This window comes from Oceanisphaera ostreae, assembly GCF_042676125.1.
GTDB lineage: Bacteria > Pseudomonadota > Gammaproteobacteria > Enterobacterales > Aeromonadaceae > Oceanimonas > Oceanimonas ostreae.
Genome location: NZ_JBHTJS010000036.1, coordinates 115,343 through 172,480 on the forward strand (window position 1 = coordinate 115,343; position 57,138 = coordinate 172,480).

General features: G+C 49.6%; 55 protein-coding genes and 2 riboswitches (1 of these 57 running past the window's edge). Of the genes, 37 read left to right on the forward strand and 18 right to left on the reverse strand.

Features of this window, described 5'->3' with window-relative positions; translation table 11 throughout:
* From polA to mnhG, 9 genes are all read left to right on the forward strand, one after another.
* On the forward strand, positions 1 to 2,537 hold the 3' portion of the coding sequence (gene polA, locus ACFQ1C_RS10250) for a DNA polymerase I (RefSeq protein WP_379558588.1). Its footprint begins 202 nt before the window's first position; 2,537 of the gene's 2,739 nt are visible here — the last part of the coding sequence; its start codon lies beyond the left edge, outside the window; the stop codon is at positions 2,535 to 2,537.
* Between the two features lie 645 nt (positions 2,538 to 3,182).
* Positions 3,183 to 3,284: riboswitch (TPP riboswitch) on the forward strand.
* A gap of 39 nt (positions 3,285 to 3,323) precedes the next feature.
* Entirely contained in the window at positions 3,324 to 4,175 is an 852-nt protein-coding gene (gene thiD / locus ACFQ1C_RS10255) for a bifunctional hydroxymethylpyrimidine kinase/phosphomethylpyrimidine kinase (protein ID WP_379558512.1), read from the forward strand.
* 257 nt (positions 4,176 to 4,432) lie between these two features.
* Positions 4,433 to 6,733 (forward strand): putative monovalent cation/H+ antiporter subunit A, encoded by a 2,301-nt coding sequence (locus tag ACFQ1C_RS10260; RefSeq protein WP_379558513.1) that lies wholly within the window; start codon positions 4,433 to 4,435, stop codon positions 6,731 to 6,733.
* Positions 6,730 to 7,161, forward strand: a complete 432-nt coding sequence (locus ACFQ1C_RS10265) for a Na+/H+ antiporter subunit B (RefSeq protein ID WP_379558514.1) — start codon at positions 6,730 to 6,732, stop codon at positions 7,159 to 7,161. The genes ACFQ1C_RS10260 and ACFQ1C_RS10265 overlap by 4 nt, the downstream gene beginning before the upstream one ends.
* Positions 7,161 to 7,508, forward strand: a complete 348-nt coding sequence (locus tag ACFQ1C_RS10270; RefSeq protein ID WP_379558515.1) for a Na+/H+ antiporter subunit C — start codon at positions 7,161 to 7,163, stop codon at positions 7,506 to 7,508. Before ACFQ1C_RS10265 ends, ACFQ1C_RS10270 begins: the two co-directional genes overlap by 1 nt.
* Complete coding sequence (locus ACFQ1C_RS10275; protein ID WP_379558516.1) at positions 7,505 to 9,022, forward strand: Na+/H+ antiporter subunit D; 1,518 nt, start codon at positions 7,505 to 7,507, stop codon at positions 9,020 to 9,022. Before ACFQ1C_RS10270 ends, ACFQ1C_RS10275 begins: the two co-directional genes overlap by 4 nt.
* Positions 9,019 to 9,492 (forward strand): Na+/H+ antiporter subunit E, encoded by a 474-nt coding sequence (locus ACFQ1C_RS10280; protein WP_379558517.1) that lies wholly within the window; start codon positions 9,019 to 9,021, stop codon positions 9,490 to 9,492. Before ACFQ1C_RS10275 ends, ACFQ1C_RS10280 begins: the two co-directional genes overlap by 4 nt.
* Positions 9,493 to 9,495: 3 nt before the next feature.
* The gene (locus ACFQ1C_RS10285) at positions 9,496 to 9,771 is read left to right on the forward strand and encodes a monovalent cation/H+ antiporter complex subunit F (RefSeq protein ID WP_379558518.1); all 276 of its coding nucleotides are present in this window, start codon (positions 9,496 to 9,498) and stop codon (positions 9,769 to 9,771) included.
* Positions 9,761 to 10,150 carry a monovalent cation/H(+) antiporter subunit G gene (mnhG, locus tag ACFQ1C_RS10290; RefSeq protein WP_379558519.1) on the forward strand — a complete coding sequence of 130 codons (390 nt, stop codon included), beginning with the start codon at positions 9,761 to 9,763 and terminating at the stop codon, positions 10,148 to 10,150. Before ACFQ1C_RS10285 ends, mnhG begins: the two co-directional genes overlap by 11 nt.
* Before the next feature lie 179 nt (positions 10,151 to 10,329).
* Here mnhG and ACFQ1C_RS10295 read toward each other — a convergent pair whose 3' ends face one another.
* From ACFQ1C_RS10295 to yihA, 4 genes are all read right to left on the reverse strand, one after another.
* Positions 10,330 to 11,541 (reverse strand): response regulator, encoded by a 1,212-nt coding sequence (locus ACFQ1C_RS10295; protein WP_379558520.1) that lies wholly within the window; start codon positions 11,539 to 11,541, stop codon positions 10,330 to 10,332.
* 106 nt (positions 11,542 to 11,647) lie between these two features.
* Positions 11,648 to 11,899: an Hpt domain-containing protein gene (locus ACFQ1C_RS10300; protein ID WP_379558521.1), complete on the reverse strand. Its 252-nt coding sequence runs from the start codon at positions 11,897 to 11,899 to the stop codon at positions 11,648 to 11,650.
* Between the two features lie 569 nt (positions 11,900 to 12,468).
* The gene (locus ACFQ1C_RS10305) at positions 12,469 to 13,167 is read right to left on the reverse strand and encodes a pseudouridine synthase (RefSeq protein ID WP_379558522.1); all 699 of its coding nucleotides are present in this window, start codon (positions 13,165 to 13,167) and stop codon (positions 12,469 to 12,471) included.
* A complete protein-coding gene (gene yihA / locus ACFQ1C_RS10310; protein ID WP_379558523.1) occupies positions 13,167 to 13,811 on the reverse strand; it encodes a ribosome biogenesis GTP-binding protein YihA/YsxC in 645 nt (214 codons plus the stop codon). The genes ACFQ1C_RS10305 and yihA overlap by 1 nt, the downstream gene beginning before the upstream one ends.
* 143 nt (positions 13,812 to 13,954) lie before the next feature.
* Between yihA and ACFQ1C_RS10315 the strand changes: the two genes are divergently transcribed.
* From ACFQ1C_RS10315 to hemN, 5 genes are all read left to right on the forward strand, one after another.
* Entirely contained in the window at positions 13,955 to 14,572 is a 618-nt protein-coding gene (locus ACFQ1C_RS10315; protein WP_379558524.1) for a c-type cytochrome, read from the forward strand.
* 146 nt (positions 14,573 to 14,718) lie between these two features.
* The gene (locus ACFQ1C_RS10320) at positions 14,719 to 15,282 is read left to right on the forward strand and encodes a class I SAM-dependent methyltransferase (protein ID WP_379558525.1); all 564 of its coding nucleotides are present in this window, start codon (positions 14,719 to 14,721) and stop codon (positions 15,280 to 15,282) included.
* A complete protein-coding gene (gene yihI / locus ACFQ1C_RS10325) occupies positions 15,279 to 15,878 on the forward strand; it encodes a Der GTPase-activating protein YihI (RefSeq protein WP_379558526.1) in 600 nt (199 codons plus the stop codon). Before ACFQ1C_RS10320 ends, yihI begins: the two co-directional genes overlap by 4 nt.
* Positions 15,875 to 16,333, forward strand: coding sequence for a DUF2489 domain-containing protein (locus tag ACFQ1C_RS10330; RefSeq protein ID WP_379558527.1), 459 nt, complete (start codon positions 15,875 to 15,877; stop codon positions 16,331 to 16,333). The genes yihI and ACFQ1C_RS10330 overlap by 4 nt, the downstream gene beginning before the upstream one ends.
* A 14-nt stretch (positions 16,334 to 16,347) precedes the next feature.
* The gene (hemN, locus tag ACFQ1C_RS10335; protein WP_379558528.1) at positions 16,348 to 17,718 is read left to right on the forward strand and encodes an oxygen-independent coproporphyrinogen III oxidase; all 1,371 of its coding nucleotides are present in this window, start codon (positions 16,348 to 16,350) and stop codon (positions 17,716 to 17,718) included.
* Positions 17,719 to 17,755: 37 nt separating this feature from the next.
* Here the strand turns inward: hemN and ACFQ1C_RS10340 are convergent, their stop codons facing one another.
* Positions 17,756 to 20,431, reverse strand: coding sequence for a bifunctional acetate--CoA ligase family protein/GNAT family N-acetyltransferase (locus ACFQ1C_RS10340; RefSeq protein WP_379558529.1), 2,676 nt, complete (start codon positions 20,429 to 20,431; stop codon positions 17,756 to 17,758).
* A 175-nt stretch (positions 20,432 to 20,606) separates the two neighbouring features.
* Between ACFQ1C_RS10340 and ACFQ1C_RS10345 the strand changes: the two genes are divergently transcribed.
* A complete protein-coding gene (locus ACFQ1C_RS10345; protein ID WP_379558530.1) occupies positions 20,607 to 21,218 on the forward strand; it encodes a LysE family translocator in 612 nt (203 codons plus the stop codon).
* A gap of 128 nt (positions 21,219 to 21,346) precedes the next feature.
* Positions 21,347 to 22,234 carry a cysteine synthase CysM gene (cysM, locus tag ACFQ1C_RS10350; protein ID WP_379558531.1) on the forward strand — a complete coding sequence of 296 codons (888 nt, stop codon included), beginning with the start codon at positions 21,347 to 21,349 and terminating at the stop codon, positions 22,232 to 22,234.
* 286 nt (positions 22,235 to 22,520) lie between these two features.
* Here cysM and cysA read toward each other — a convergent pair whose 3' ends face one another.
* The 5 genes from cysA to ACFQ1C_RS10375 form a co-directional block, all read right to left on the reverse strand.
* A complete protein-coding gene (gene cysA, locus ACFQ1C_RS10355; protein ID WP_379558532.1) occupies positions 22,521 to 23,612 on the reverse strand; it encodes a sulfate/thiosulfate ABC transporter ATP-binding protein CysA in 1,092 nt (363 codons plus the stop codon).
* A 6-nt stretch (positions 23,613 to 23,618) separates the two neighbouring features.
* Positions 23,619 to 24,458 (reverse strand): sulfate/thiosulfate ABC transporter permease CysW, encoded by an 840-nt coding sequence (gene cysW, locus ACFQ1C_RS10360; protein ID WP_379558533.1) that lies wholly within the window; start codon positions 24,456 to 24,458, stop codon positions 23,619 to 23,621.
* The gene (gene cysT, locus ACFQ1C_RS10365; protein ID WP_379558534.1) at positions 24,458 to 25,300 is read right to left on the reverse strand and encodes a sulfate/thiosulfate ABC transporter permease CysT; all 843 of its coding nucleotides are present in this window, start codon (positions 25,298 to 25,300) and stop codon (positions 24,458 to 24,460) included. Before cysT ends, cysW begins: the two co-directional genes overlap by 1 nt.
* A gap of 3 nt (positions 25,301 to 25,303) precedes the next feature.
* Positions 25,304 to 26,308 carry a thiosulfate ABC transporter substrate-binding protein CysP gene (gene cysP, locus ACFQ1C_RS10370; protein WP_379558535.1) on the reverse strand — a complete coding sequence of 335 codons (1,005 nt, stop codon included), beginning with the start codon at positions 26,306 to 26,308 and terminating at the stop codon, positions 25,304 to 25,306.
* Between the two features lie 330 nt (positions 26,309 to 26,638).
* A complete protein-coding gene (locus ACFQ1C_RS10375) occupies positions 26,639 to 28,609 on the reverse strand; it encodes an exoribonuclease II (RefSeq protein WP_379558536.1) in 1,971 nt (656 codons plus the stop codon).
* 436 nt (positions 28,610 to 29,045) lie between these two features.
* Positions 29,046 to 29,151: riboswitch (TPP riboswitch) on the forward strand.
* A gap of 80 nt (positions 29,152 to 29,231) precedes the next feature.
* Between ACFQ1C_RS10375 and thiC the strand changes: the two genes are divergently transcribed.
* The 6 genes from thiC (at position 29,232) to thiH (ending at position 35,827) form a co-directional block, all read left to right on the forward strand.
* Positions 29,232 to 31,226 carry a phosphomethylpyrimidine synthase ThiC gene (gene thiC / locus ACFQ1C_RS10380; RefSeq protein WP_379558537.1) on the forward strand — a complete coding sequence of 665 codons (1,995 nt, stop codon included), beginning with the start codon at positions 29,232 to 29,234 and terminating at the stop codon, positions 31,224 to 31,226.
* Positions 31,223 to 32,740 (forward strand): thiamine phosphate synthase, encoded by a 1,518-nt coding sequence (gene thiE, locus ACFQ1C_RS10385; RefSeq protein WP_379558538.1) that lies wholly within the window; start codon positions 31,223 to 31,225, stop codon positions 32,738 to 32,740. The genes thiC and thiE (ACFQ1C_RS10385) overlap by 4 nt, the downstream gene beginning before the upstream one ends.
* Before the next feature lie 238 nt (positions 32,741 to 32,978).
* Positions 32,979 to 33,737 (forward strand): HesA/MoeB/ThiF family protein, encoded by a 759-nt coding sequence (locus tag ACFQ1C_RS10390; protein WP_379558539.1) that lies wholly within the window; start codon positions 32,979 to 32,981, stop codon positions 33,735 to 33,737.
* A complete protein-coding gene (thiS, locus tag ACFQ1C_RS10395) occupies positions 33,734 to 33,937 on the forward strand; it encodes a sulfur carrier protein ThiS (protein ID WP_379558540.1) in 204 nt (67 codons plus the stop codon). The genes ACFQ1C_RS10390 and thiS overlap by 4 nt, the downstream gene beginning before the upstream one ends.
* A 1-nt stretch (position 33,938) precedes the next feature.
* Positions 33,939 to 34,709, forward strand: a complete 771-nt coding sequence (locus ACFQ1C_RS10400) for a thiazole synthase (RefSeq protein WP_379558541.1) — start codon at positions 33,939 to 33,941, stop codon at positions 34,707 to 34,709.
* Positions 34,706 to 35,827 (forward strand): 2-iminoacetate synthase ThiH, encoded by a 1,122-nt coding sequence (thiH, locus tag ACFQ1C_RS10405; RefSeq protein ID WP_379558542.1) that lies wholly within the window; start codon positions 34,706 to 34,708, stop codon positions 35,825 to 35,827. The genes ACFQ1C_RS10400 and thiH overlap by 4 nt, the downstream gene beginning before the upstream one ends.
* A 131-nt stretch (positions 35,828 to 35,958) precedes the next feature.
* On the opposite strand, the gene ACFQ1C_RS10410 is transcribed toward thiH, so the two are convergent.
* Positions 35,959 to 36,852 carry a prenyltransferase gene (locus ACFQ1C_RS10410; RefSeq protein WP_379558543.1) on the reverse strand — a complete coding sequence of 298 codons (894 nt, stop codon included), beginning with the start codon at positions 36,850 to 36,852 and terminating at the stop codon, positions 35,959 to 35,961.
* Positions 36,853 to 36,998: 146 nt separating this feature from the next.
* Between ACFQ1C_RS10410 and ACFQ1C_RS10415 the strand changes: the two genes are divergently transcribed.
* Positions 36,999 to 37,400, forward strand: a complete 402-nt coding sequence (locus tag ACFQ1C_RS10415; protein WP_379558544.1) for an NINE protein — start codon at positions 36,999 to 37,001, stop codon at positions 37,398 to 37,400.
* Between the two features lie 142 nt (positions 37,401 to 37,542).
* On the opposite strand, the gene ACFQ1C_RS10420 is transcribed toward ACFQ1C_RS10415, so the two are convergent.
* The gene (locus tag ACFQ1C_RS10420; protein ID WP_379558545.1) at positions 37,543 to 39,108 is read right to left on the reverse strand and encodes a phospholipase D family protein; all 1,566 of its coding nucleotides are present in this window, start codon (positions 39,106 to 39,108) and stop codon (positions 37,543 to 37,545) included.
* A 161-nt stretch (positions 39,109 to 39,269) separates the two neighbouring features.
* Here ACFQ1C_RS10420 and thiM point away from each other — a divergent pair, with 161 nt between their 5' ends.
* From thiM to ACFQ1C_RS10440, 4 genes are all read left to right on the forward strand, one after another.
* Complete coding sequence (thiM, locus tag ACFQ1C_RS10425) at positions 39,270 to 40,097, forward strand: hydroxyethylthiazole kinase (protein ID WP_379558546.1); 828 nt, start codon at positions 39,270 to 39,272, stop codon at positions 40,095 to 40,097.
* Positions 40,098 to 40,162: 65 nt separating this feature from the next.
* Positions 40,163 to 40,792: a thiamine phosphate synthase gene (gene thiE / locus ACFQ1C_RS10430; protein ID WP_379558547.1), complete on the forward strand. Its 630-nt coding sequence runs from the start codon at positions 40,163 to 40,165 to the stop codon at positions 40,790 to 40,792.
* Positions 40,793 to 40,933: 141 nt separating this feature from the next.
* Entirely contained in the window at positions 40,934 to 42,322 is a 1,389-nt protein-coding gene (locus ACFQ1C_RS10435; protein ID WP_379558548.1) for an NAD(P)-binding domain-containing protein, read from the forward strand.
* Positions 42,323 to 42,508: 186 nt separating this feature from the next.
* On the forward strand, positions 42,509 to 42,847 hold the full coding sequence (locus ACFQ1C_RS10440) for a hypothetical protein (protein WP_379558549.1): 339 nt from the start codon (positions 42,509 to 42,511) through the stop codon (positions 42,845 to 42,847).
* Between the two features lie 236 nt (positions 42,848 to 43,083).
* Here ACFQ1C_RS10440 and ACFQ1C_RS10445 read toward each other — a convergent pair whose 3' ends face one another.
* Genes ACFQ1C_RS10445 through ACFQ1C_RS10455 form a run of 3 tightly spaced genes read right to left on the reverse strand, consistent with a single transcriptional unit; the run spans position 43,084 to position 45,534 of the window.
* A complete protein-coding gene (locus tag ACFQ1C_RS10445) occupies positions 43,084 to 44,016 on the reverse strand; it encodes a 5-oxoprolinase subunit C family protein (protein WP_379558550.1) in 933 nt (310 codons plus the stop codon).
* On the reverse strand, positions 44,017 to 44,778 hold the full coding sequence (gene pxpB / locus ACFQ1C_RS10450; protein ID WP_379558551.1) for a 5-oxoprolinase subunit PxpB: 762 nt from the start codon (positions 44,776 to 44,778) through the stop codon (positions 44,017 to 44,019). It abuts the gene before it with no gap.
* Positions 44,779 to 44,787: 9 nt separating this feature from the next.
* Positions 44,788 to 45,534 (reverse strand): 5-oxoprolinase subunit PxpA, encoded by a 747-nt coding sequence (locus tag ACFQ1C_RS10455; RefSeq protein WP_379558552.1) that lies wholly within the window; start codon positions 45,532 to 45,534, stop codon positions 44,788 to 44,790.
* A gap of 564 nt (positions 45,535 to 46,098) precedes the next feature.
* Between ACFQ1C_RS10455 and ACFQ1C_RS10460 the strand changes: the two genes are divergently transcribed.
* Positions 46,099 to 47,637 (forward strand): TerC family protein, encoded by a 1,539-nt coding sequence (locus ACFQ1C_RS10460; RefSeq protein ID WP_379558553.1) that lies wholly within the window; start codon positions 46,099 to 46,101, stop codon positions 47,635 to 47,637.
* A gap of 363 nt (positions 47,638 to 48,000) precedes the next feature.
* Here ACFQ1C_RS10460 and zntB read toward each other — a convergent pair whose 3' ends face one another.
* Positions 48,001 to 48,966 (reverse strand): zinc transporter ZntB, encoded by a 966-nt coding sequence (zntB, locus tag ACFQ1C_RS10465; RefSeq protein ID WP_379558554.1) that lies wholly within the window; start codon positions 48,964 to 48,966, stop codon positions 48,001 to 48,003.
* Positions 48,967 to 49,091: 125 nt separating this feature from the next.
* On the opposite strand from zntB, the gene ACFQ1C_RS10470 reads away from it, so the two are divergent.
* The 9 genes from ACFQ1C_RS10470 to ACFQ1C_RS10510 all read left to right on the forward strand — a co-directional run bounded on the left by ACFQ1C_RS10470 (position 49,092) and on the right by ACFQ1C_RS10510 (position 55,433).
* The gene (locus ACFQ1C_RS10470; RefSeq protein WP_379558555.1) at positions 49,092 to 50,894 is read left to right on the forward strand and encodes an ABCB family ABC transporter ATP-binding protein/permease; all 1,803 of its coding nucleotides are present in this window, start codon (positions 49,092 to 49,094) and stop codon (positions 50,892 to 50,894) included.
* A complete protein-coding gene (locus ACFQ1C_RS10475) occupies positions 50,894 to 51,181 on the forward strand; it encodes a DUF1294 domain-containing protein (protein ID WP_379558556.1) in 288 nt (95 codons plus the stop codon). Before ACFQ1C_RS10470 ends, ACFQ1C_RS10475 begins: the two co-directional genes overlap by 1 nt.
* 63 nt (positions 51,182 to 51,244) lie before the next feature.
* Positions 51,245 to 51,889 (forward strand): DUF3047 domain-containing protein, encoded by a 645-nt coding sequence (locus ACFQ1C_RS10480; protein WP_379558557.1) that lies wholly within the window; start codon positions 51,245 to 51,247, stop codon positions 51,887 to 51,889.
* A 29-nt stretch (positions 51,890 to 51,918) separates the two neighbouring features.
* Positions 51,919 to 52,350 carry a DUF3465 domain-containing protein gene (locus tag ACFQ1C_RS10485; RefSeq protein WP_379558558.1) on the forward strand — a complete coding sequence of 144 codons (432 nt, stop codon included), beginning with the start codon at positions 51,919 to 51,921 and terminating at the stop codon, positions 52,348 to 52,350.
* A gap of 32 nt (positions 52,351 to 52,382) precedes the next feature.
* Complete coding sequence (locus ACFQ1C_RS10490) at positions 52,383 to 52,937, forward strand: DUF1415 domain-containing protein (RefSeq protein WP_379558559.1); 555 nt, start codon at positions 52,383 to 52,385, stop codon at positions 52,935 to 52,937.
* 67 nt (positions 52,938 to 53,004) lie between these two features.
* A complete protein-coding gene (locus ACFQ1C_RS10495) occupies positions 53,005 to 53,511 on the forward strand; it encodes a lipocalin family protein (protein WP_379558560.1) in 507 nt (168 codons plus the stop codon).
* A 132-nt stretch (positions 53,512 to 53,643) separates the two neighbouring features.
* Complete coding sequence (locus ACFQ1C_RS10500) at positions 53,644 to 54,105, forward strand: c-type cytochrome (RefSeq protein ID WP_379558561.1); 462 nt, start codon at positions 53,644 to 53,646, stop codon at positions 54,103 to 54,105.
* A gap of 197 nt (positions 54,106 to 54,302) precedes the next feature.
* Positions 54,303 to 54,824: a cytochrome b gene (locus ACFQ1C_RS10505; protein WP_379558562.1), complete on the forward strand. Its 522-nt coding sequence runs from the start codon at positions 54,303 to 54,305 to the stop codon at positions 54,822 to 54,824.
* 33 nt (positions 54,825 to 54,857) lie between these two features.
* A complete protein-coding gene (locus ACFQ1C_RS10510) occupies positions 54,858 to 55,433 on the forward strand; it encodes a YceI family protein (RefSeq protein ID WP_379558563.1) in 576 nt (191 codons plus the stop codon).
* A gap of 144 nt (positions 55,434 to 55,577) precedes the next feature.
* Here ACFQ1C_RS10510 and ACFQ1C_RS10515 read toward each other — a convergent pair whose 3' ends face one another.
* Positions 55,578 to 56,255 carry a cytochrome b/b6 domain-containing protein gene (locus ACFQ1C_RS10515; RefSeq protein WP_379558564.1) on the reverse strand — a complete coding sequence of 226 codons (678 nt, stop codon included), beginning with the start codon at positions 56,253 to 56,255 and terminating at the stop codon, positions 55,578 to 55,580.
* A 184-nt stretch (positions 56,256 to 56,439) separates the two neighbouring features.
* Complete coding sequence (locus ACFQ1C_RS10520; protein ID WP_379558565.1) at positions 56,440 to 57,117, reverse strand: hypothetical protein; 678 nt, start codon at positions 57,115 to 57,117, stop codon at positions 56,440 to 56,442.
* Between the last annotated feature and the right edge of the window lie 21 nt (positions 57,118 to 57,138).

Here is a 57,138-nt window from a genome sequence, read left to right on the forward strand (position 1 = left end):
GCAAGACCTTTCGCGATGATCTGTACTCGGAATATAAGGCACAACGACCGTCGATGCCGGATGACTTGCGCAGCCAAATAGAGCCGATTCATAACATCATTAAAGCCATGGGTTTACCCTTGCTGATCGAAAGCGGTGTAGAAGCGGATGATGTGATCGGCACGCTAGCACGTCAGGCAACCGAGCAGCAGCTGGATGTGGTGATCAGCACCGGCGATAAAGATATGGCGCAACTGGTGACCGATCATGTGTTGTTGATGGACACCATGAAAAATATTTTTATGGACCGAGACGGCGTAATCGAAAAATTTGGCGTGCCGCCCGAGTTGATTATCGACCTACTGGCGTTGGTAGGCGATAAGGTAGATAACATTCCGGGCATGCCCGGCGTGGGCGAGAAAACGGCCGTTGCTTTGCTGCAAGGGTTAGGGTCGATTGAACAGATCGCCGCCAATACCGATAAAGTGGCGGATCTTGGCTTTCGTGGCTCAAAAAGCTTTGCCGCTAAGTTTTTAGAACATAAAGATATTTTGGACTTATCCTATACGCTTGCCACCATTAAAACCGATGTTGAGCTACATTGTGGCCCCGCCGAACTATTGCAAACCCCGCCTGATACCGAAGCGCTGAAGGCGCTGTACCAGGAGTATGAGTTCCGTAATCTGTTGGCCGAGCTAGACCCAGAGCAAGCCGAGATTGAGGCCATTCCTGCGGTACCTGCTATGGCAGTGGACTATCACACCATACTAACCGAAGCACAGTTACAAGAGTGGATAGCGCGACTGGCCAAGGCTCCGTATTTCGCCTTCGATACCGAAACCACCAGCCTCAATTATCGTGATGCCAGAGTGGTCGGTATGTCGTTTTCGGTGAAAGCGGGTGAGGCAGCGTATGTGCCCTTTGGTCACGATTATTTAGATGCCCCCGAACAGTTAAGTGAAGACGTTGTGCTGGCCGCAATAAAGCCACTGCTAGAAGCCGAATTGCCCATTAAGTTGGGCCAAAACCTTAAGTACGATGCCAACGTGCTAAAAAATCACGGCATTCACATGCAAGGCATTGGGCTAGACACCATGCTGGAGTCTTATGTACTGAACTCAGTACAAACCCGTCACGACATGGACAGCATGGCGAACTTCTTTTTAAATCATGCCACCACGCCGTTTGAAGCCATTGCTGGCAAGGGCGCAAAGCAGCTGACCTTTAACCAGATACCGCTAGAAGAAGCGGCTTTTTATGCCGCCGAAGATGCGGATATTACGCTGCGTTTGCACCATCACTTATCTGAGCAGTTAGCGGCAGAACCTGAGTTAGAAAGCGTATTCACCGACATTGAAATGCCTTTGGTGCCCATTCTGGCGCAAATGGAATACACCGGCGTTAAGGTGGACAGCCAATTACTAGCCATCCAAAGCGATGAGATTGCCAAGCGCTTAAAAGAATTAGAACTTGAAGCCCATGAGTTAGCGGGTGGCCCCTTTAACTTAAGCTCGCCTAAGCAGCTGGGTGAAATTCTGTTTACCAAGCTAGAGCTGCCGATATTAAAGAAGACGCCCAAGGGCGCCCCGTCTACTGCAGAAGAAGTGCTGCAAGAGCTAGCGCTGGATTATCCACTGCCTAAGCTATTGATGGAATATCGTGGCTTAAGTAAGCTGAAATCGACTTATACCGATAAGTTGCCGAAAATGGTCAACCAGCACAGCGGTCGCATTCATACTTCGTATCATCAGGCGAACGCGGCGACAGGGCGTTTGTCGTCCTCGGATCCTAACCTGCAAAATATTCCAATTCGGACTCCAGAGGGGCGACGCATTCGCCAAGCCTTTATTGCTGAGCCGGGTTATCAGTTAGTGGCGGCGGATTACTCGCAAATTGAACTGCGCATTATGGCGCACTTATCCAAAGACAAAGGACTGCTCGATGCCTTTGCCAAGGGTTTAGATGTGCACAAGGCCACTGCCGCCGAGGTATTTGGTGTCGATCTCGATAGCGTGACTACCGAGCAGCGTCGTCGCGCCAAGGCCATTAACTTTGGTTTGATCTACGGCATGAGCGCCTTCGGTTTATCTCGTCAGTTGGGCATTCCACGTCATGAGGCCCAGTCTTATATGGATATCTATTTTGAGCGCTACCCCGGCGTGTTGAAATACATGGAAGACACTCGCGCTTTGGCGGCAGATAAAGGTTACGTGTCTACGCTGTTTGGTCGTCGTTTATATTTGCCAGAAATTAACGCCAAAAACGGTGCGCGCCGCAAAGGCGCGGAGCGTGCCGCTATTAACGCGCCTATGCAGGGCACCGCCGCCGACATCATTAAGAAGGCGATGATCAAAGTTGCCGAATGGCTACCGCAACAAGCCGATGGCGAAGTGCGCATGATCATGCAGGTGCACGATGAATTGGTGTTTGAAATCCGCGAAGATAAAGTCGCGGAATTTAAGCTGAAAATTTGCGAGCTAATGGAACACGCTGCCAGCATAGACGTACCCTTGCTGGTTGAAGCCGGTGAAGGTGATAACTGGGATCAGGCGCATTAGCCACAGCTTTAAGCCGTAAGCTGTAAGCCATAAGTTAAAGAAAAACCGAGCCGGTTGGTTCGGTTTTTTTTATGCAGATTTACACCGCGCTACGGTTTTGTAGTCCCACACGACCGCTGTGGGTTCTGCGGAGCAGAATGGTTTTAAAGCCCCGCTGCATGAAAGCGGGGTCTGGCCTATTCGCCTGTGCCTGCCTTTAACTGTTTCATCCCAGTATTTCGCACTGAGTTCTTGTGCGAATGAATTCGCCCCTACAAAGACATCGCTCTACGTCTTGCGCTGTACGCGATACGTTAAGGCAGCGCGGTCTTTCCATGCTACAAACCAGCACTGTGTCCAAACATAGATTGCCGCGTCGCTTCACTCCTCGCAATGACGATCAGCATTCAACACTAAAAACTCAACACTCGCTCGTGGGGTCCGCCTGTCAGTTTTGCTTGGGTCTTTGCTTTTACCATTAAAAATCTCTTTCAGATTTGATCACTATTTTTCTGTGCTTCTTATAAGTAAAGAGGTGTGGATTCCGTTGCAGAGCTATCTTTAGCCTTTGTTCTTAATCTTTAACTTACGGCTTACAGCTTCAAGCTTATAGCTCCCGAAGGGGTACGGCTTTCTTTTCAAGCCCTAGGTCGCTATTATCGGCTTCATTGTTAGTCGGGGAGCCTTAAGCAGGCTGAGACGGTGTATACCGGACCCGCTGTACCTGATCCAGTTAATACTGGCGTAGGAAACTAACGGGCAAATTCAAGTTTGCCGGTGGTTTCTTCGCCCGAAGGAGCCAAGGAAATGCCCAAGCAACCCGTGACCGAACAAGACATCAGCAAACAAAAAAACCATCAGCAAAAACCAATAGTACTGACCATTGCCGGGTCTGACAGCGGCGGCGGTGCCGGTATTCAAGCCGATATTAAAGCCATTTCTGCTACCGGCGGTTATGCCTGTTCGGTTATTACGGCATTAACCGCACAAAATACCCAAGGCGTGACCGCGGTGCACCCAACCCCGCAACATATTATTCAAGCGCAGCTTGATGCAGTGTTCAGCGACTTAGCGGTGACCGCCGTGAAGGTGGGCATGCTGGGCGACAGCGACACCATTCGTACCGTGGCGGCGGCCTTGCGTCGTTATCGCCCGGCGCACTTGGTGGTCGACCCGGTGATGGTGACGGCTAATGGCGATATGCTGCTGGCCGACGATGCGGTGAACTGCCTGCGCGAAGAGTTGCTGCCGCTGGCCGATGTGATCACCCCTAACTTACCCGAGGCGGCGGCACTGCTTGATGCGCCATTGCCGACGCGACTGGATGATGTTGAGTCGTTGTTTGTGGGGTTGGCCAAGCTAGATTGTGGCGCCGTATTACTGAAAGGCGGCTTCTTGCAACAAGAAGCCCGCAGCCCCGACTGGTTATTGAGTGCGGGCCAAGTGCGCTGCTTTGATACCCCAAGAGTAATGACCGGTAATACCCATGGCACCGGCTGTACTTTATCGGCGGCGTTGGCGTGCTACTTGGGCCAAGGCTTTACTATGGAAGAAGCCGTTGCACGGGCAAAGCATTATATTGATCAGGCCATTTTAGCGGGTAGCCGAGTGCGTATTGGTCAAGGTCGTGGCCCGGTAGATCATTTTTTTGCTTTGTGAATAAATTTATTACTGAACTTGTTGTCACTTTGCGCGAGCTCTCAATTAGCATGAAAAGCGGGGCTAAACACATGGCCCTGCTTGCGTTTTGTTAAATCGACTTGTAGTATCTTCGACCATAATAATATAAAAAAATCGATTAACTTTTTGAAAGTTAATCGAAAAAAATTCTTACTATAGCCTCTGCACTGTGTCATCTCCCCCCTATTTTCAGCTTATTCTATTGCCTGAACAGGCAAGGAAAGGAGGCGTTTCCTATGCTTGTTGCCATTCTAGCAGGCTTTATTTTAGCGTTGCTGGTACCCCGATTAGCTCCTGTAATGGGAGATAAAATCGGCTGGTACTTGTCTGCGCTGCCTGCGGCATTGTTTGTTTACTTTTTGAGTTTTTGGCCGGCCGTTACCGCCGGTGAAACGATACATTACAGTTATCGCTGGATCCCAAGTTTAGATATTAATCTGAGCTTGATGGTCGACGGCCTTAGCTTGATGTTTGCTTTGCTGATCACGGGAATTGGTACCTTTATCTTTATTTATGCCGGTCGTTATCTGCACGGGCATCAAGATATTCATAAGCTATTAATGTATCTGCTGGCATTTATGGCGGCGATGCTGGGGCTGGTGCTATCCAGTAACCTGATTGCGATGTTTGTATTTTGGGAGCTAACCAGTTTTACCTCTTATTTGCTGATTGGCTTTAATCACGAACAAGAAAAAGCCCGCAAGGCGGCCCTGCAGGGCTTCTTTATTACCGTGGGTGGCGGGTTAGCGCTAATGACCGGCCTTATTTTACTGGGCCATATTGGTGGCAGTTTCGAGATGACCGAGCTGCTCGCTCAGGGGACCTCGCTGCAAGACAACCCGCTGTTTTTGGCCATGATGGGGCTGATCTTGCTGGGTGCCTTTACCAAGTCTGCACAAACGCCATTTCATTTCTGGTTGCCTAATGCCATGGCAGCCCCCACGCCAGTAAGTGCCTACTTACACTCGGCCACCATGGTGAAAGCGGGCATTTATTTAATGGCACGCTTGCAGCCTATGATGGCGGATTTTGAGCCGTGGACCATTACGCTGTCGCTATTTGGTGGCGTCACCATGACGCTGGGCGCGATTATGGCGGTGTGCAGCACGGATCTTAAACGTATTTTGGCGTTTTCTACCGTGATGGCGCTGGGTACCTTGACCATGCTAATTGGTATTGGTACTCCTCACGCGCTAGAAGCGGCGATGGTATTTTTGCTGGCTCACGCCCTGTATAAAGGCGCGCTCTTTATGGCGGCGGGCACCTTAGACCACGTTACTGGCACCAAAGATGTGCGAGACCTCAGTGGCTTGCGCAAATATATGCCCCATACCACGTTGTTTGTAACCATTGCAGCGCTGTCGCTGGCGGGTATTCCCCCCTTATTTGGCTTTATTGCTAAAGAGCTGATGTTTAGCGCCGCCTTAACCAGCGCTAATTTGTCTGGTCTACTCATTGTACTGTCGGTGATCACCGCCATTAGCATAGTGGCAGCCAGTGCTTTGGTGGCCATTAAGCCGTTTTATGGCGCTTATAGCATGACACCGAAAACACCACACGAAGCGCCTTGGTCGATGCGATTGGGCTTTTCGGTATTAGCAGTACTCAGCTTGCTAATGGGGCTGGCGCCGAGTGTAGTTTCCCCCTTACTGCAGGCTGCGATTACGGCCATTAGTGGCGGCGCCGAGGTCGAGCTTGATTTAGCCGTGTGGCACGGTATTAATGTGCCGCTATTGCTCAGTGGTTTAGCGATGGTGTGTGGTTGGTTTTTATACCGTTATTGGCAGCAGGTTCGTGAGCCGTTGGCTAAGGTCGTTGACCCCTTGGTCTATGGCCCAGAGCGGAACTACGAGCGGATGATGGATGGCCTAGTCTGGCTGGCTAAAACCCAAACTCGAATACTGCAAAATGGCTATATGGCGAACTATATTCTGACCATATTGATCACTACTATTGCGCTATTAGCCTATGTATTCTGGTCTGAAGATGCATTTGTTTATTCGCTGTCGTTTGCCGATGTGAGCTTTTATGAGGTCGTTATCGCACTACTGATGTTGGTGGCAGTTGTGTATGCCTGTGTGACACGATTACGATTAGGGTCGGTTGCTGCATTGGGTGTGCTTGGTTTTGCCATGGCGATGGTTTATGTGTTTTTTAGTGCCCCAGACTTGGCTATTACCCAGATATTAGTTGAGACCCTTACCGTGATTATGCTGGTGTTGGTCTTATTCCGGTTGCCGGGCTTTCAGGACTTAGCGAGCCCATTAGTACGTTGGCGAGATGCGATAGTGGCAGGTGCTTTTGGTGTGTTAGTGACCATGATGCTACTCACTGTTAATCAAATATCGTTGCCGGGTGAGGGCATTACCGAGTACTTAGTGGCCAATAGCTATGTGATGGCCCACGGTCGCAATATCGTTAACGTGATTTTGGTGGATTTTCGTGCGCTGGATACCCTAGGGGAAATCTTTGTGCTGGCTCTGGCTGCCATTGGCGTAAACGCCATGATCCGTTTCCGTTGGGAGTCACATAAATGAGATCTGATTCGTCGATAATTTTGCAAACATCCACCCGTATGTTGGTGCCGTTGTTATTGCTGTTTTCTATTTTTTTACTGTTGCGCGGCCATAATGAACCTGGCGGTGGCTTTATTGCGGGGCTGGTCGCCTCCAGTGCCTTTGCTCTGCATTTGTTTGCCTTTGATGCTAGCAGTACTAAGAAGCTGTTAAAGGTAGAAAGCCAGCTGCTCATGGGCGTGGGCCTCATATTGGCGCTATTAAGTGGCATGGTGGGTGTGGTGTTTCGGGGCCAGCCATTTTTAACCAGCCAATGGGCCAATATTTATGTTCCCGGCATTGGCGATTTAGCAGTAAGTACACCATTAATATTCGATATTGGCGTGTACTTAGTGGTGATTGGTGTTGTTTCAACCATCTTGCTGTCGCTAGCTAAGGTAGGGGAGTAATGGAAACTTTATTCGCTTTCGTGATTGGCGGTTTGTACGCCACTGCTTTATTTATGATGCTCAGACGCAGCATTGTAAAATTGGTGATCGGGCTGATGATTCTTTCTAACGCCGCCAATTTACTGATTTTAACCGGAGGAGGCTTAGTACGTGGCGCTCCGCCGTTAATTCCCAAGGGCCTAGAGCAGGCGACGGCCCCCATGGCAGATCCTTTGCCACAGGCATTAATCTTAACCGCCATTGTTATTAGTTTTGGGGTACTCGCTTTTGCCGTAGTGCTCATTCACCGTGCTTATGAAGTAATAGGCGCCGATGACATGAACGAAATGAAGAGTACCGACTTGTGAATATAGCCGTAATTTTACCTATTTTTATCCCCATGCTGGCGGGTGCACTCACCTTGGCCTGCTGGCGCTCGCGACTAGCGCAGCGCTGGTTGTCTGTGTTGTCCGGTGCCGGTTTATTGTGGGCTGGTATTAACTTGTTTATACAAGTACGCCAAGAAGGCATTTTGGTGGCGTATATGGGCAATTGGTCTGCCCCTTATGGCATTACGCTGGTGGCTGACTTACTTAGCGCCATTATGGTACTGGTCGCCGGCATTATTGGTTTTAGTGTGGCTATTTATTCGCTGGCTACCATGAGTCGTAATCATGAAGCCTTTGGTTATTATCCGCTACTGCACCTAATGTTGGCTGGGGTAGTCGGGGCGTTTTTAACTGGCGATATCTTTAACCTCTACGTGTGGTTTGAGATCATGCTAGTGGCTTCGTTTGGCCTAATGATTTTGGGTGGCGAACGGGCGCAAATGGAAGGCGCGCTTAAATATGTGACCTTAAACTTATTATCGTCGGCACTATTTTTAACGGCGGTGGGCTTGCTATATGGCTATGCCGGCACCTTGAATATGGCGGACTTGGCAGTAAAGCTATCCAGTAGCGATCAGCCGGGGCTAGTCACCGTGATTGCCATGCTGTTTTTAGTTGCATTTGGTATTAAGGCGGCGGCGTTTCCGTTGTTTTTCTGGTTGCCTGCGTCTTATCACACGCCGCCGGTGGCGATTTCGGCGGTGTTTGCCGGTTTGCTAACTAAGGTAGGGGTGTATGCGCTGTATAGGGTATTTAGCCTGATTTTTGTGCAAGACGTCAGCCTTACTCATCACCATATTCTAATGGGTATGGGTATTTTCACCATGTTAACGGGGGTGCTGGGAGCCGCGGCACAGTTTGAAGTACGGCGTATTCTGTCTTTTCACATCGTAAGCCAAATTGGTTATATGCTGGTAGGGCTGGCGCTGTTTACTCCGCTGGCTATTGCCGGCGGTGTTTTCTATATTTTTCACCACATTATAGTGAAAACTAACCTGTTTTTGATCAGCGGTATTATGTATCGCTATCATGGTAGTTACGATTTGGCGAAGCTGGGTGGCTTGTATCGTTCTACGCCTTGGTTGGCCTTGTTGTTTCTTATTCCCGCCATGTCGCTGGCGGGTATACCGCCGCTGTCGGGCTTTTTTGCCAAATATACGGTGATCAAGGCCGGAGTGCTGGAAGGGGCTTGGTGGATGGTGGGTATTGCCTTATTGGTGGGCCTATTAACCCTCTATTCTATGGTCAAGATCTGGGCAGAAGCGTTTTGGAAGCCCTTACCAGATGAGGCTAAACCGCTGCGTGGTGAGGATGACCCCAGCCGTTATGTGTTGTATTCGCCAGTAATAGTTTTGGCATTAATGACCTTAACTATCGGCTTAGGTGCCGAGTGGTTTGTGCAATTGGCACTGGATACCGCAGATCAGTTATTAACGCCCAGCTATTATATTGAAGCGGTATTAGGATCGGTTGACCCAAGGAGTGGCACATGAAGGCATTTGGCTGGAACATGTTATTGGCCCTGTTTTGGGTCATTTTGTCGGGCAACTACAGCATTGGTAATCTATTTGCCGGCATGTTGTTGAGCTATTTGGTGCTGGCGTATGTGGCTCGAGATAAACCCATGTTTGCTAATTATTTTGGCAAGCTCCCGAAAATTATCAGCTTCATTTTATTTTTTATCTGGGACCTGACCAAGGCCAACGCTCGAGTCGCCTACGACGTGTTAACCCCAACGCACTTAATGCGTCCAGGTGTTATTGCCATTCCGTTAGATCTTAAAGATGAGGCGGCTATTAGTGTATTTGCAAATCTAATTACCGTGACACCGGGCTCGTTGGCACTGGATGTGTCCAGTGACCGCAAGGTGCTCTATGTGCACCTTATGTATCTGGATGACGAAGCAAGCCAATTGGCTGAGCTTAAGACACTAGAAGCCCGAGTGCTGAATTTGCTGAGGTAAACCATGCTTGAAATTACTATTACGTTATCTTTTATTTTTTTAAGTATAGGGCTGGTGCTAGCAACCATACGACTATTGCGCGGGCCAACCTTGCCCGACCGGGTGGTGGCATTGGAAGTGATTGCCTCGATGACGGTGGGCTTTATTGTGCTTTATAGCATTCGTTATGACGTCCCCCAGTTGATTGATGTGGCCTTAGTACTGGCATTAACGTCGTTTATGACGGCGGTGGGTTTTGCCCGCTATCTAGAACGAGGAGGCCAACGCCATGACGACTGAAGTGATCACCAGTTTATTCTTGTTATTAGGGGCATTTCTGATGCTGTTGTCGGGTATCGGTATTATTCGTATGCCCGACTTGCTAACGCGAATGCACGCCACCAGTAAGGCGGGAGCCTTAGGCATTGGTATGATGACCTGTGGTTTTGTGGTGTATTACAGCGACGATATCAGCCTGGTGGTGCGAGCCTTAGCGATGATCGTGTTTGTGTTGGTGACCGCTCCAGTGGCCGCTCACGTACTGGCCAGAGCCGGTTACTTTGTGGGTATAAAGTTATGGGAAGGCACCGTTAAAGATGTGATTAAAGAGCGGTATGATCTTAAAACCCACCACTTACGCAGCTCACCTCGTAAACAGGAAGACGAGGAAGAGTACTAGGGTTTCGGTGTAGCGCGTAGGGCCTAATAAATTCGAGCCTACAAAAAATCTAGATGCTGACTTTCGTCAGGAAAACGACAAAACATAAAAAAGCCGAACTCTACAAGTTCGGCTTTTTTAGCTTGTCAGACGCGTAATGCCACTAATTTTTCCGCATATAAAATGCGCGCGAGACTTGGTTAATTACTTGTATCAGGAAGTTCTTCAGCCTGAACTGGCGCATTAGCGGTGGTGTACGGTGCTTTTTTTGTTGCCCATTTTTCGACGTCTAACCCAGACTGGCGCAACATACGTAATGCCTCTGGCGTATGTAATTGTGATGCCACTCTCAATCCGGCCAAATGCATGACCAGTAAGGCCCGCTGGGTAGCATGGCTAGGCGTCATATGGATGGCACCGATGAGCTCCCTTACCGGCAAGGGTAAGCCCCATTGTTGCTTGATACGATTACCGTAGTTAGGTGCCCATTCAGCTAACTTTGAGGTGATTTGTAGCTCATCCAAGCTTCCCCCTAAGGTGATAAAGTCTTGCAGGGTGCGTAATGTCGAAAGCTCACCAACACGGCTGAGTAAGCCGGCCGTGTAACAGCTGAGTCCATCTAGGCCTATGCTGATGGCCATGGCTCGAGCTATGCTTGCAACCTGTTCTGCGGTTGCGTAATGATGAAGCGCCAATGTCACTAACCGTTTGTCACTTAATGAGCCGGTAATATCGAGCGCCAATGCCATGGCGAGGCTCAGTGCCATATCGATACCCAGTGTACTGATGGCCTCATCCAATCGGCTCAACGGTTTGCCGCTGCGCTGCAGCGAGGCGCTATTGGCCAAATTGAGTAAACGTGCAGACAGTACGGTTTCTTTTTGCCATAGACGAGCCAGCTCCGAAGGGGATAGCTCATTACTCTGGGCCAGTAAGGGTAAAACGTTTTCTGGGGCAATGTCGGAAGGCAAGCGAAGCTTGTCAGTCAATGCTTTTGCCAGCCAAGCATCAAGTTCGGGTATCAGTTGATCATCATCATCGGCTGTCGATAAGGACTCTAGTATGGGGAGTAGCCTTTGCTGCAGCATGGTTACATTAAAAGGTTTTGCGATAAATTCGCTAATGCCGTACTGCAAAGCGCTAATCACGGCCTCTCGGTCAGAGTGAGCGCTGATCATCACGATAGGGGTAGTTTTATCTTCACTGCGTATCAGCTTGACCAAATCTAGGCCAGAGCCATCCGGTAGGTTTCGATCGCAGATAACCAGCTGGGCTGGCTGTGTGTTCCAGGCTACTTTTGCCTGCGAAACTAAAGTGGTGTAGCGAACTTTCGCGCCGGTAATAGTGCCACTCAATACTAACCCTATCAGCTCGGCCACCAAGGAATCGTCTTCTAGCAACAATATATCCATTACTTATTATCCCTAGGAAAATAGCAGTTAGCACCATGACGACATGGATGTTTGCGCAGATAAAGCGCTCCATCGGCGGCATTAAGTTTCAGCTCTTCGCCAATTACTAACAATTGTGTTTTATTTTTTCTGCTCTGGCCGCTTGTTGGCCTAGCTGATTAAAACCAAAATTGCCTGATGATTCCGCTAATTGATGTAATAACAGGTAAAGAGACTCGGTATCTTCATGAGCGTAGTGGCCGTTTTGCCAAGTAGCAAGATTGCACCATAGGGCATCTAATTGCGCGGCTGTTCTTTCGGCAAACCGTATTTTTAGCAATATAAGCTGATCATCAATAGCCGCGGTTTCAGACGCCACCTTATCTCCCCGAGATAAATTTATATCGAGCCGTTTGAGTAAGCTAAACGAGAGTGTCGATATTAGCTATTTAGCGCAGCAAGATGCCTAATTGAATGATTTTGCACAATAATAGCTAATACAATATATGTTGCTGAGTCCTATCACAAGGTAGAGACTAGATGCGGATCTCATTAACCCGACTTATTGGTGATTCTTGCCCCTTTTGCTTCTTGACGGTGGTCATTAAACGCCGTGACGATAAGCTGCTGCGGGTAATTAGTGAAGGATCAGGGTGAAGGTGTTCTCATTAACTTTCAGCCGAGCATTTTTGAGAAAGCTGCTCAAGACGACAGCCCAGATACTGGCGTTGTAAGAACAAATAAAACATATTTCGCAACGCCTCTTTGCGACGAGAGCACTGAACCCATGGAAAAATAGAGAACAAATCTGAAAAAACATAGTTTGTAGTGAAGACCTGACAAAATATGCTTTAGTCACTTTTCGCTCAGCTTAACTTTCCGTGAGTTCCGTGTTCTTCCGTTGCAAAAATAGGTTACTCTTTGTTTCACAGTTAGTGCGGCATTGCGCTAGATTGAAGCGACTTCTTCGGCGCTAAGGTAGCGCCACTCGCCGACCGCTAAATCATCACCCAGCACAATAGTGCCTACTTGTAAGCGATGCAGGCCAACCACATGATTCCCTACGGCGGAAAACATGCGTTTAACTTGGTGATACTTACCTTCTTGTATGGTGAGCAGTACCCGAGTGGGAGTGATCACTTCTAATTGAGCTGGCAAAGTGGGCTTGTCTTCACCGTGCAACTCCACCCCTTGTGCAAAACGCTCGGTGATTTCTGCGGCCAAGGTGTCTGTCAACGGATCGGATAAATCGACCTGATACACCTTATTGCAGCCTTTTTTGGGCGAGCGTAGCCGATGCGACCATTGGCCATCATCGGTTAACAGCAATACGCCTGTGGTGTCTACATCGAGTCGGCCTGCACATTGCATGCTACGGCGCAGCTCCATCGGCAGTAGCTGTAGCACACAAGGATGCACATCATCTTGGGTGGCACTGATATAACCGGCGGGCTTGTGCAGCAAAATATAGCGAGCAGAAGGAGTGCTAAGTAGCTGGCCTTTAAAGCGCACTTCTTGATGTTTAATCTGCAGGTCGCTTTTTTTAACGACTTCGCCATCGATGGTTACTTCACCACGGTGCAGTGCTTTTTTGGCAACCGAACGTGTTAGACCGGTACTTTCAGATAAAAATCGGTCAAGGCGCATCAGGCTGAGGCCCCGTCGGTGGTTGCTGCAAGGTCATCGTCTTGCAATAACCAAGCGCTTAATACTTCTTTGGCATTCTCTAGTCCTAAACTTTTAAGTGAACTAAAAGACGCGACTCGAATATCGCCACCAAACACTTTTACCGCTTCACGTACGCGCAATACTTCCGAGTTACGCTGGCCGGGTTTAAGTTTATCGCATTTAGTGAGCAGGGCTAATACCGGCAGTTGGCTTTCGCTGGCCCATTGCAGTAACTGTTGGTCGATATCTTTAAGCGGATGGCGAATATCCATTAGCACCACCAAGCCTTTCAAGCTTTCGCGTTTTTGCAAGTATACTGACAGGGCTGCCTGCCATTTTAGCTTCATTTCTTGTGGTACTTTGGCGTAGCCGTAGCCTGGTAAATCGATTAAGCGTTTGCCTTCGCTGAGTTCAAATACGTTAATCAGCTGAGTACGGCCTGGGGTTTTACTGATGCGCGCCAGACTTTTCTGCTGGGTAATGGTGTTTAGTGCAGATGATTTACCTGCATTTGAACGACCAGCAAAAGCAATCTCTACACCGGTGTCCTCAGGCATTTGCGTAATATCAGGCGCACTAGTAATGAAGCGGGCGCTGTTAAAGTTTATCTGTTTGTTATTCAATGTGAATTCCCCTGAGTTCTCGACCCGCTTTGCTTACTTTCTTGCAAAATAATTGTAGAATGGTGTCGTTTTTTGAATCGCATTGTAACATGCCCTTATCGGTATGTGATCTGGAAGCTCTTACAACGAGAAGTCGCAACGTCATGAAAAAAATTATAATTACACTCGCCTTAATGCTCGGAGTGGTTGGTGTTGCCCAAGCCCAAGGCGACGCACAAGCAGGTAAGGCAAAATCGGCTACCTGCGCCGCTTGTCATGGTCCTGATGGCAACAGCCCTCTCGACATGTACCCTAAGCTAGCTGGTCAACACGCCTCTTACCTAGCCACGCAGCTCGCCGACTATAAGGCTGCTGCAACGGGTGGTGAAGGTCGTGCTAACGCCATTATGGGTGGCATGGCAATGTCTTTGTCTGAACAGGATGCTGCAGATCTGGCAGCTTATTTTGCTAGTCAAACCATTACACCGATGGCCACCCCTGAAGAAGTTATTGAACAGGGCGCTGCTTTGTATCAAGGCGGTGACATTGAGCGTGGCATTACCTCTTGCATCGCCTGTCATGGTCCTCGTGGCGCAGGTCTGGAAGCCGCTCAGTTTCCAAGCCTAGCTGGTCAATATCCTAAGTATATTGCCGAGCAGCTGCATTTATTCCGTAGTGGAGAGCGTAACAACGATCCTAACGGCATGATGCGCAGTGTTGCGGCTAAGCTAACCGACCAAGATATTGAAGTACTGTCTAAGTACGTTTCCGGCCTACGTTAATATTATCACCTTGGGGGCCTGTGCCCCCTGCTTTTTCTGGTTTTTCCATGTCTGCCCAGTCGCACGACCTGAATTGTCCTCTTTGCAACCATATTGACACCCCCCTGTTTTGGCAGGACAAACAACGCAATTATCAACGTTGCGCTGTGTGTGGGTTAATCTTTGTCGATCCTAAATATTGCCTAGATGCACAACAAGAGAAAGCAGAATATGATTTGCACGAGAATCATATTGAAGGTGAGAATTATCGCCGCTTTTTAGCGCGCGTAGTTGACCCGCTAATAGCGCGTTTGCCTGCGGGTAGTCAGGGGTTGGATTTTGGTTGTGGGCCAGGGCCAGCACTGGCGGCCATGTTTAATGAAGCAGGCTTTGCCACCACCACCTATGATCCTTACTATGCGCACTATCCGGCTCGATTACAGCGACAATACGATTTTGTATGCTGCACCGAAGTGCTGGAGCATTTTTATCGGCCAAGCAAAGAATGGCAACTATTCTTGTCTTTGCTGCGGCCAGGCGGCTGGCTGGGCATTATGACCAAGCTGGCCTTAGACCAGGAAGCATTTGCTAACTGGCATTACAAACAGGATCCTACCCATGTCAGCTTTTTTAGCCGAGAAACGTTTCTTTGGCTGGCGGCACGGGATGGGCTCGGCATCGAATTTATCGGTGCCGATGTAATACTTCTGCAAATACCGGAGTCACTATGACACGCATGAAAAAGGCCCGTAGCCCGGGCCAAATTGGATCCCGCAAGGAAGGTCAGGAAACTGCCGAGCAGAGCAAGAATCGCAAACGCAAAGCTAAACGGCACGGGCTAGCAGCTGGCTCGCGACAGAATGTTGCTGAGCTGAACCCGAAAAATACCGGTTCTAAAGCGGCTCAAGATCCGCGTTTAGGCTCTAAAAAGCCGATTTCTTTGCTGCCCGAATCGGCGAAACCTAAAGCGGATAAAAGCAGTAAGCCGGCGAAAAAACAGCAGCCTGAAAAAGCCATTGCTGAAGATGTTTTCGCGGAACAGGCTCCCAATGCCTCGACGTTGAGCGTTGAGCAAGAATTGGAGCAGCTAGAGAACGACGAGCGTCTTAATACCTTGCTAGATAAAGTAGATGCAGGCGAAAAGCTGAACAAGAGCGATGCCAGCTGGTTAGACAAAACCTTAGCGCGCCACCAGCAAATATTAGAAGAGCTGGGCCTATTGGAAGACGATGATGAAGAGTCTACTGAGGGAGGCGATCTGTGGTCGCGTTTTATGGATACAGAACTTGATCCTGCGCAATATGAGGATAAGGAAGATAAGTCATGATCTCTCCTTGGTTACTGGCTGCCCTCGTGGGCGGCCTTATCATCGTAGGGTTGGCTGTTTATGCGGGCAAATTACTGGCTCGGCTGAAGTTGCAAAATCAGCAACAACAACAGGCTATCGTTAAGCGTAATCTACGTATTTTAGAAAGTATTAACACCATTGCGTTGGCGATGAGCCAAGAGCAGTGCAACTTTTCTGAAGGCGCCATCCGTTTAACTAATCTTTTGAATGCGCTGCAGCTTGCTCAGCCAAAAGACTTTGCCATTGACTATCCGGGTGTGTATGACCTGTATGACAAAGTGAAAGATATGCCTACCCACGATGCTCGTAAGCAATATAAGCGCAATGAAATTATGCGCATGGATCTACAAAGAGCCGGTTTTGAACAAGAGCTGGACGCACAAATTAAAACAGAGGTAACGCGACTGGCGAGCTTAGAACTGCCCACTCGCTAAGCCGAGGAGAGGTCATGTCAGCACAAATAGTATGGGATCAGGCGCTAATCGAAAAGTATAACTATTCGGGCCCCCGTTATACGTCTTATCCCACGGCATTAGAGTTTAACGATGCTTTTGGCATGACCCAGCTTAAAGCCGCCGCCGGGCGTTACCCCGAGCGGCCGCTGTCGCTATATGTGCATATCCCATTTTGCCATAAGCTATGTTATTACTGTGGCTGCAACAAGGTGATCACGCGCCACCAAAGTAAGGCCGATCCCTATCTCGACTATCTAGAGCTCGAAATCAAGCGTTTAGCACCCATGTTTGCTGGGCGTACCGTGACGCAGTTGCATTGGGGTGGTGGCACTCCGACTTTCTTGATCGAACCACAAATTCGCCGTTTAAATAGCCTGTTACGCCAGCATTTTAATTTTGCTGAGCAAGGCGAATACAGCATAGAGATAGATCCACGCAAAATTGAGCTAAGCATACTAGAAGTACTGAAAGAGTTAGGCTTTAACCGCATTAGTTTGGGCGTGCAAGACTTCAACAAAGCTGTGCAAAAAATGGTGAACCGCGATCAAGATAACGACTTTATTAAGGCGTTAGTGAATCGAGCCGCCGAGCTAGGCTTTCGTTCGACTAATCTTGATTTAATCTACGGTTTGCCATTGCAAACGCCTGCAAGTTTTCAGCATACTTTAAAAGAAATTGTGGCACTTAAGCCGGCGCGACTATCAGTATTTAACTATGCCCATTTACCGAGTCGTTTTGCCGCCCAGCGCAAGTTAAACGAAGCGGATATGCCTACGCCTGCCAATAGGCTGCTGATGCTCGAGCAAAGCATCAACTTCCTCACCGAACAGGGTTATCAGTTTATTGGCATGGATCACTTTGCACTGCCCGACGACAGCTTGGCCATCGCCCAAAATGAAGGTAAGTTGCACCGTAATTTCCAAGGTTATACCACTCAGGGTGAGTGTGATTTATTGGGCTTAGGTGTGTCGGCCATTAGCATGATTGGTGATGCTTACTCGCAAAACAAAAAAGACTTAAAAGAGTATTACGCTCAGCTCGACACCCTCGGCCATGCGCAAACCGTCGGTTATGCCTTAAACGAAGATGACTGTTTGCGCCGAGATTTAATTAAAACCCTGATTTGTAGTTTCGAGCTCGATTTTGCTCCGCTTGAACAGCAATACAACATTCGGTTTATGGACTACTTTGCTGAAGACCTTAAGCTGCTACAAACCTTCATTGACGATGAATTAGTCACGCTCAGCGATACCGCGATTAAAGTTACCCTTAAAGGCGAGCTATTGATCCGCAACATTTGCATGTGTTTCGACGTGCACTTACGCCAACAAGCTCGCATGCAGCAATTCTCAAGAGTGATTTAATTTTCGAACAGCGTACAGAGAGGGGTTTCCCTCTCTGCTACTCGTTATGAGCAACCACCGTCTTTTCTAGCTGTAGTTTTAGCTCGGCTTCGCCATCTTCTAAGTTTATTTTTACTTTAAAGCCAAGCTTGCGGGCCAGGTTGATCATGCCACGGTTAGTCGGCATGGTGACGCCACTGAGCGTATTCAGGCCTTTAATGGCGGCATAGCGGATTATTTTCTCCATTAGTAAACGGCCTAACCCCAACCCCTTAAGATCGGAGCGAACTAAGATGGCAAATTCGGCATCTTCGTTGTCGGAGTCCGAAATAGCCCTAACTACGGCTAAAATCTTGCCATCGGCGGCAATTGCCACAAACGCCATTTCTCGGTCGTAATCAATCTGCGTCATGTGTGCCAGCTCTTCATGACCGATCACCACATCGGCGAAAAAGCGCTTATATCGGTCTTCATCAGAGACATTGGCGACAAAAACTTTATGGGCGGGTTCATCTTCGGGCAATACCGCACGCAGTAATATAGTGCTGCCATCTTTAAGCTGAGCCTGCTCTTCCCATTCGGTAGGGTAAGGGCGTATCGCTAATCGAGCCTGTCCATCACCTGTAAATGGTTGCAACTTAATGCTGACATCGAGGGCTATCAGCTCTTTGCCCGTGGCCAAAAGCGGGTGAATATCGAGATGAGTGATTTCGGGATGATTAATGATCAAGTGCGAGACTTTGGTTAATACCCGGCAAACCGCTTCCATATCTAATGATTGCTGCGAACGGTTGGCTCTTAACTTGCCGCTTTTAAGGGCATGAATTACTAAGTATCGGGCCAAGGTCATATTTAATGGCAACAGAGAGACCGCAGCTTGTTCTTCGCCATCCCAATCAATTCCGCCATCGCCAAGCAGAATAATAGGGCCAAATACTGGATCGGAACGTACCGCTATGTGTAGCTCTTGCGAACCGGCGCGGCTAGCCATGCGCTGTACCATTAAACCTGTAATGCGCGCGCCCGGGTAAGACTGACTAACCCTGTCAAAAATGGCATCGGCAGACTGTGCAACTTCGGCGGCGGAACGTAAGTTAAGTACGACACCAGATACCTCTGATTTATGCACAATATCAGGTGAACGCAGCTTAATGGCCACTGGGTAGCCAATTTGTTCGGCGATGTGCGCGGCTTCGGTGCTGTCTGAGGCAATCCAAGTAGGCAGAGTGTGTATGCCATAGGCGGCCGTAAGACGACTGACTTCGTGGGTATCTAGCTGATAAATATTTTGCGAAAAAGCTTCTTGAATAAGGTTAGTGACCGTTTCTTTATCGCTGGGCATATCGGAAATAGATTCGGGTGTTTCCATCAGTAACTTTTGGTTACGACGGTATTCCACCAGGTGCATAAAGGCCCCGGCTGCACTTTCTGGAGTGCGATAAGTCGGAATGCCGGCCTCGGTAAAGCAACGCCTCGCCTCAAACACACTGGTTTCGCCAGACCAGTTAGTCAAAATATTAAAGCGCTGCGCGCGAGGGTTGTCTTTCAGTAACTGAATAATTTCTTTAGCGACCAGAGTGCTGGAGACCGAGGCCGAGGGCGCATGCATAATTAGAATGGCATCAAAGTCATCGCTGTCGAGTAGTACCTTAAGGCTGTCGATATAACGTTTAATGGGCGCATCGCCTACTATATCGATAGGATTAGTATGAGACCAAGCTTTGGGCAATACCTTATCCAGTGCAGCCAGAGTTTGTTCCCCTAGGCTGGCCAGCTTTCCGCCACGAGCCAGCAGTGAGTCTATGGCCATGATGGCTGGGCCGCCACCGTTAGTGAGAATAACCAGTCGTTCGCCACGTAAACGTTGAGCATGATTTAGCGTTCCTACAGCAGCAAACATATCGTGGGTATCTCTTACCCGTAGCATACCGGCACGACGAATGGCGGCATCGTAGGCCGCGTCCATGCCCACATTACCACCCGAGTGTAAATGACCTAGCTGGGCGCCAATACGGGTTTTCCCGCTTTTGATAACCAGCACGGCTTTATTGCGCGAAGCGGTTCTGGCTGCAGACATAAATGTACGGGCATCTTGCACTGCATCCATATAAAGCAGAATGGCACTGGTGTGGCGATCGCGAGCTAAATAATCAAGTAGTTGCGCAAAGTCGATATCGCAGGCGTCACCCAGTGAAACAAAGTGTGAGAAGCCAATGTCGTTATGGCGCGCCCAATCAAGAATAGTTGAGCAGACGGCGGCCGATTGTGAGACAAAGGCGATACGGCCGGGCTTTGCTGGAAAAGGGGCAAAGCTGACGTTTAGCCCTAGGTGAGGCATCATCACACCCATGCTGTTGGGGCCCAGTAGGCGCATTTTGTGGGCGCGGGCACTGTCTTTCATCTGCGTTAATTGCTCGGGCGTGGTGCCGGCGGCTAAAATAATAGCCGCCTTACAGCCCTTACTACCTAATTGCTCGACGATCTCGGGGTTTTTCTCCGCTGGAGTACAAATAATGGCCAAGTCGGGCGTGCGTGGCAAACTGGATATATCGGGATACGCCATCACACCAGCCACTGCTTCGTACTTGGGGTTGACGGGCATAATGGGGCCACTAAAGTTACCGGCCAGCAAGTTTTTCATCACCAGTTTTCCGGCTCCATCATCTCGGTGCGAGGCACCAATTACGGCGATGCTAGCGGGACGAAATAGCGCATCAAGTCCTTGCTGCGGCATAGAGCCTCCTTTTTATATGGATGAGATGGCCAAGACAAGTCGGTCAGCTATATAGTGGGTATGGCTATATAGATGCTCTATTCATATGACATAGTTGCGCTTACGGGTTGTAGCATATTATCCAAGAATTAGCCTGTACCTGATGCTAGAGACGTGAACTTAATAGAGGTATTAGATGGATCCTTGGTTGCTCTTTATTCCCGCCTGCTTAGCCCTAAATCTAACACCGGGGCCTGATATTTTCTTTGTGCTGTCGCAAGCATTCAGCAAGCGACGCTATGCTGGTCTTTGGGCGGCGCTCGGTCTAGGAATGTCTTACCTCGGACACACCCTGTTGGCAGTGGTCGGGCTATCGGCACTGATTATGCAGTCTGCGACCGCTTTTATTATCATTAAATATCTTGGGGCGGCTTATTTGCTCTATTTGGGGTGGACTAGTTTGCGTAGTGCGGCGACGTTTGCTTTACCTCTGGCGCAAAGTAGCAATAACAGGGGAAAAATTTTTTATCGCGGCCTAATAGTCGGCTTGCTGAACCCTAAAGTGGCACTGTTTTTTCTGGCCTTTCTTCCTCAGTTTGTTAGCCAAGAGGCGGGCTCTATTCCTGTGCAGTTACTCATCTTAGGGTTGGTGTTTACTCTAACAGCCACCCTTTGTAATGGCGCTTATGGCCTACTTGGGCAGCATTTAAAGCGAGTGTTGCAGGGGAAAAAACGAGCGTCTGTGATAATGAGTCGACTGTCTGGCATCATCATGATGGCTCTGGGAGCCAGATTGGCATGGACATAGTTTGGATAAGTTTTAGGCTTAGGGCACAGGTCCATCAATTTAGTAATAACAGATGCCAAAATAAGCTTTCGAGACCCATAGTTGTATCGGGTAAAATGGGATAAACGTATCACTTTCAAGGATTAACAATGCAATTTCCAACCATAGAGGACTTTGTTGGCAATACCCCTTTGGTACGCCTGCAACGGTTGGCCAGCCATACGGGCAGCCAAGTATTGGTCAAATTAGAGGGTAATAACCCAGCGGGGTCGGTAAAAGACCGACCGGCACTGAATATGATCAGCCAAGCCGAAGCTCGTGGCGAGATTAAACCGGGCGATACACTAATTGAGTCCACAAGTGGTAATACCGGCATTGCTTTGGCTATGGCGGCGGCTATTAAGGGCTATCGCATGATCTTGATCATGCCCGATAACGCCACCGAAGAGCGCAAGGCTTCGATGTTGGCTTATGGTGCCGAGTTAATTTTAGTGAGTAAGCAAGAGGGTATGGAAGGCGCGCGCGACTTGGCCGATAAAATGGCCGCCGACGGTAAAGGGGTAATTTTAGATCAGTTTAATAACCCCGATAATCCCCAAGCGCACTTTTTAACCACAGGCCCCGAAATTTGGCAGCAAACAGGTGGTCAGCTAACGCATTTTGTCTCCAGTATGGGTACCACCGGCACTATTATGGGGGTCTCGCAATATCTGAAGCAGCAGAATACTGAGGTGCAAATTATCGGCTTACAGCCTTGTGAGGGCAGTAATATCCCCGGCATTCGCCGTTGGCCCGAGGCGTATTTGCCTGGTATCTTCGAGCAAAGCCGTGTCGATAAGGTGCTGGATATTAGCGAAGATGAGGCGATGGCTACCATGCTGCGCTTAGCCCGTGAAGAAGGCATCTTTTGCGGCGTCAGCTCCGGCGGAGCCGTAGCCGGTGCGCTTAAGCTGGCCGAGCAAGCTGATAACGCCATTATCGTCGCCATCATCTGCGACCGCGGCGACCGCTATCTATCATCGGGTGTGTTTGGTTAACGTGAGTGAAGCGTAAGCCCTGCGCATCAGTGCTTAAAGATTAAAGAACTCTTCGCCACGGAATCCACGGAAACCACGGAAAAATTAAGATGGGATAAGATCGACAAGTAACAAGATATTGTATGGGTAAGAGCTAACAATATACGATGTTTTGATTGTTACTTGCTCTTACCCCTTATAGCTTTGGCCCTTTCAGATCTGATCCCTATTTTTCTGTGGTTTCCGTGTTTTTCCGTGGCAAAAATAGGTTTTGATGGCTCAGTCGCTGACAGCTTAAAGCTGTATTTTAAGCCGTCAGCGCCAGGCTGCTGTCGGTGATTTGTTGCTCACCGACATAGAGGCGGCCGCCTTGGCTACCTAAGTATAAGGTTTGGCCACGAGTTACGCCGCTGAGGTGCTGGTGGGGAAGTTGCGCTTCCATTAGCTGACCTGGCCAATCTTTGGGCTCTAATTCTAGCTGGATCAGGCTGCCCCGGGCATTGACGTCGGTGACCAGCACCGGCAACGGGTGCTGAGCATCGGCTTGTGTTCTTAAGCTGATCTCATGGGGGCGTAAATACCAGCAGGCGGAGCCTTGTTTATGGCTAGCCACCGGTAATTGCAGCGGATAATGGCCGACCTTGAAACGGCTGCCGTTGAGCTCGCCGTTAATCTTGTTCACCTCACCTAAAAACTCCAACACAAAACGGCTGGCAGGCGCTTGCCAGATAGCATCGGGAGTGCCAATTTGCTCCACTCGGCCTTGGCTCATCACCACGACTTGATCCGACACCTCTAATGCTTCTTCTTGATCGTGCGTTACAAACACGCTGGTGAAATGCAGCTCGTCATGCAAGCGGCGTAACCAGCGACGTAACTCTTTGCGTACCTGTGCATCCAGTGCACCAAAGGGCTCATCCAGTAACAATACGCCAGGCTCTACTGCCAGTGAACGGGCTAAAGCGACTCGCTGACGTTGACCGCCAGACAGCTGGGCCGGAAAACGCTCAGCCACATGAGATAGCTGGATCATTTCTAGTAAGTCGTTCACTCGGCGCTTAATTTCACTTTTAGCGGGGCGTTGCGCTCTGGGCATAATGCTTAGGCCAAAGGCGATGTTGTCGAATACCGTCATGTGGCGAAATAGCGCGTAGTTTTGAAACACAAAACCGACGTTGCGATCGCGGGCGTGTAAGTCGGTCACATCAGAGCCGTTAAAGTGAATGCGGCCGCCATTGCCGTGCTCAAGCCCGGCAATAATACGCAGCAGCGTGGTTTTACCCGAGCCAGAAGGGCCTAATAGACCAACTAGCTGCCCGCTGGGCAAGTCGAGATTAATATCGTGCAGCACCTTAGTTTTGCCGAAGGACTTGTGAATACCCTCAATTTGAATACTCATACTGGATTACTCCTGTGCTTCGGCGCTGTGCAGGCGCCATTCAAGATAAGATTTAAATAATAAGGTGATTACGGCCATCAGCGTTAATAAAGCGGCGGCAGTAAAAGCACCGACTGCGTTGTAGTCTTGATGCAGTAGCTCGACGTGTAACGACAGGGTATTGGTTTCACCACGAATGCCGCCAGATACGACCGATACCGCGCCAAACTCGCCCACGGCACGGGCGTTGGTCAGGATGACGCCGTATAGCAGCGCCCAGCGAATATTGGGCAGGGTGATTTTGCGAAACAACTGCCAGCCGCTGGCACCCAGCAATACGGCCGCTTCTTCTGAATCCGTGCCTTGGCTGCTCATTAGCGGCACCAGCTCTCGTACCATAAATGGGCAGGTCACAAACACCGTGACCATAACGATGCCGGGCCAGGCAAACATCAGCTGCATATCGTAGCCATCAAGCCAGCCGCCAACGGGGCCATTTACGCCATACATCAGTAAATACAGTAAACCGGCAACCACCGGCGATACCGCAAACGGCACGTCCATTAGGGTGAGTAGTAGCTGGCGGCCGCGAAAATTAAAGCGTGTCACCAACCAAGCCAGCAGGGTACCGAATACCAGGTTAATGGGTACGGTTAATGCGGCTACCAACAGCGTTAGGCCAATGGCATGCAGCATGTCTGGTTCGTTGAGGTTTTCGATTACCCCACCCACTCCCGCGGCGAAGGCACCGGCAATAATGGCCAGCAGCGGCACCACTAACAACAGCAGAGTCAGTGTTACACCAGTGCCAATTAACAACCAGCGGCCCCAGGGGCGTGACGCTTTTAAAGTTAAGGATTGTTCCATTAGCTGTTGCCTCGTACGCGGCGCATAAAGCGACTCTGAATACCGTTTATTAAGAACAGCAGCACGAAAGAGGCCAGTAATATGATGCTGGCAATGGCACTGGCAGCAGCATAATCAAATTCTTGGAGTTTGATGAAAATCATCAAAGAGGTAATTTCGGTTTGCCACGGCATGTTGCCGGCAATAAAAATAACGGCACCAAACTCGCCCAAGCTCCGAGTAAATGACAAGGCGGTGCCGGTAATTAACGCAGGTTTCAATTCGGGTAAGACCACTCTACTAAAAGCCTGCCAAGGGCTGGCTCCTAACATGGCGGCCGCTTCTTCGTATTCTGGCCCTAAGTCTTCTAATACCGGCTGTACGGTACGCACCACGAAGGGCACGCTGGTAAAGATCATAGCAATTACTATGCCTATCCAAGTGTAAGACACCTTGATGCCCAACTCAGCCAACCATTCGCCATACCAACCATTGGTGGCAAATAACGAGGCCAATGTCAGGCCCGCTACGGCGGTGGGCAGGGCAAAGGGTAGGTCCATTAGCCCGTCGAGAAGAGCGCGGCCAGGAAAACGATAACGGGTTAAAATCCAGGCCATTAATAGGCCAAACACCATATTGAACAAGCTAGCTGCAGCTGCGGCGCTGGCGGTGACTTTATAGGTTGCCACCACTCTGGGGTCACTAATTACCTGCCAGTATTGTGCCCAGCCCATTTGGCTAGTGTTCATTATCAAGCCGGTTAATGGCAGCAAGATAATGAGACTGACAAACAGCAAGCTGGTGCCCAAGCTTAAGGTAAAGCCGGGTAATACTCGCTTAGATGACCCCAAGAGCGCCGCCATGGTTTAGCGTCCTTTAGCTTGTAACTGGTCTAAGGTGCCGCCATTCACAAAGTGATCCTTCATGGCTTGCTCCCAGCTACCAAACACGTCTTCTACTTTAAATAGCTCGGTTTCTGGAAACTTGTCAGCGACTTCGGCTGCGACTTCTTTATCGTTTACGCGATAGTAGTGCTTCGCCAAAATGCGCTGTGCAACGGGGCTATATAAAAACTCCAAATAAGCTTTGGCTTCTTGTTCGGTGTCGTTACGTTTTACATTACGGTCAATCCAAGTGACGGGGAATTCAGCCAACACGTCTACCGAGGGTACGACTACTTGATAACCATCATCGGCGTATAAGTCGCGAATGTTGTTCACTTCAGATTCAAAGGTGATCAGCACGTCGCCAATGCCACGCTCAACAAAAGTAGTGGTCGCGCCACGGCCGCCGGTATCAAACACGGCAACTTGCTTTACGAGCTTGCCCATGTGCTCGAGGATCTTGTCTTGGTCACCATCAAACTGCTTATGGGCAGCGCCCCAAGCGGCTAAATAAGTGTAACGACCGTTACCCGAGGTTTTAGGGTTGGGGAACACTAATTTAACGTCTTCACGGGTGAGATCGTTCCAGTCTTTAATGTTCTTGGGGTTATCTTTGCGAACCAAAAACGCCATGGTCGAGACATAGGGCGAGCTGTCGTTCGGCAGGCGAGCTTTCCAATCTTTGGGGATCAGTTTGCCTTTTTCATACAGCACATCCACATCAGTTACCTGATTATAGGTAACCACGTCGGCACGCAAACCTTGCAAAATAGCCTGAGCTTGACGAGATGAACCGGCGTGAGTCTGCTTGATCTCTAGCTTTTCACCGGTTTCTTCTTCCCAGTGCTCAATAAATACTGGGTTAATTTCGGCAAACAGTTCACGGGCAATGTCGTAGCTGCTGTTAAGTAATTCTTTAGCCTGAACAGGGACTACCGTGCTTAAACCCGCAGTCAGTAGCAGGGTCGCGATAATGGATTTGCGCATGATGAACTCCAAGAGCATGGATAATGTTGATGAAGCCAGTCTAATAGATCTATAAGTAATTCATAAGCTTATCCATATACCCATTAAGCATATGTAAGCAGGGGCGGATATAATGCTTTTAAGACTCAGCGCCGAGCGCCAAGCACTCAGCTAAAAGACAAATGCCAAAGACTTTTTGCGCCACGGAATACACGGAAAAAGAGATATCAGCTCTGAAATCTTGTCCGCTTCACCCTTCACCTACAATTTAAGACAAAAAAAAGGGCCTGCGTTGGCAGGCCCTTTGGCGGTTCTTACTCTGACTCTTGCTATGCTATTTAGCCGTTAGCCTTACTTGGGGGCGACTGGTGAAATAGCTTGAGCAGGCTTAGCGATAAGCGAACGCGTGTCTTCGATGGCTTCGGTGATAATAATCTGTACCACTTGACCTAGCTCGTATAACGGCGCCTTGTCTAAGTAGACGCGGCCATCGTCCCAGCTGCACTCTAAACGATCGCGGTTAGCCAAAATCAGTGATGAAGGCATAAAGACTCCGGCACCGTTTTCATGCAGACGTAACCTAACGCCACCGCGGCCAACATCAACAACATCGGCATCAAACACTTTGCCTTCTGCTACCGCTGGTTGCAGGAAGCGAACGTATAACCAGTCGGCAATATCGCGCTCGGCACGGCGATGCATGCGGCGTTGTTCCGATAAATGTACGGCCAACTCGTCGCTAGGCACAAAGGCTTCGTGTGCTTGCTCAGACAAAATAGCCTTAATTAAGCGATGGTTAACGATGTCGCCGTATTTACGAATCGGTGACGTCCAGGTGGCGTAGGCGGTTAAACCTAAACCAAAGTGCGGGCCTGGGGTCGGGCTCATGGCGGCAAAAGACTGATAACGACGAGTGCGGCTGTCGAGATAAGACGTTTCACGCTCATCTACCCAGCGACGCAGGGCACAGAAACCGGCAAGAGTGCTCAAAGATTCTGGCTCAAACGGTGCTTCGTGAGCTTGCAACAGCTCGACTAAACCTTCCATTTTCTCGCCATCAAAACCGGTATGCACGTTAAAAATACCGGTACCGATGCGTTCGTTCAACCAGTTACCACATGCCAAGTTGGCGGCGATCATCGACTCTTCAACCATCTGGTTGGCGATTCGGCGATAATCAACCAAAATGGCGGTGACGCTGCTATTTGCATCCAGCGCAAAACGATAATCTGGGCGGTCTTTAAACACGATGGCGTGTTTGCTGCGCCAAGCGCTACGCGTCAGCGTCATATCAGTCAGTTGGCGTAATTGCTCAGCTATTTCTTCGTTTTTAGGCTGCCAATCACCAATTTTCTCAACCCAGTCAGAAACTTGGTCATAGCTTAAGCGTGCGTGTGAACGCATCTTAGCGGCAAAAAATTCGGCTTTATCATCAACTTTACCATCAAAGTCGATAAACAGACGGGCACACAATACGGAGCGTTCTACGCCTTCTTGCAGTGAGCACAGCTCATCAGCCAAGGTACGTGGCAACATGGGAATGTTGCGACCAGGTAAGTACACAGTAAAGGCGCGTTCGGCAGCAACTTTGTCCATAACGCTGTTATGGGCAACATAAGCGGTAGGATCGGCAATGGCAACTAACAGTTCCCAGCCGTTTTCTAACCGCTTGATGCTAAGCGCGTCATCCATATCGAGGGTGGATTCACCGTCGATAGTGAAGAAAGGCACATCAGTAATATCGCGACGAGTCAGTGTTTCTGCCTCTGCCACGGGTTGCCAATCTTTACGGTCTTCGGGGGCCTCATTAGCCAGCTTATTGCGTGCTAATACCACCCACCAAGGGGCGATAGGATCATCAGTGCCAGCGATTACTTCGATGATGTTAGCGAAAAAGCCGTTATCTTTCAGCGCGTGACGGGTTAATTCACCCAGCACCCAATCGCCTTCTTTTAGACTTTTTTCATCCATGCCTTTAGCGGCGCGAGCCTTAATAGCATCTTTCATCAATGGATGATCGGGCACAATATTTAAGCGGTCGCGAAACCACTTAACGCGGCCGACAAAGCGCGTCACACCGGCTTCAATCAGCGTTTCTGGCTCAACCAGCTCGCGATCGTTTTCACTACGCACGATGGCCGTAATGTGATCGCCATGCATTACTTTTTTCATGTGTGGCGGCGGAATAAAGTAACTTTCTTTCTCGCTAACTTCCAAAAAGCCAAAGCCTTTGGAGGTGCCTTTAACGACACCTTCTTTGATAGGAAGGTCTTCGCGCATTTGTTGCTTTAGCTGAGCTAATAGGGGATTGTTTTGAAACATATATAGAAACCTGTCGAAATATGCAGCTGACTATACGGATTTACCCTTCAGATGCCAAGAAGTCCTTAGGGGCTGTTGACCTTTCGAGATGATTTTAGCAGCAGTTTGTGGGGGCTTTAATATAAGGCATCGCTTATTCCATGTGGTCACTCTCCACTCTTTCCATAAATACGAGCGATAACGCAAGAGAAAGTCCCTACAAGCGCTGCCCTGCGGGTTCGGCTAAACGCGTTTTTCTCTTTGCTGAGCGGGCTTTGCTTAGAATGATTAGGCCACAACCCGTTCGCCACGATAGAAAGCGCATTTAACTCGAACAAAACTTAACCGCGAAAGGTCAACAGACCCTAGTGTCAGAGCAGCTTGAGTCTGGTGGTTTTGGGCTGATTTTCTTAAATAGCAACTTTTGCTTTTGTAATTTAGATCTGATTTACTGACCGCTATCTTGTCGGAGTGCTCTATATGGGCTGAGACCACGAAAAAGTGGGATCCGTTGAACCTGATCAGGCTAATACCTGCGTAAGGGAAGCAAGTGAGAATTTGGCGCACTACCTCTTCTGCCAACTTCTTCCTCAACACTCCTGGCAAGCATTTTCACCCTACATGGATTTAAAGTGAGATTGCTATGTCAACGAAAGCACCAAAACCCACTAACGTTTCAGATCCAAAGCCTAAGAAAATCAACCGTCGCGAAGTGCGCAGCCAAGCCCAAGAGTTTATCGATAACCTCAAGGGCGAACACTTTCCTAATTCCAAGCGCATTTTTATCCAAGGCTCACGCCCAGATATACAAGTGGCGATGCGCGAAATCCACTTAGCCGACAGCTTTAAAGGCGGCAGTGAAGAGCATCCCATTCTCGAACCCAACGCGCCTGTGCCTATCTATGACACGTCAGGCCCTTATGGCGATCCAAATACAGAGCTTGATGTACGCCAAGGGCTACCCCAGCTGCGCCGCCAATGGATTTTGGACCGCAACGATACCCTTGAGTTGGAGCAAGTAAGCTCGGAATTTACTCAAGAGCGCATGGCCGATGATGGTCTGGATCACCTGCGCTTCGAACAGATGCCCAAGCCACGTAAAGCTAAGTTAGGCCAGTGTGTGACGCAAATGCATTATGCCCGCAAAGGCATTATCACCCCCGAAATGGAATACATCGCCATTCGTGAAAACATGGGGCGTGAGCGAGTGCGTGATGAAATGTTGTTGCAGCAGCATCCGGGTGAAAACTTTGGTGCCAACCTACCCGAAAACATTACCCCTGAGTTTGTACGTCAAGAAGTGGCCGAAGGTCGCGCCATTATTCCGGCCAATATTAACCACGCCGAATCTGAACCTATGATTATCGGGCGCAACTTCTTAGTTAAAATTAACGCGAACATCGGTAATTCTGCAGTAACGTCGTCGATTGAAGAAGAAGTAGAGAAATTGGTGTGGGCCACCCGTTGGGGGGCCGATAACGTGATGGACTTATCGACGGGCCGTAATATTCACGAAACTCGCGAATGGATCTTGCGTAACAGCCCAGTGCCTATTGGCACAGTCCCTATCTATCAGGCGCTAGAAAAAGTAAACGGTGTGGCCGAAGACTTAAACTGGGAAGTGTTCCGCGATACGTTAATTGAGCAGGCCGAGCAGGGTGTTGATTACTTCACCATTCATGCGGGTGTGTTGCTACGTTATGTGCCCATGACGGCCAAACGAGTGACGGGGATTGTATCGCGTGGTGGCTCCATTATGGCCAAATGGTGCTTGTCGCATCATAAAGAAAGCTTCTTATATGAACGCTTTCGCGATATTTGTGAAATCTGTGCCGCCTACGATGTCTCATTGTCACTGGGTGATGGTATGCGTCCAGGCTCGATTGCTGATGCGAATGACGAAGCGCAATTTGCCGAGTTGTATACGCTGGGTGAGTTAACCAAAATTGCCTGGGAATATGATGTACAGGTGATGATTGAAGGCCCAGGCCACGTGCCTATGCACATGATCAAGCGCAATATGGAAGAGCAATTAGAGCACTGCCATGAAGCGCCGTTTTATACCTTAGGTCCGCTGACTACCGATATTGCCCCAGGGTATGACCACATTACTTCCGGCATTGGTGCCGCGCTGATCGGTTGGTTTGGTTGCGCCATGCTGTGTTATGTAACCCCGAAAGAGCATTTAGGCCTACCTAATAAAGAGGATGTGAAGCAGGGTTTAATTACTTATAAGATAGCCGCCCATGCGGCCGACTTAGCTAAAGGTCATCCTGGCGCGCAAATTCGTGATAACGCCATGTCTAAGGCGCGTTTTGAGTTTCGTTGGGAAGATCAGTTTAACCTCGCACTCGACCCACAAACCGCCCGCGATTATCACGACGAAGCCTTGCCGCAAGAGTCTGGCAAAGTGGCTCACTTTTGCTCCATGTGTGGGCCTAAGTTCTGTTCGATGAAAATTACCCAAGAAGTCCGTGAGTATGTGGCAGCACAAGAAGCGATTGCCATTCAAATGGTCGACATCAATGGCAATCACGAAACCGTGATTGCGGGCATGGCGCAGATGTCAGAAGAATTCAAAAAACGCGGCGGTGAGCTGTATCACCAAGCCGACAAACTGGAGAAAGAACTGATATGACAAGACCCATAGTCTGGACCATTGCCGGTTCTGATTCGGGCGGCGGCGCTGGTATTCAGGCCGACTTACACGCCATTCACACACTGGGCGGCCACGGCTGCTCGGTTATTTCTGCTATTACCGCGCAAAACTCGGTAGCAGTGACCATGGTTGAGCCGGTATTAATGCAGGCTTTTACCAGTCAATTAGTGGCGTTAGCCACGGATATGCAGGCTAAAGCCATTAAAATCGGTTTGTTACCCGGTGGCTTACGTGCCGAAGTGCTGGCGCGCTATTTGCGAGAATATCGTCGTCAGTGGCAGCCGTTTGTGGTGTTGGATCCGGTGGCGATTGCTAGCAGCGGTCACGCCATGGCCGAAGCCAGCTTGTTGCCTGCCATAAAGCAGCATTTGCTAGCCGAAGTCGACCTGATCACGCCTAATGCTCTCGAGTTAGCCGCTTTGTCGGGCATTCAGCCCGACTCACCTGCGGCAGTACGCGCCGGTGCGGCCGCGTTGCTAGAAATGGGCGCGCGTGCGGTATTAGTTAAGGGCGGGCACTTAGCTTGGGCAGGCTCACAGGCTATCGATTTTTATACCGATGGCGAGCGTGAAATTTGGCTGGCCAGCCCTCGTGTAGCCACGGCCCACGGCCATGGCACCGGTTGCACGTTATCGTCGGCCATTGCCACCGCCATTGCGCTAGATTACCCAATAGAAGATGCCTTGGTGCTGGCTAAAGCCTATGTAAATCAAGGCTTAAAAGGAGCCCAAGCCGTAGGCGCAGGCGCAGGCCCAGTTGCCCACTTAGGCTGGCCGACCGATCTGAATGACTTCCCCATCGTGGTAATGCCTGGTTCAGACTTGGCCGAGCAATTAGGCATTAGTGGCCCACACCCTAAGGGTGAATTTGCCGCCATGGATACCCTAAAGTTAGGGCTGTATCCGGTGGTGACCAGCGTGGTGTTGCTGGAGCAATTGCTGAACTGGGGGGTACGTACCCTGCAGTTGCGCATCAAAGATAAAACCGACGCCGAGGTGGAGACCGATATTAAAGCCGCTGTCGAGCTGGGTCAGCGTTTTAACGCGCGCTTGTTTATCAATGACTACTGGCGCTCAGCCATCAAGTATGGCGCTTATGGCGTGCACTTAGGGCAAGAAGACATAGAAATCGCCGATCTTGAAGCTATTCGTGCCGCTGGCATTAAGCTGGGTCTGTCGACCCACGGTTATTACGAAATGCTGCGGGCCCGCGAGCTTAAGCCGTCTTATCTGGCGTTGGGGCATATCTTTCCCACCAAAACCAAAGACATGCCGTCGCGGCCGCAAGGCTTAGAGCGCCTACATCGCTATGTAGCACTGATGGAAACTGAGTTTCCATTGGTTGCCATTGGCGGTATTAGTCGTGATCGGGTGCCAATGGTGGCCGAAACCGGCGTGGGTAGCATAGCGTTAGTCACGGCGATTACCGAAGCCGATAACCCAGAAGCCGCTACTCGTGAGTTGCTGGCGTTAGTGGAGAAAGAACATGCTTAGCGACCGCGAATTTACCGACGTTTATAGCTCGGCAGCCGCGACTTGTGCGTTGCTGGCGTCAGTGGAGAAATAACATGCTTAGCGACAGCGAATTTACCGACGTTTATAGCTCGGCAGCCGCGACTTGTGCGTTGCTGACGTTAATGGAGAAATAACATGCTTAGCGACCGTGAATTTACCGACGTTTATAGCTCGGCAGCCGCGACTTGTGCGTTGCTGGCGTCAGTGGAGAAATAACATGCTTAGCGACAGCGAATTCATGCGTTATAGCCGGCACTTGCTGCTGGAAGAAGTTGGCGAAGAAGGCCAGCTGAAGCTGAAGCAGGCTTCTGTGTTGGTGGTAGGCCTCGGTGGCTTAGGCTCGCCGGCGGTGCAATATCTCGCGGCGGCGGGAGTGGGCACCTTGTGGCTGGCAGACTTCGATCAAATAGAGGTCAGCAATCTGCAGCGCCAAACTCTATACGATATGGACAGCCTACAGCACAGCAAAGCCGAAACGGCTCGGGCCAAGCTACAACAGTTGAATCCCGAAGTGGAAGTGATTGCCATCAATCAAAAACTGGGCGCAGATAACTTGGCCGCGTTTGTGGCAGAAGTCGATTTGGTGCTGGATTGCACCGACAACATTTTGATCCGCCAAGAGCTGAACGCCGCCTGTTATGCCCGGGGCAAGCCTTTGCTGGTAGGTGCGGCCATTCGGTTTGAAGGCCAGTTATTGGCGCTAGATCCAGCCCGTGACCATGGCTGCTACCGTTGTTTGTATGGGCCAGATATTGGCGAACAGCTGAACTGCAGCAATTCTGGTGTGATTGGCCCCGTTGTGGGCACTATCGGCATGCTGCAGGCGCTAGAAGCCATTAAATTTTTCACCGGTACCGGCACTGTGCCTTGGGGTGAATTAAAACTGTTTGATGCTAAAAATCATAGTTGGCACGGCTTGCGGGTGCCTAAAGATCCCGCTTGTCCGGTATGTGGCGTAAAGAGGGAAGATGCATGATCAGAGTAATATTAAATAACGACGCGCTGGAGTTAGCCAAAGGCACGACGCTGGGCCAGTTATTGCTTGAGCTTGAACAAGACAAGCCCGGCGTGGCGGTAGCGCTTAATCAGCAGGTAGTAGCGCGTAGTCAGTGGCCAGAACAGCAATTAGTATCTAACGATAAAATCACCCTATTTCACGCCATAGCCGGAGGCTAACATGAGTCTTATTATTGCTAACAAAACCTTTAGCTCTCGTCTGTTTACCGGAACGGGCAAGTTTGCCAACGGCCAACAAATGAAAGATGCCTTTATTGCCGGTGGTACCGACATGGTCACCATGGCAATGAAACGTCTGGATTTAAAAAATCACAGTGATGACATACTGCCCCCTCTGCTCGAACTGGGAGTTAACTTGCTGCCCAATACTGCGGGTGCCAAAACCGTAGAAGAAGCGCTGTTTGCGGCGCGCCTGGCCCGCGAGGCCCTAGGCACCAAATGGTTAAAGCTGGAAGTGCATCCCGACCCTAAATATCTGCTTCCAGATCCGATAGAAACCCTTAGGGCTGCAGAAATACTGGTAAAAGAAGGCTTTATCGTGCTGCCTTATTGCAGTGCAGATCCGGTGTTGTGCAAGCGACTAGAAGAAGTGGGCTGTGCCGCCGTGATGCCGTTGGGTGCTCCTATTGGTACCAATAAAGGCCTAGTTACCCACGATTTTCTGCAGATTATCATCGAGCAGGCCAATGTGCCGGTGGTGGTTGATGCTGGGATTGGTGCCCCTAGTCACGCCGCTTACGCGATGGAGCTGGGTGCCGATGCGGTGCTGGTGAATACTGCTATTGCCACCGCTCGCGATCCTATTGCCATGGCCGAAGCCTTCAAGCTGGCGGTTATCTCTGGTCGTATGGCGTATGAAGCTGGGTTGGCAGGCAAAAGTCAGTACGCCCAAGCCACGAGTCCTCTGACAGATTTTCTGGATACGTTATGAGTTTTTTTGACGTGTGGTCGTCCATGGATTGGGATGACATTAAGATGAGCATCTATGGCAAACGGGCAAAAGACGTGGAGCTGGCGCTGGCCAAGCCCAAGCGCGACCTGCAGGACTTTATGGCGCTGATTTCGCCTGCCGCCGAGCCGTACCTAGAGCAAATGGCGCAGCAGTCTTACCAACTGACCCGTCAGCGTTTTGGCAGCACGGTCGGGCTTTTTATTCCGCTGTATTTATCCAACCTCTGTGCCAATGACTGTACTTATTGCGGCTTCTCCATGAGCAATCGTATTAAGCGTAAAACCTTGAGTGCCGAGGAAATCGAGCAGGAATGTCTAGCGATCAAGGCAATGGGCTTTGATACCGTGCTGTTGGTTACCGGTGAGCATGAAGGTAAGGTCGGGCTGGATTATTTCAAGCAAATGCTTCCTATCGTCAAGCGCCACTTCAGCTATGTGATGATGGAGGTACAGCCACTTTCTGAAGCCGAGTATGCTGAGCTGCGCCAATACGGATTAGACAGCGTCATGGTGTATCAAGAAACCTACCAGCACCTGACCTACGACGAGCACCATATTCGTGGTAAGAAAAAGGATTTTCGCTGGCGGCTGGAAACCCCAGATCGGCTAGGCAAAGCGGGCATCGACAAAATTGGCTTAGGCGCCTTGTTTGGGCTGGAAGACTGGCGTGCCGACAGCTTCTATGTGGCGGCCCATTTGCGTTACTTGCAAAAACAGTACTGGCAGACCCGTTATTCGGTGTCTTTTCCTCGTTTGCGCCCCTGCGAGGGCGGTTTGGTGCCTAAGTCGATTATGAGTGATCGTCAGCTGGTGCAGCTGATTTGTGCCTATCGACTGTTTGATAATGAGTTAGAGCTCAGTCTGTCGACTCGCGAGGCTCAGGCCTTTCGCGATAAGGTGATACCGCTGGGCATTACCAGCATCAGCGCTGGATCCAAGACGCAACCTGGCGGCTATGTGGAGGATGACAAGCCAGAGCTCGAGCAGTTTGAAATCGACGACGACCGCAGCCCCGCTGAGGTTGCCAGTGCCTTGGTGGCCACCGGTTTGCAGCCGGTATGGACCGATTGGGATAACAGCTACTCCGCCAGTCGCTAACAATAAGCGGGAACTGTGAAGGCGGCTCCCGCTTATAGCGTAACAGCGTTTAACTAAGAGACCCAGCAGCCAGATGCTGGGACATAATAAGCCGTTGGGGTAATCGCGCAAGCAAGCCTTGTAGCCTAAGTTTACCACCATGCCCATAGCAAGCTGGCGCTAAGCAGTAACAGATAAAGATGAATAAAAATGACGTTTAGCCCTAAATAAGGGGTAAGTTCGGTAATGTTGGCCCGATGGCGAATAACGGCGGGTAATAGCTTAATCAGTAACAGCCCAGACAAGAGTGCGACTAAGGTGTAATTAGGCAGCCATGATAAGCTCACCCCGAGTATTAATAAGCCGAACGACAGAAGGTACAAAATACTAAAGATTGCACTGCTGGCGCCCAAACCGAGCACGATAGGGTAATTACGCCGGCCCACCTGCTGGTCAGCGGCCACATCGGGAAACTGGTTGAGTAGTAATAAATTACTTACTAATAAAGAAATAATCACCCCCAGTAACCAGGCACCGGCCACCAGTGATTGCTGGAATACCCAGATTGACCCCAAGGTCATTAATAAGCCAAAGCCGATACCGGGGGCAAACAAGCATACCAAGGGCAGTCGATTAATATATTGGGTATAGGTGTAAATAATAATGATGCCAGGCAGGCCAATCCATAATAATGGCCAGCCATATTGAGCAACTAAAAATAAGCCACCTACCACGACAACTAGCAGGCTGAGCCAAGCTAGCCAAAGGGCGATGTGGGCGTGGTGTGGTGACGTAACTAAGGTGTTACTGCCCCCGCTAAACGGCGTCTTTTGTGTTAAGAAATCAAGCCCAGATCGAAAATCAAAATACTCATTAAAGGCATTAACGCTAACATGCGCGGCAAGTGCCATTACCACCACTAACGCCACTTCTGCGGGAACAAAAGTCGCCCCTTGATATAAGCTAAAGGTAAAAGCGAGTAATACACAGGTTAAGGCTAGTGTTAAAAAATTCACTCTAGCTACGCCAAATACGATTTTTAGCACGAATAATCTCCTTTTAGACAAGGGTATCAAAAGCCTATTCTGGCATCTTGATCTCACGACATAAATTATCGCTTTAAATATGGTGCTTGCTCGGCACTGCGCGTAAGCTAAAATATTTGTATGGCAGCACTGGGAGTGAGATAACCGTGAACAATACACACAGCAAGGTGATTGGCTACATTCTGTGGATTTTTGGCTTTATGGGAGCGCACCGCTTCTATTACGGTCGACCTGTTAGCGGCGTGATTTACTTTTTTACGCTAGGGTTATTTTTTATTGGTTGGATTGTTGATTTATTCTTGATCCCCAGCATGGACCGAGATGCGGATGAACGCTACACCACAGGCTCAACTGACTATAATATTGCCTGGATCCTGATGACCTTTCTCGGCATCTTTGGCATCCATCGTTTATATATGGGCAAGTGGGTCACCGCCATTATCTGGTTTTGTACCGGTGGCCTGTTTTTGCTTGGTTTTCTCTACGATTTCTGCACGCTTAACTCGCAAATCGACGAAGTTAACCGCAAGTCGCGTCGTTTTGGCTGAAGCCCTGCGGGCAGCGGTAAGCCGTCAGCTTTAAGCTATCAGTTAAGAGCCGGCATCAAATCTAAAGCGGCTTGGCCTATGTTATTTGTGCTAATTTTTCGGCCTTAAGATTGGTCCTTAACTGATAGTTGACAGCTGTCTTTTAAAGCATTGATTCTATGGGTAGATAGCCAAAGAACCATGCCTTAAAGCGGCTCCAGCGACCGGCTTCGGGTTCGCTGCCGTGGCTGATAATAGTGGCCGGCGCAGTGGACTCATCCAACCAGATTAATTGCTCCGACTGGCCCCAAATACCGTCTTTTACCGCCATATCTAGCCGCCAAGCATGGGCGGGCAGCTCTTCCAAGAACGCTTCACTGGCATAATCAGCCAGCTTTTCGCTATAAATTAATAGGCCAATTTCGGTATTCAGGTTAATTGAACGCGGATCCATATTCATGGAGCCGACGAACAGGGTATCTCTGTCAAAAATCATTGTTTTGGCGTGCAGGCTGGCTTTGGACGAGCTGGACAGGCTTCTATTATGCTGGCCCTTTATCTTTATTTTGGCTGTGGGTTGCAGCTCCCATAATTTAACCCCGGCTTTTATTAACGGCTTGCGATAACTGGCGTAGCCGGAGTGCACAAGGGGCACGTCATTGGCTGCCAATGAGTTGGTTAAGATGGTGATTTTGGCACCGGATTCCACCCAGTTGGCAAAGTTTTCCACGCCGTCTTTTTCTGGAATAAAGTAGGGCGATACTATTAATGCTTCGGTATGCACCCTGTCCAGCAAGGCTATTAGTGCTGGGGCAATGTGGCCGGTATCATCGTCGGTTGAATTAAGAATTTTGTCGGGGTCATCAAAAATAAGGCTGAACTCTGCCCAATGAAGCTCGAGTTCTCCGTGCTTGAGATCTTCTACCAGCTGCAAAGATTTCAGACGAGCCAAATAGGCGCGGCTGTTTTCGCTTTTGCTGATGGCCTCTAGTTGGGTACGTACCACCGACAAGGCCGAGGAATGCACGGACGGTTCCAGCTGCTGTATCGGGATGGATAATTTATGATTCCAATAGCGATCGAAGGCGGTTGAGACTTCCGGTGCAAAACTTCCTACGCCTAACACGTCCAGATCCGAAAAGTTGATGTACTCGTCGGCGGCAAAATAGGTATTGCCGATATTACGACCGCCAATAATAGCGGCCTGGTTATCGGCAATAAATGACTTGTTGTGCATGCGCCGATTTACCCTTGAGAAGCGGAGTAAAAAATCGATATAGGGCATGGCACGATTGGAAAATGGATTAAATAGTCGAATGGAAATCTTAGGGTGCTGGATCAGCGCGCTGAATAGTTTTTCTTGGCCATCGTGACCAAAATCATCTAGCAGCATACGCACTCTTACGCCGCGGTCGGCTGCGCGTAGCAAGTAGTAGGTAAACAACTTTGCGGTGGCATCGTCATGGTACAAGTAGTATTGCACATCCAAAGACTGATCTGCGGCCTCTATTAACAGCAAACGAGTGACGAAGGCATCCAAGCCATTACCCAGCAAGTGGAATCCAGAAGCAGCCTGATGGCGCAGGGCTTCTTTGGCAATACCTTCGCCCAAGCGGGTGCCTTGGGTATCACTTAGGGCAAAGCTTGGCTGGCTTACCACCCGAGCCTGGCTACTACAGCCGAAAAGCGTGGTACTCAGCAAGAGCAAAAGAGCTGGAGGGTATCTCATAGGGAGTTCGCTATGATAAGCGGTAATATTGATAATGTTAGTCTATCCAGTGTCGGCTGGCCGTAAACTTTGAGATTGCTCAAGTTGGGCTATAAATTGAGCCACAAGTAAAATTTATATATAACATTGAATGCCCCTCATCGGGTTCGATAAGGAAAAGTATGTCGACTCAAATCATTATTAACGCCCTGAATACGGTGCGTGAGCACAAGCCATTGGTGTTAAATATCACCAACTACGTGGTGATGAATAACACTGCCAACGGGCTATTGGCGCTGGGCGCGTCACCGATTATGGCTCATTCACGGGGCGAGCTGGCCGAGATGATGGTATTTTCAGGCGCCTTAGTGGTCAACATAGGTACCCTAGACAGCGTGTGGGTTGAGCGTATGTTGTTTGCAGTCGAGCAGGCCAACAAACAAGGTAAGCCGGTGGTGTTAGACCCCGTAGGTTGCGGGGCCAGCCAGTTGCGCACCCACACCTCGCGGCGCATTGCCGATTTGGCAGATCAGCTAATTATTCGTGGTAATGCGTCAGAAATTATAGCGCTAGCGGGTCTTGAAAATGCAACTCAGGCTAGCTGCAAAGGGGTGGATGCGCTTGATGCGAGCGAGACTGCCGTGGATGCGGCGCGATATTTGGTTGAACATTATCACTGTAATGTAGTTATCTCCGGCGAAACCGACTTTATAATCGGCAAAAATAGCGAAATAAGTTTGCATAATGGTCATGCGATGATGCCGTTTGTGACGGGCATGGGCTGTACCTTGTCGGCACTCACCGGTGCGTTTGCTGCCGTAGGCGAAACTACGGGTTTGGCCGCTGCTGCGGTGCTGGGCGTGGCGGGTGAAATAGCGGCGGCGCAGTCGGCAGGGCCGGGCAGTTTGCAGCTAAAACTGCTGGATGTGTTGTATCAATTAGATGTAGATACTCTAGCGCAGCGTTTGCAGTTAACTCTCGTAAAAATAGCTATCAGCAATAAACCATAAGCGATTGGCTGTAATCCAACCCTAGAGCGCCTGAGTCCTTATTATTAATAGCAACCGGAGCAACCATGAACCCGTATCGACTTTATTTAGTCACCGATGATCAGCTGGAACTCGATACTTTGACCAAGGTAGTCAGTGAAGCGGTTCACGGTGGTGTGACCATGGTACAGGTGCGTGAAAAACACGGTGATGTGCGCGCATTTATTGAGCGGGCACAAGCCATCAAAAAGCTGCTGCAAGGCACCGGTGTGCCGCTTATTATCAACGATAGGGTCGATGTTGCCCTCGCAATAGATGCCGAGGGGGTGCACTTAGGCCAGTCTGATATGCCAGCCACTTTAGCGCGCCAGCTCATCGGGCCAGACAAGCTGCTGGGATTGTCAGTAGAGACCGAACAGCAGTTGCAAGAGGCCCAGTTATTACCCGTAGACTACTTAGGCATTAGCGCCATTTTTACCACACCCACTAAAACAGATCTAAAAAAGCAGTGGGGCATTGCTGGGCTCAGGCAGGCCGTGGCTTACAGCACGTTACCTCTGGTCGCCATTGGCGGCATTAATGATACTAATCTGACTGACATTGTGGCGACCGGAGTCGATGGTATCGCCTTGGTCGCGGCGATTTGTCAGGCCCACTGTCCGCGAATTGCGGCACAGGATTTACTGCTGAAGATAGCTGAAAGTCGCACAATTTAATCATCTTACAGGGTAAGAATTGTGAACAGTTGCGGCTAAAATAACCCGTCTCATCTGGCTATTTTTAGCGCAGTTTTCTTTTTTTATTTGTAAATCAACGATTAAATCCTTTAGTATGGCAAGGTTATTGCCTTAAAGGAGATGATTTTGAAGCAGCAGAAAATAGCGATATTAGGCGCAGGTCCTAGTGGTTTGGCGCAGTTAAGAGCGTTTGAAGAGGCTCGTCGAGCGGGGGTGAAAAACCTGCCGGAAATCGTCTGTTATGAAAAACAAAATGATATTGGCGGCATGTGGAATTACACTTGGCGCACGGGTTTAGATAAAAATGGCGAGCCAGTTCATGGCAGCATGTATCGATATCTATGGTCTAACGGCCCTAAAGAATGCTTAGAGTTTGCAGATTACTCATTTGATGAGCACTTTGGTCAGGCAATTCCATCGTACCCGCCGCGTGCCGTGCTTAAAGACTACATTATGGGTCGAATCGATAAGCAGGCCATTTTTAAATACATCCGATTTGAATGCCCAGTTCGTTGGGTGGCTTATGACGAAAGCAGCAAAATGTTTACTGTTACCGTCATGAACCATAAAACAGGCGAGCAGGAAACTAACGAATTTGATTATGTGGTTATTGCTACCGGCCATTTCTCTACGCCAAACATGCCGTACTTTGAAGGTGTAGAGCAGTTTCCGGGCCGGGTACTGCATGCGCACGACTTTAGAGACGCGCTGGAGTTTGAAAACCAGGATGTACTCTTGGTGGGTGCCAGCTATTCGGCGGAAGACTTGGGTTCTCAGTGCTTTAAGTATGGCGCCAAGTCGGTAACCATTAGCTATCGTAGCCAGCCTCTAGGCTTTGACTGGCCAAAGGGCATGGAAGAGCGACCGCTGTTAACGCATGTGGTCGGCAATGTGGGCCATTTTGCAGACGGCAGTAGCAAAGAGTTTGATGCCATTATTATGTGCACCGGCTATTTGTTCCACTTCCCGTTTTTGCCAGATGAGCTGCGGTTGCAGACCAATAACTGTTTGTATCCAGATAACCTGTATAAAGGCATCTTCTTTCAGCAAAACCCTAAATTGATCTATCTGGGTATGCAGGATCAGTACTTCACTTTTAATATGTTTGATGCTCAAGCATGGTACGCCCGTGATGCCATTATGGGTAAGATACCGGTGCCTGAGGCAGACAAGCGGCTACAAGATATGCAGCCGTGGCTAGCGCGCCATGAACAATTAAGCAGTTGTCATGACTCGATTGATTTTCAGGCTAGCTATATTCGTGACCTGCTCGGACCCACCGACTACCCCGACTTTGCGGTAGAAGAGCAGGGTGAATTATTTAAGCAGTGGCTGCAGGACAAGCAAGACAACATCATGACATTTAGAGAGAAGTCCTACCCTTCTACCGTGACGGGCACCTTGGCCACTAAGCTGCCGGCTACTTGGTTAGAGATTAAGGACGACTCGCTAGAAAGCTTTATGTCGCTCAATTTTATTGAGAGTAATAGCCTAGATAAAATCGATTAATTATCACTTTGCCGACACTAAAAAAGCCTGCCCGTAAGGGGCAGGCTTTTTTGTTGGGCCGTTTTCACGGCGTTGTCTGTTGAGGTCACTCCGCTGCCACTGCGCATTCATATTGGTTTGTGACTAAGATATCGGTTGGCTTGGCCGCTATTCTGCAAGTTATGACTATAATATGGAGGGATTGTGATGACTGAATCAGACTGGAAAAAATTCACTAAGCTCAAACAGCAAGCGCTGAATATCTACTGCCAGCAGGTGCTGGACAAGGCGCACGAGCTTACCTTGAATAAAGCCATAACGGCTCACGATCGTTATCTGCAGCTGTATCAACACATCGACAAAGCCGACAGCAAGTTAGCTAGTATTTTCGACGGCCACAGCCGTAGCAATGCCCCCGCGCAGCTGATGTTTATACGAGCCCATAATCTGGCCGATACAACATTATTAGCCGAGCTTTCCGAATCTTTTCTGACTGCCAGTGATCCTGAACATTATCGACAGTGGCATGGTTTGGGCTCGAAGTAATCCAATGGATATAATACTTTGAGTTCGAAGCAGTTAGTGGGGTGGCCTTTTGGGGGTTGAGTTACGTTCGAGATAAATGCGTTTTTTTCGTGGCGATATAATTGTATGTTATTGATTATAATATTTTTTATATTAATAAAGAGAGGGTAATTTAGTCTAATCAGTAGGGCAGAAAAAGCCATATTGAACGGTTAGCAGACCCTAAGCGAATATCTGCAGTGCTCAGTTGTAGGCCTTTATTCTGCAAAATTTGCCCTAAATTTCCGATACTGCTGCTGCGCTTGTGCCGCCGTGGTGGTGGCTAGGCGCAGCGTTTGGCCGGGTTGGCATTGGGCGAGTCGGGCGCAAGCCAGTGGTGTGAGTGTGCCTAGTCGTGGATAGCCGCCAATAGTTTGACGATCATTTAATAGCACTATTGGTTGGCCATCCGGGGGGACTTGCACCGCACCCAGAGTTAGCCCTTCAGAGATAAGGCTGTCTATGCTGCAGTGCAGTATTGGGCCTTGCAGGCGGATCCCCATCCGATCCGATCGAGGATCCAGCCGCCAAGGCTGACTAAGGGCGGCGATCACGCTGTGATCATCAAAAAATCGAAACTGGGCACCGGGAATCAAATCTAGAGTGGGCTCAGCCGTATAATCGGGCAAGGTATGATTGGGCAGAGCGCGTTCAAGCATGGCTATGGCCGTAGTTGAAAAGAGCAGGGTGTCACCAGCCGCGAGTTTACTGCCATCCTCTTTGTGGCCGCCGAGCTTGTCACGAACGACATCGGCGGTGCTGTCTAATACCGGCTTGGCAATAAAGCCTCCGACCACGGCTAAATAAGCGCGCACGCCGGTGCGTGCCATTCCGAGTGTTAACACGTCTCCTATGGCTAAGGTAAAGGGCTGTGCATTTGTTAGCGGCTGGCCGTTACGGTGTGCCTGTATTTCGGCCCCACACAGGGCAAGGGTGCAAGGCTGCTCGGCCATTAGAGTGAGTCCACCCAAGGTAATTTCTAGCGCCGCACAGCCCCAGGCATTACCTAACAACCAGTTGGCCCAGGCCCACGCTTGCAAATCGGCAGGCCCACCTTGGGTCACACCTAAATGGCGCACACCAAAGCGTCCAGCATCTTGTAAGGTACTGAGTGGTCCGGGCCGAGTAATAGTTAAATATCCGTGGGGCAATTAAGGCTCTCTTATGGGGGTTATATCGCCCCCCAAACGTGCAAATTCGGCTTTGTTCACCGGTACAAAGCGCACGCGGTCACCCACCTGTAGCAAGCTTAAGCCGCTGCGCTGGACATCAAATAATCGAGCATTTGTGCGCCCCAATAGATTCCAGCCGCCCGGTGAAGCATGGGGATAGGCGGCGGTTTGACGACCGGCAATGGCGACGCTGCCCGCAGGTACCCTGGGGCGCGGTCGCTCAAGACGAGGTAGCTCAAGCTGTGCGGGCAGGGTGCCCATAAAGGCAAAGCCAGGCGCAAAGCCCAAGGCGAATACCCGATAAATGTGGTCACTATGCAGGGCAATTAGCTTGGCCGTTTCTAGGCCAGTATGTTGTTCTAAGCGTGCCATGTCTGGCCCTACGCTTGCGTGATACCAAACCGATAGCTCTTTAATCGGGCTGTCATTATCGTCACCGCTGTCGGGCGCTAACGTAGCCAGCACTTGCTGTAATAAGCGACGCGCCTGAGCATGATCCAATAGCAAGGCATCAAATTGCACCAATACCGTGGTGTAAGAAGGCACTATGTCCAGCAGTTGCTTGCCAAAGGCCTGCTCGCAGGCGCTCACCAAGGCGGTAATCCAGCCCATGTTACGCTCGTCTATGGTATCGAACAGCCGCACCAGCCAAGCATCCATGCCGGCATTTTCTAGCCGAGGTAACGGTCTCTGGTTATTGCTCACACGGTTATTCAAGCCATTGTTCACGCTCTTATTCAAATGCAGGCCTCACATTAAGCTGGTTAGCATTTGGCGAATGGCACTCACCGCAGCAATAGATTCGGGATTATCGCCATGCACACAGAGGGTGTCGGCTTGTAACCGCAGCGGTTGGCCGTCACTGGCGATTAACGGCTCACCGGTGGCGATACGCCGAGCCTGTTCGATAATTACCATAGAATCGTGATACACGGCGCCAGACTGAGAGCGTGGGACCAGAGAACCTTCGGGGTCGTAGGCGCGATCGGCAAACGCCTCAAACCACAGCGAAATGCCATGACGGGCTGCCAACTCCTGGGCGGGTTGAGCATGTCGGGTGGCCATCAGCATCAAGGGTAAAGTCGGATCAAAGCGTGCTACCGCCTGCATCACGGCGGCCAGTTTAGTGTGATCTTGCATCATGTCGTTATAAAGGGCGCCGTGGGGCTTAACGTAGCGTACCCGAGTGCCTTCGGCACGGCATAGCGCATCCAGTGCCCCTAGCTGATACAGCACCATGTTTTCTATTTCTAGCGCTGAGCATGCTAACGAGCGACGACCGAACCCCACCAGATCCGGATAGGCCGGATGAGCGCCAATGGTTACCTGATGGCGTTGTGCGAGTTGTACGGTACGACGCATGGTATCGGGGTCGGCTGCATGAAAGCCGCAGGCGATATTAGCCAAGTCGACAAAGGGCATCATGGCTTCATCTTGGCCCATGTTCCAAGGGCCAAAGCTTTCGCCCATATCGGCATTTAGCAACAATGTCGCCATGGTATGACTTCCTATTAAAGATAAAAATAAAGGCTAAGACTAAAGCCTATCTTACCGTGTGCCGATGGAGTAAAGCATCTGTCGCTGCTTTACTCTACATACCTCACATTTAATTAAAGTATAGATTTTGTGCTCGAAGACGTAAGCGATAGTACCGAATGCACAAGCAACACCAGTGGTCACTTGGCACGCCTAGCTGAGTTACTGCAAAGTCAGGTGGGTCACTTCAAGGTATAAAACAGAGTCGATTGGCGTGCCAAACTGAGCACGCCATTTACTTTAGAGTAAGTAAAAACATTAAATAGGCTTGCTAGTCCCGTTTTTGCGCTTATCATATGCGTTCATTTTAACCAGAGGTCCGGTCAATCGCCGGTGTACTATATGGATTGCTCGCGACGTTGCTTGCAACACGCTGTTGAATTGTTATTTCCCTCTCGTATTCTGCTGTTTTCGGCTTGTGCCGCTCCATCCGAATTTGTTTGCTGCTCCGACTATACTGATGCTTTCGGTATGGCTTACATTGCTTATTAATCTGCTCATCGACTTTTTATTAAAAGGTAAATCATGGAATTCCTGATAGACCCGTCTATGTGGGCGGGCTTAATAACATTGATAGTGTTAGAGATTGTACTGGGTATCGACAACCTAGTGTTTATTGCCATATTGGTCAAAAAACTCCCACCTCATCAGCGAGATAAAGCGCGCATTATCGGTTTGTCACTGGCGCTAGTGATGCGTTTGGCTCTGTTAAGTGTCGTTTCTTGGTTGGTAACGCTGACCACGCCGCTGGTCACCTTGTGGGATCAGAGCTTCTCCGGTCGAGACCTGATTTTGATAGCCGGTGGTTTATTTCTGCTGTTTAAAGCCACCACAGAGCTACATGAGCGACTGGAAGGCTCAACGCACGAAAGCAACAACAGTGGCGTTTATGCCGGCTTTGGCGTGGTGATCGCCCAGATATTGGTGTTAGATGCGGTATTTTCGCTCGACTCCATTATTACCGCTGTCGGCATGGTCGATAGCTTAGCGGTGATGATGACTGCTGTGATTCTGGCGATGCTGGTGATGTTGATGGCGTCGAAGTCATTAACTGACTTTGTGAATGCCCACCCCACCGTGGTGGTGCTGTGCCTGAGCTTTTTACTGATGATAGGTTTTAGCTTAGTAGCAGAAGGCTTTGGTTATCATATCCCTAAAGGCTATTTATATGCGGCTATTGGCTTCTCTATTTTAATCGAATTTTTAAACCAGTTGATCAAGCGCAATTTTGCCAAAGAGCAAGCACAGCTGCCGCTACGTGAGCGTACCACTACTGCAATATTTCGCCTGATGGGCGGGAAGCTCTATACGGATGAAGATGCTGAGCCAACGCAAAATACGACGTTGGAGCAGAGCTTTGCCGAAGAAGAGCGCAATATGATCAGCGGTGTTTTATCTTTAGCCGAACGCTCAACTCGCACGGTAATGACGCCGCGATCCGATATTGCCTGGTTGGATATCTCCGATAGCCGCGAAGAGGTATTAGCTGAACTCATGGCGTCTTGCCATAGCCAGTTTCCGGTGTGCGATGGCGAATTAGATAATCTACTGGGTGTGGTGCGGGCCAAAGACTTAATGGTCGGCCTCAAAGAAGGTAAAACACTGGCCGAGATGGCCGCAGGTAACGATTCCATTATCGTGCCTGACAGTATTAGCGTTATCCGTTTGCTGAATGTATTACGCGAAGCGCGGGGCAATGTGGTCCTAGTTAACGACGAGTTTGGAACTGTGCAAGGACTGGTGACCCCCCACGATTTACTAGAAGCGATTGTGGGTGAGTTTCTTGATGAAGATGAAGACCCTGAAGTCGTTAACGAAGGTACTGGTTGGCTAGTTAAGGGCAGCACCGATATCCATTATCTTGAACAGGTGCTATCTCGCCGCGGATTGGTTGATCCTGAAGAAGAATATGCCACTCTGGCTGGCATGTTATTGGCATGGAGTGGTCAACTACCGGTTGAGGGCGCGGTGTTTGAACATGAAGACTTACGCTTTGAAGTGGTAGAACTAAGTGATTTTCGCATTGCCCAAGTGCGGATTACGCCGATTACTGCCGCTATCTAATGTGGTCGAACGATAAAAACGGCGCCATTTAGGGCGCCGTTTTTGTTTTCTGGCTTAAGCCGTGCTGTTAAGTAATAATTCCTGTGGCACTTTCGGTCAATTTTTCTTTCAGAAATCTAAGGCCTTTTTGCCACGGAACGCACGGAATCCCCGGAAAAATAGTGATCAGATCTGAAAGTGACTTTAACGCTAAAGCTGCATCATTACAGAGCCAGCTCTTACCAAGAGCAAGCCCTTATCACTTAGTGCTAGTGACCTCTTCCGTGTTTTTCTGTGACAAAGAAGATCTTGAGCCTACAGCTTCGGTTCCATATCTGTTATGCCGCTCGCTCTGGGTTTGTCCGTCACTCTTCACGCTGTCTCCTACCACCAGCGCCGTAGTTTTAGCCAGACTCCCAGCCCAACCGCCAATCCTAAAAGAATCATGCAGAAGCTCCAAAAAGCGAGGGGATTTTCGGCGCCGGGCATGCCGGCTAAGTTAATGCCAAATAAGCCGGTGAGAAAGCTGGCAGGTAAAAACAGTAGCGCCATAATCGACATTTGATAGGCGCGGCGGTTGGTGGCTTCGGCCATGATGTTGTTGACCTCGTCTGCCAGCACGGCGGTACGTGCCACACCTGCGTCTAAGTCGTCCAGCCAGCGCCGTAGTCGGTCGGCAATATCCAGTAAACGGCGGCGGTCGTCGTCATTTAGCCAACTTATTTTCTCGCTGGCCAACCGCGCCACCAAATCCCGCTGGGGAGAAAGATAGCGGCGGATCATAATCAGCTGCTTGCGAATACGGCCCAGCTGGCCATTGGCTGGCATGTTATTTTCGAGTACGGATTCTTCTAAATCCAATATTTTATCATGCAGTGTTTCTACAAACTCGCCGGCACGATCGGTAAGGGCATCACATATTTCTACCAGCCAATCGCTGGGGTTAACAGGCCCATCTTGGGTGGCGAATTGCTCAAAAACGTCTCTTTCCGATAGCAATGGTCGACATCGGCTGCTGATAATCAGCTGAGCATTAATAAAAATGCGCAGCGCCACCATTTCTTCTGGCCTGTCGTGCTCGTTATGGTTGATGCCGCGTAAAATCAGCAACAAACTTTCACCTTGGCGTATTAGCTTGGGTCGGCTGCTTTGGCCGAGCAGGGCCTCGCGGGCGCTCTCGCTAAGCAAGTTGCTCTGTTGCAACCATTGTTGGGACTGTGGCTGCCCGTAATCCAGATGCACCCAAGCCGGTGCCGTTGTCGGTAATTCTGTCCCTGCGGTGAGCGCTTGCATGCCGCCGTTACCGTCCAGTTGCAGGCTATAAATGGTGTTTTCTGGCACCCGTTCCATGGTCGGTCCTTTTATCACGCTGAGATCTCAGCTTACACTAAAGTGGTTTCAACTGAAGCATGTCACCTTGTGGTGCTGGACGAGGTATCATCAGGCTATGATGATTTTTTTATTTAGGCGAGTACATGCGACGCGGCTCCTTTAATCCCGAGGCACAAGACGGCACTTTTAACTGGCAAACCTTGCGTACGCTGCTGCCGTACTTGCTGGAGTATCGCGGGCGTATTGTATTGGCGCTGGGCTGCCTAGTTGCGGCAAAAGTGGCCAGCGTCGGCCTGCCTTTTATTCTTAAGTATATTGTTGATGCCATGGATCATGGCATAGCGAATGACGCAGGCAGTAACGTGTTGGTACTACCCTTGGGCTTGTTATTAGCCTATGGGGTGGTGCGCCTTGCAAACGTGTTGTTGGGAGAAATTCGTGATGCCTTATTTGGCCGGGTGACCGAACGTGCCATGCGCCGTATCGGACTCTCGGTATTCAATCATCTGCATCGACTAGAGTTGGGCTTTCATCTTAACCGTAATACTGGTGGCTTATCCCGCGATATTGAACGAGGCGTGTCGGGCATTAGCTTCTTACTGCGCTTTATGGTGTTTAACATAGTGCCGACTCTGTTCGAAATTGCCATGGTGATCGGGATCTTGCTAATTAACTATTCGGTGTGGTTTGCACTGGTGACGTTTGTTGCGGTGGTGGTGTACATCGTCTGGTCGGTGATTGCCACCGACTGGCGCACCGGCTATGTGCGAGCGGCCAATCAGGCGGACTCGCAAAGTAACTCGCGAGCGGTAGACAGCCTGCTGAACTTTGAGACGGTAAAATACTTTACCAACGAGCAATATGAAGCCGACCGCTATGACACCGACTTGGCGCAGTGGGAACAAGCTCGGCGCAGCAATCGTTTGAGCTTATTTGCACTTAATGGCGGCCAAGCCCTGATTATTGCCGTGGCCATGACCACCATGATGGTATTAGCTGGGCAAAATGTGGTGGCAGGCACCATGACCTTAGGCGACTTTGTGCTAATAAACGCCTTTATGATGCAGCTCTTTTTGCCGCTAAATTTTTTGGGCTTTGTATATAGAGAGATGAAAGGCTCCATGGCCAATGTAGAGCGCATGTTTAGTTTGCTGCGCCGCGCGCCCTTAATTAACGATGACCGGAGCGCAACGAGCTTGGCGGTGAGCCAGGGGGAAATTGAGTTTCGACAGGTCAGCTTTGGATATGGGCCAGAGCGACCTATTTTGGATCAGGTGAGCTTTAAGGTGAGGCCGCAGCAAAAAGTGGCGGTAGTGGGAGCCAGCGGTGGCGGTAAATCGACGTTAGTAAAGTTGCTGTTTCGTTTTTATGACGTGGACGATGGGGCCGTGTTGATTGATGGCCAAGATATTCGCCACGTCACCCAAGACTCCTTGCGCCAAGCCATTGGCATAGTGCCGCAAGATACGGTGCTATTTAATGCCTCTATTTTTGAAAATATTCGCTATGGGCGTATTACGGCCAGCGATGAAGAAGTGAATGAGGCCATTCAGTTAGCGCATTTGGCTGACTTTATTGCCCAACTACCCGCAGGAGTCGATACTCAAGTAGGCGAACGCGGACTTAAGCTTAGCGGTGGCGAGAAGCAACGGGTGGCTATTGCCCGCACTATTCTCAAGCGTCCACCGATACTGATATTTGACGAAGCGACCTCATCCCTAGATAGTCGTTCGGAACAAAGCATCTTGCAGGCCATTCGTGAAGTGTCGCGTGGCCAAACCAGCCTAGTGATTGCCCATCGGTTGTCTACCATTGTGGATGCCGACCATATTTTAGTGATGGATCAGGGGCGTATTGTTGAGCAGGGCAGTCATCAAGAGCTGCTGCAGCAACAGGGCCGTTACGCTCAGTTGTGGCAGTTGCAGCAACAACAGGAGTTATCGTAATGTCGCTAGATTGGTGGATGATATTGCCAGCCGCTTATGGGGTGCTCAGTCTGATCACGTTTGTGCTTTATGGCTGGGATAAACGCGCGTCTATTCGCAATAACTGGCGTGTTCGCGAGCGTACTTTACACATATGGGCATTGTGTGGCGGTTGGCCGGGTGCTTGGCTGGCACAACGTTGGCTAAGGCACAAAACGCAAAAAGTGGCGTTTCGCCGGGTGTTCTGGCTCACGGTGGTCGGCAATCTGGCGATATTAGTCGCCGCCTGGATGTTGTTTCGAGGTTGATTCGCAAAGCATCCCCGCGCTGAGGCCTATACTGGCTGAAGGATCACCATTTAGGATACCATTATGCTTAACCGTACCTTGGTCAGCGCCATATTTGGCTGGTTGTTACTGGGATTGTCTGCGTCGGTACCGGCTCTGGAATTTTCTACGGCGGCGATGCTGGGCTGGGAGCCCAAAAGCTTTGCTGGCGATACCGAATACCGGCCGGTGTTCGACCCCCTGTTGCAGCAGCAAGTGGTGCGGGCCAGCAGCCAAGCGGCGGCGTCCGGCCTGTTCTATGAGCAACGTATCGATTTAGATGCAACCCCTTGGCTCAGCTGGCGCTGGCGTGTGGAGCGATTTCCTAACGTGGCCGACGAACGCACCAAGGCGGGAGACGATTTTGCGGTACGGGTCTATGTGGTGGTCCGCGACGGTTGGACCCGACTGAGCAGTAAAGCAATCAGCTACGTTTGGGCGCAAGAAGCGAGAGTGGGGCTGCGCTGGGCGAATCCCTTCGCCGGTGACAAAGCGATGATGCTGGCACTGCGTAATCGACAGGATGGTGATGGCTGGGTAAGCGAAAAACGCAATATTAAGGCGGATTTGCGGCGGCTATTTGGTAAGGATTTTCGTTATATTGAAGCGGTCGCCATTATGACCGACGCCGATAACGGTAAGAGCAGTGCTATCGGTTATTATGCAAATTTTGCTTTTACCCGTGAATAACATACCCCTGTGACGAGGTGACAAAATTGATGAAAAAGCTCCTTATTGCCCTAGTGGTTGGTCTCGGCCTAGCTGGTGCACAGACTCAGTCCCCGCCGCTTTTTGACTTTTTATCGACGGCACAGGCCGCCTCCGATCCGCTCGCGCTGGCCTATCAAAACCGGCAGAGCGACGTACAGGTAGAGGGCCGCGGCCGGGTTACCCGGCTATTGGCAGATGATAATAAGGGCTCTCGCCATCAGCGCTTCATACTGGCGCTGCCGAGCGGTCAGACCCTGCTAATTGCCCATAATATCGACTTGGCACCGCGCATCAACGGCCTGAAAGAGGGTGATACGGTGACGTTTTACGGTGAATATGAATGGAATAACAAAGGCGGCGTGGTGCACTGGACTCACCACGACCCCCGAGGTCGTCACCTGGGCGGCTGGCTGCAGCATAATGGCAAACGTTATCAATAACCGGCATTAGATATTTGAAAAGAGAACTCCACATGTCAGAACAACTGCAGTATATAGAGCATACTGAAAATTGGGTTAAGCAGGTGATTATGAAATATAACCTGTGCCCGTTTGCTCGCCAAGAAGTGGAGCGCGCCAGCATTCGCTATGTGGTGGTTGAGGAGCATAAGGCCAAGGCAGTATTACAGGCACTGTTAGCCGAATGTGCTTTATTAGATGAACAACCAGCAGTAGAAACCACGCTGGTGATTTTACCTCGGGGATTCGAAGGCTTTTATGCTTATTTGGACTTGGTTGATTTGGCCGATGAGGCGTTATTTGACCAAGGATATGAAGGGAAATATCAGCTGGCCAGTTTTCATCCCGACTACTGTTTTGACGGTGAAGCTCAAGATGATGCGGCTAATTATACTAATCGCTCGCCTTATCCAACTCTGCATATTATTCGTGAAGCCAGTATGGAAAAAGCCTTAGCCAATTATAGCGATCCTGAGTCTATCCCTGAGCGTAATATTGCGTTTGCTCGTCGCAAAGGCAGTGATTTTTTTGTTAAGTTACTAGCGGAGTGTCATAAGTCTGTCCCTTAGTCACAACGGCTTTACCGCCATTAAGCTGTTCGCTTATGCTGCAGCACCGTTATTACGAGGACGTAGCATGCGTATTTTATTACTGTGTATTGTGGGTTTATTAGCCGGTTGTACAGGCATGCCTGAGGGCGTCACCCCCGTTAAAAACTTTGATAGTGAGCGTTATCTGGGTACTTGGTATGAAATTGCCCGCCTTGATCACTCGTTTGAGCAAGGGTTAGAGCAGGTAAGCGCCGAGTATCAGCAGCGTGACGACGGGGGACTTCGCGTAATTAACCGCGGTATCGATGCGCAAAGTGGCGAGCAAAAAGAAGCACAAGGCAAAGCCTATTTTGTGAATGGTGAACAAGAGGGCCATCTTAAAGTGTCTTTCTTTGGTCCGTTTTATAGCTCTTATGTGGTGTTTGAGCTGGGTGATAACTATGAGTACGCCTTTATTTCTGGATATAACCACGACTATCTGTGGCTATTGGCCCGACAATCTGAAGTGAGCCCGCAATTAAAAACGCAGTTTGTGGCCAGGGCGAAAGCCTTGGGGTTTGCCACGGAAGATCTTATTTGGGTAAAACATTAAGGTTTGTTTTAGCATTAGTGCACAGCTTGGTATTTTGTTGGTGGCTTTGCTGTATTTGATAGTTTATGGTTAGGCAATAATTGCTACAAAGCTAGTTTAAAAGCACTAAAAAATAACAAAAAGGAGCAAGTGATGCTGAAAAAAATCGCGCTGGTAGCCATTGGTGGTCTTTTCGCCACTACCGCTATTGCCCAGACCGAGCTGTTCAAGGCCGATGATCTGGTTAAATATCGTCAGTCTATCTATCAAATTCTGAGTGCTCAAGCCACAGTACTGGGTGCCACGGCCAAGGGCGAAATTGAGTTTGATCCGGAAATAGTGCGCGAACGCGCATTAAACATGAGCAATGTAGCCAAGTTACTAGGCGAAACCTATGTGCCTGCGACTCAAGGCGTTAAAGACAGCAACATGCTGCCAGCAGCCTGGGAAGACATGGACGGTTTTAGTGGCAAAGGCAAAGCCTTTGGTGGCGCCTTGCAAGAGCTGATCGCTGTGTCTGGCGAGGCTGGTTTCGATAAAAAAGCCGCAGGTCCTGCCATTGTCAAGGTACTGAAAAGCTGTAAAGCCTGTCACGACGATTATCGTGCAGACTAATAATCGCGATTAATTAACGCGTGATCTGACGTAAAAGGAGCCTAAGGGCTCCTTTTACGTTAATGCATGTTAAATGCATATTTATATAGGTCATAAAAAACAGTACTGATTGACGAAATTTACGTTTATATGATGCAGGCTGTTATATTCTTATGAGTATAAATAGCAATACTACGCAGTGACTGGGATTATTTGATATGCAGAAATATTCGATTTTAATGCGTATTTTACATTGGCTAACTGGGCTCATAATCGTGGCCTTATTTGGCGTTGGCTTGTGGATGCGCAGTCTTAGCTATTACGATTCGCTGTATCAAGTGCTGCCGTTCTGGCATAAGAGTGTCGGCTTTTTATTACTTTTCTTAATACTGTTACGTTTGGTTATTCGTACCACCACGAGCCTACCAGCGCCGTTACCCTCGCATAAAGCTTGGGAGCGAGTATTAGCGCGTGGCACCCACTGGCTGCTATATGGCTTGATGTTTGGTTTATTTATTAGCGGCTATTTGGTTGCCACGGCTGATAATCGACCGGCCTCATTTTTTGGTTGGTTCGATATTCCGGTATTAATAACGGCCATTGATAATCAAGAAGACATAGCCGGCTGGATTCATGAGTACTGTGCGTGGTCACTGATTGGCCTATCGGTATTACACGGGTTGGCAGCGATTAAACACCACTGGTTAGATAAAGATGCTACGTTGAAGCGGATGTTGTAGCGTACCAAGCATAAACCCACGAGGAGAGTAACAATGAAAAAAACTGTGATTGCCGCCGCCATGCTCATGTTGGCCCCACAAGCCTTTGCTGCGCCAGAAACCTATGTGGCAGATACTGAAGGCATGCACGCTTCGGTTAATTTTAAAGTTAACCATTTGGGTTATAGCTGGGTAGCCGGGCGTTTTAATGACTTTAAAAGCAGCTTTGTGTTTGACGAAGATGATGCGGCTAACAATAGTGTTGAAGTGACCATTAATACTAATAGCATTGATACCAATCATGCTGAGCGTGACCGCCACATTCGTAGCGATGATTTTTTGAATGTTAAAAAATTCCCCCAAGCCAGCTTCAAGAGTACTAGTGTCACCAAAGACGATGACGACGGTGAATACACCGTTAAAGGTGATTTAACCCTATATGGTGTGACTAAGCCGGTTGAGTTTGAAATTGAAGAAGTGGGTGCGGGTAAAGACCCATGGGGCGGTTATCGTCGAGGCTTTGAAGGTGAAATGGAGTTAAAGCCCGCAGACTTTGGCATGAATTACGATTTAGGCCCTGCCGCTGCGACTATTTACCTTGAGTTTCATATCGAAGGTGTAAAGCAGTAAACCAGATCGCCGAGCATCAGGCGCCCTGCGCCACGCTTAACCAAGAGCGGAACTATTTGTAGACACCTACTTTCCCTGTAAAACGAAAAAGCTCTAAGCCATGGCTTAGAGCTTTTCTTTTGGCTTGATGCTTAGTGTTGTCGCTTATAAATAATAAAACAGTATCCAGACGGGCGTTGCCGCTAGCGCGACGGCAATAACGAAGCGTATCCAAGGGAAAGCGGCAGTAGCAGGTAGCTCATCTGCCAATCGCGCCTTGGGCGCGTCTTTATGGCCGGTTACCATGGCTTTTACTAAACCTTCACCCCGTAGCCGATACATCACTATAGCCAAAATATGCATGCCCACGATTAATAAGATGCCCCAATAAAACCACTTCTTGTGTAAAAAGGTCATCAGCTTGGTGGTGGCGCCAGAGGCATACATATACAGCGGACCGTTATAAAAAATGTCATCAGTGGCAAATAAACCGGTGGTTAGCTGAAATAACAAGGTCGCCAATATTACCAATACCATAATGCCGCCCACGGGGTTGTGGCTCAGGTAAATGGGCTTGTTGGGTTTATGGCTGACTAGCAGGTAATTAACAATATGCTTGGGATGATAAAGAAAGTGGCTGAAACGCGCATAAGGAGTACCAATAAAGCCCCAGACAATGCGATAGGTGATCAAGGCCAGCAAAGCTTGTGCAAACAGCATGTGCCGGTCCATATCGTCGCCTGCCGAATACCATAATAAAAACAGCAGTACGGGTAAGCACCAGTGAAAAACCCGAATAGACCAGTCCCAAACTTTAATGGGCCTAGAGTGTAAGCGGCTCATGAATGTGTTCTCCTGTGAGCTAAGTATGGGAGTATTCTAACCGGATCACCGCGCTTATTTAAGACTATGCTTATCTTAGTGAGGAAGAGTGTGACGCCCGTCTTTTTTGGCTCGCGCGGGCTATCAAGCAAAACATCCCGGCAAAGCCGGGATGTAAATAACATTTACTTGAAAAAAGTGGGTATTACTGGGCAGCTGGCTGCTGTATTTTGGTGAGTGCTTGCTCTAGACCTTGGCGAAACTGGCTACGAGTGAGCGCGTTAATTTCTTCCCATTTTTCTTTAGGGGCGAAGTTAACCTTGGTTTCGGTGGTCACGTCTTTGCCTTGTAATGCTATCCAGCGCGCATCGTAGTTGCGAGTTTGCTCGCTATCCCACTCTAATACTTGGCTAACTATCGATTTCAAACGGTCGGGATTGCTCATCGAATAAGGAGTGATATTCACACCAAAGCGCTGGTTTAGCTGACTAACGGCGGCATGAGCTGTGTTATCGCCAGATTTATTTGCATCACTGCGCGCGCGCAGCTGGGCCGCATAAAACCAGAAGGTAGCCTGATCCTGATAGTCGTTATCGAACATGATGGCCGAGATCAGATATAAGACGGGCGGCACATAAGCATTCGGGTTTTTCAGTATGTCGTTGACGGTCTCGCCTTTGCCGCTAGTAATTGCATCCATAGCTTGCTGAGATTTCTTCACATCAATTTGGGCGAATTCTCCTTTAGGAACAATTTGCTGAGCAGGTTGGTTCTGGCTAGAGTTTGCCTTGGTGTTAGGCTCAGATTTACTGGTCTTCTCAGAAGACGGCTGGCTAGAACAAGCAGCTAAAAGGCCACAAAGTAATAAAGGATAAAGCTTCATAGGTTAACCTCATTAAGAATA

Bases quoted from the DNA above. Each gene is read 5' to 3' on its own strand.
- thiD (WP_379558512.1), top strand. From the start codon at position 3,324: ATGCCCAAGCAACCCGTGACCGAACAAGACATCAGCAAACAAAAAAAC.
- ACFQ1C_RS10260 (WP_379558513.1), top strand. From the start codon at position 4,433: ATGCTTGTTGCCATTCTAGCAGGCTTTATTTTAGCGTTGCTGGTACCC.
- ACFQ1C_RS10265 (WP_379558514.1), top strand. From the start codon at position 6,730: ATGAGATCTGATTCGTCGATAATTTTGCAAACATCCACCCGTATGTTG.
- ACFQ1C_RS10270 (WP_379558515.1), top strand. From the start codon at position 7,161: ATGGAAACTTTATTCGCTTTCGTGATTGGCGGTTTGTACGCCACTGCT.
- ACFQ1C_RS10280 (WP_379558517.1), top strand. From the start codon at position 9,019: ATGAAGGCATTTGGCTGGAACATGTTATTGGCCCTGTTTTGGGTCATT.
- ACFQ1C_RS10285 (WP_379558518.1), top strand. From the start codon at position 9,496: ATGCTTGAAATTACTATTACGTTATCTTTTATTTTTTTAAGTATAGGG.
- mnhG (WP_379558519.1), top strand. From the start codon at position 9,761: ATGACGACTGAAGTGATCACCAGTTTATTCTTGTTATTAGGGGCATTT.
- ACFQ1C_RS10295 (WP_379558520.1), bottom strand. From the start codon at position 11,541: ATGGATATATTGTTGCTAGAAGACGATTCCTTGGTGGCCGAGCTGATA.
- ACFQ1C_RS10305 (WP_379558522.1), bottom strand. From the start codon at position 13,167: ATGCGCCTTGACCGATTTTTATCTGAAAGTACCGGTCTAACACGTTCG.
- ACFQ1C_RS10315 (WP_379558524.1), top strand. From the start codon at position 13,955: ATGAAAAAAATTATAATTACACTCGCCTTAATGCTCGGAGTGGTTGGT.
- yihI (WP_379558526.1), top strand. From the start codon at position 15,279: ATGACACGCATGAAAAAGGCCCGTAGCCCGGGCCAAATTGGATCCCGC.
- ACFQ1C_RS10330 (WP_379558527.1), top strand. From the start codon at position 15,875: ATGATCTCTCCTTGGTTACTGGCTGCCCTCGTGGGCGGCCTTATCATC.
- hemN (WP_379558528.1), top strand. From the start codon at position 16,348: ATGTCAGCACAAATAGTATGGGATCAGGCGCTAATCGAAAAGTATAAC.
- ACFQ1C_RS10340 (WP_379558529.1), bottom strand. From the start codon at position 20,431: ATGCCGCAGCAAGGACTTGATGCGCTATTTCGTCCCGCTAGCATCGCC.
- ACFQ1C_RS10345 (WP_379558530.1), top strand. From the start codon at position 20,607: ATGGATCCTTGGTTGCTCTTTATTCCCGCCTGCTTAGCCCTAAATCTA.
- cysM (WP_379558531.1), top strand. From the start codon at position 21,347: ATGCAATTTCCAACCATAGAGGACTTTGTTGGCAATACCCCTTTGGTA.
- cysA (WP_379558532.1), bottom strand. From the start codon at position 23,612: ATGAGTATTCAAATTGAGGGTATTCACAAGTCCTTCGGCAAAACTAAG.
- cysW (WP_379558533.1), bottom strand. From the start codon at position 24,458: ATGGAACAATCCTTAACTTTAAAAGCGTCACGCCCCTGGGGCCGCTGG.
- cysT (WP_379558534.1), bottom strand. From the start codon at position 25,300: ATGGCGGCGCTCTTGGGGTCATCTAAGCGAGTATTACCCGGCTTTACC.
- cysP (WP_379558535.1), bottom strand. From the start codon at position 26,308: ATGCGCAAATCCATTATCGCGACCCTGCTACTGACTGCGGGTTTAAGC.
- ACFQ1C_RS10375 (WP_379558536.1), bottom strand. From the start codon at position 28,609: ATGTTTCAAAACAATCCCCTATTAGCTCAGCTAAAGCAACAAATGCGC.
- thiC (WP_379558537.1), top strand. From the start codon at position 29,232: ATGTCAACGAAAGCACCAAAACCCACTAACGTTTCAGATCCAAAGCCT.
- thiE (WP_379558538.1), top strand. From the start codon at position 31,223: ATGACAAGACCCATAGTCTGGACCATTGCCGGTTCTGATTCGGGCGGC.
- ACFQ1C_RS10390 (WP_379558539.1), top strand. From the start codon at position 32,979: ATGCTTAGCGACAGCGAATTCATGCGTTATAGCCGGCACTTGCTGCTG.
- thiS (WP_379558540.1), top strand. From the start codon at position 33,734: ATGATCAGAGTAATATTAAATAACGACGCGCTGGAGTTAGCCAAAGGC.
- ACFQ1C_RS10400 (WP_379558541.1), top strand. From the start codon at position 33,939: ATGAGTCTTATTATTGCTAACAAAACCTTTAGCTCTCGTCTGTTTACC.
- thiH (WP_379558542.1), top strand. From the start codon at position 34,706: ATGAGTTTTTTTGACGTGTGGTCGTCCATGGATTGGGATGACATTAAG.
- ACFQ1C_RS10420 (WP_379558545.1), bottom strand. From the start codon at position 39,108: ATGAGATACCCTCCAGCTCTTTTGCTCTTGCTGAGTACCACGCTTTTC.
- thiM (WP_379558546.1), top strand. From the start codon at position 39,270: ATGTCGACTCAAATCATTATTAACGCCCTGAATACGGTGCGTGAGCAC.
- thiE (WP_379558547.1), top strand. From the start codon at position 40,163: ATGAACCCGTATCGACTTTATTTAGTCACCGATGATCAGCTGGAACTC.
- ACFQ1C_RS10435 (WP_379558548.1), top strand. From the start codon at position 40,934: ATGATTTTGAAGCAGCAGAAAATAGCGATATTAGGCGCAGGTCCTAGT.
- ACFQ1C_RS10440 (WP_379558549.1), top strand. From the start codon at position 42,509: ATGACTGAATCAGACTGGAAAAAATTCACTAAGCTCAAACAGCAAGCG.
- ACFQ1C_RS10455 (WP_379558552.1), bottom strand. From the start codon at position 45,534: ATGGCGACATTGTTGCTAAATGCCGATATGGGCGAAAGCTTTGGCCCT.
- ACFQ1C_RS10460 (WP_379558553.1), top strand. From the start codon at position 46,099: ATGGAATTCCTGATAGACCCGTCTATGTGGGCGGGCTTAATAACATTG.
- zntB (WP_379558554.1), bottom strand. From the start codon at position 48,966: ATGGAACGGGTGCCAGAAAACACCATTTATAGCCTGCAACTGGACGGT.
- ACFQ1C_RS10470 (WP_379558555.1), top strand. From the start codon at position 49,092: ATGCGACGCGGCTCCTTTAATCCCGAGGCACAAGACGGCACTTTTAAC.
- ACFQ1C_RS10475 (WP_379558556.1), top strand. From the start codon at position 50,894: ATGTCGCTAGATTGGTGGATGATATTGCCAGCCGCTTATGGGGTGCTC.
- ACFQ1C_RS10480 (WP_379558557.1), top strand. From the start codon at position 51,245: ATGCTTAACCGTACCTTGGTCAGCGCCATATTTGGCTGGTTGTTACTG.
- ACFQ1C_RS10485 (WP_379558558.1), top strand. From the start codon at position 51,919: ATGAAAAAGCTCCTTATTGCCCTAGTGGTTGGTCTCGGCCTAGCTGGT.
- ACFQ1C_RS10490 (WP_379558559.1), top strand. From the start codon at position 52,383: ATGTCAGAACAACTGCAGTATATAGAGCATACTGAAAATTGGGTTAAG.
- ACFQ1C_RS10495 (WP_379558560.1), top strand. From the start codon at position 53,005: ATGCGTATTTTATTACTGTGTATTGTGGGTTTATTAGCCGGTTGTACA.
- ACFQ1C_RS10500 (WP_379558561.1), top strand. From the start codon at position 53,644: ATGCTGAAAAAAATCGCGCTGGTAGCCATTGGTGGTCTTTTCGCCACT.
- ACFQ1C_RS10505 (WP_379558562.1), top strand. From the start codon at position 54,303: ATGCAGAAATATTCGATTTTAATGCGTATTTTACATTGGCTAACTGGG.
- ACFQ1C_RS10510 (WP_379558563.1), top strand. From the start codon at position 54,858: ATGAAAAAAACTGTGATTGCCGCCGCCATGCTCATGTTGGCCCCACAA.
- ACFQ1C_RS10515 (WP_379558564.1), bottom strand. From the start codon at position 56,255: ATGAGCCGCTTACACTCTAGGCCCATTAAAGTTTGGGACTGGTCTATT.
- ACFQ1C_RS10520 (WP_379558565.1), bottom strand. From the start codon at position 57,117: ATGAAGCTTTATCCTTTATTACTTTGTGGCCTTTTAGCTGCTTGTTCT.